General features: G+C 58.0%; 52 protein-coding genes and 3 pseudogenes (1 of these 55 only partly in view). 29 read left to right on the forward strand and 26 right to left on the reverse strand.

Annotated features, from left to right (window positions below):
• On the forward strand, window positions 1–1,519 hold a 1,519-nt coding region (locus tag ACSQ22_RS23995; RefSeq protein ID WP_436131762.1), incomplete at its 5' end, for a DUF2779 domain-containing protein.
• A 449-nt stretch (window positions 1,520–1,968) separates the two neighbouring features.
• Here the strand turns inward: ACSQ22_RS23995 and ACSQ22_RS24000 are convergent.
• The 4 genes from ACSQ22_RS24000 to ACSQ22_RS24015 are packed head-to-tail and all read right to left on the reverse strand — an operon-like array spanning window position 1,969 to window position 6,437.
• Entirely contained in the window at window positions 1,969–3,147 is a 1,179-nt protein-coding gene (locus ACSQ22_RS24000; protein ID WP_436131763.1) for an SAVED domain-containing protein, read from the reverse strand.
• Entirely contained in the window at window positions 3,134–3,622 is a 489-nt protein-coding gene (locus ACSQ22_RS24005) for a Mov34/MPN/PAD-1 family protein (protein ID WP_436131764.1), read from the reverse strand. The genes ACSQ22_RS24000 and ACSQ22_RS24005 overlap by 14 nt, the downstream gene beginning before the upstream one ends.
• Window positions 3,619–5,352, reverse strand: coding sequence for a ThiF family adenylyltransferase (locus ACSQ22_RS24010; protein WP_436131765.1), 1,734 nt, complete (start codon window positions 5,350–5,352; stop codon window positions 3,619–3,621). Before ACSQ22_RS24010 ends, ACSQ22_RS24005 begins: the two co-directional genes overlap by 4 nt.
• Window positions 5,349–6,437, reverse strand: coding sequence for a cyclic GMP-AMP synthase DncV-like nucleotidyltransferase (locus ACSQ22_RS24015; protein WP_436131766.1), 1,089 nt, complete (start codon window positions 6,435–6,437; stop codon window positions 5,349–5,351). Before ACSQ22_RS24015 ends, ACSQ22_RS24010 begins: the two co-directional genes overlap by 4 nt.
• A gap of 134 nt (window positions 6,438–6,571) precedes the next feature.
• Here ACSQ22_RS24015 and ACSQ22_RS24020 point away from each other — a divergent pair, with 134 nt between their 5' ends.
• From ACSQ22_RS24020 to ACSQ22_RS24055, 8 genes and pseudogenes are all read left to right on the forward strand, one after another.
• A complete protein-coding gene (locus ACSQ22_RS24020; protein WP_436131767.1) occupies window positions 6,572–7,513 on the forward strand; it encodes a WYL domain-containing protein in 942 nt (313 codons plus the stop codon).
• 712 nt (window positions 7,514–8,225) lie between these two features.
• The gene (locus tag ACSQ22_RS24025; protein ID WP_158603295.1) at window positions 8,226–9,026 is read left to right on the forward strand and encodes a TnsA endonuclease N-terminal domain-containing protein; all 801 of its coding nucleotides are present in this window, start codon (window positions 8,226–8,228) and stop codon (window positions 9,024–9,026) included.
• Window positions 9,023–11,227, forward strand: a complete 2,205-nt coding sequence (locus ACSQ22_RS24030) for a DDE-type integrase/transposase/recombinase (protein WP_082564903.1) — start codon at window positions 9,023–9,025, stop codon at window positions 11,225–11,227. Before ACSQ22_RS24025 ends, ACSQ22_RS24030 begins: the two co-directional genes overlap by 4 nt.
• Complete coding sequence (locus ACSQ22_RS24035) at window positions 11,224–12,618, forward strand: ATP-binding protein (RefSeq protein ID WP_056642864.1); 1,395 nt, start codon at window positions 11,224–11,226, stop codon at window positions 12,616–12,618. Before ACSQ22_RS24030 ends, ACSQ22_RS24035 begins: the two co-directional genes overlap by 4 nt.
• A 32-nt stretch (window positions 12,619–12,650) precedes the next feature.
• On the forward strand, window positions 12,651–14,516 hold the full coding sequence (locus ACSQ22_RS24040; RefSeq protein ID WP_082564902.1) for a TnsD family Tn7-like transposition protein: 1,866 nt from the start codon (window positions 12,651–12,653) through the stop codon (window positions 14,514–14,516).
• A 36-nt stretch (window positions 14,517–14,552) separates the two neighbouring features.
• Window positions 14,553–15,011, forward strand: a pseudogene (locus ACSQ22_RS24045) (TniQ family protein); the annotation flags it as partial.
• An 84-nt stretch (window positions 15,012–15,095) separates the two neighbouring features.
• Window positions 15,096–16,400: a hypothetical protein gene (locus ACSQ22_RS24050; RefSeq protein ID WP_233250702.1), complete on the forward strand. Its 1,305-nt coding sequence runs from the start codon at window positions 15,096–15,098 to the stop codon at window positions 16,398–16,400.
• A 1,040-nt stretch (window positions 16,401–17,440) separates the two neighbouring features.
• Window positions 17,441–18,025: a hypothetical protein gene (locus tag ACSQ22_RS24055; RefSeq protein WP_056642858.1), complete on the forward strand. Its 585-nt coding sequence runs from the start codon at window positions 17,441–17,443 to the stop codon at window positions 18,023–18,025.
• Between the two features lie 69 nt (window positions 18,026–18,094).
• On the opposite strand, the gene ACSQ22_RS24060 is transcribed toward ACSQ22_RS24055, so the two are convergent.
• The 5 genes from ACSQ22_RS24060 to ACSQ22_RS24080 all read right to left on the reverse strand — a co-directional run bounded on the left by ACSQ22_RS24060 (window position 18,095) and on the right by ACSQ22_RS24080 (window position 22,975).
• Window positions 18,095–18,553, reverse strand: a complete 459-nt coding sequence (locus ACSQ22_RS24060) for a Mov34/MPN/PAD-1 family protein (RefSeq protein WP_158276489.1) — start codon at window positions 18,551–18,553, stop codon at window positions 18,095–18,097.
• Window positions 18,525–20,240 carry a ThiF family adenylyltransferase gene (locus tag ACSQ22_RS24065; RefSeq protein WP_056642852.1) on the reverse strand — a complete coding sequence of 572 codons (1,716 nt, stop codon included), beginning with the start codon at window positions 20,238–20,240 and terminating at the stop codon, window positions 18,525–18,527. Before ACSQ22_RS24065 ends, ACSQ22_RS24060 begins: the two co-directional genes overlap by 29 nt.
• Window positions 20,241–20,243: 3 nt before the next feature.
• Window positions 20,244–21,413 (reverse strand): CBASS cGAMP synthase, encoded by a 1,170-nt coding sequence (locus ACSQ22_RS24070; RefSeq protein ID WP_056642848.1) that lies wholly within the window; start codon window positions 21,411–21,413, stop codon window positions 20,244–20,246.
• Window positions 21,414–21,425: 12 nt separating this feature from the next.
• Window positions 21,426–22,430, reverse strand: a complete 1,005-nt coding sequence (locus tag ACSQ22_RS24075) for a CBASS cGAMP-activated phospholipase (RefSeq protein ID WP_056642845.1) — start codon at window positions 22,428–22,430, stop codon at window positions 21,426–21,428.
• 215 nt (window positions 22,431–22,645) lie between these two features.
• Window positions 22,646–22,975 carry a helix-turn-helix domain-containing protein gene (locus ACSQ22_RS24080; protein ID WP_056642842.1) on the reverse strand — a complete coding sequence of 110 codons (330 nt, stop codon included), beginning with the start codon at window positions 22,973–22,975 and terminating at the stop codon, window positions 22,646–22,648.
• A 392-nt stretch (window positions 22,976–23,367) separates the two neighbouring features.
• Here ACSQ22_RS24080 and ACSQ22_RS24085 point away from each other — a divergent pair, with 392 nt between their 5' ends.
• Window positions 23,368–24,402, forward strand: coding sequence for an IS630 family transposase (locus tag ACSQ22_RS24085; RefSeq protein ID WP_056642839.1), 1,035 nt, complete (start codon window positions 23,368–23,370; stop codon window positions 24,400–24,402).
• 212 nt (window positions 24,403–24,614) lie between these two features.
• Here ACSQ22_RS24085 and ACSQ22_RS24090 read toward each other — a convergent pair whose 3' ends face one another.
• The 6 genes from ACSQ22_RS24090 to ACSQ22_RS24115 all read right to left on the reverse strand — a co-directional run bounded on the left by ACSQ22_RS24090 (window position 24,615) and on the right by ACSQ22_RS24115 (window position 28,111).
• Window positions 24,615–24,983, reverse strand: a complete 369-nt coding sequence (locus tag ACSQ22_RS24090; RefSeq protein WP_082564900.1) for an HNH endonuclease — start codon at window positions 24,981–24,983, stop codon at window positions 24,615–24,617.
• A gap of 188 nt (window positions 24,984–25,171) precedes the next feature.
• Window positions 25,172–25,417, reverse strand: a complete 246-nt coding sequence (locus tag ACSQ22_RS24095; RefSeq protein ID WP_199227788.1) for a hypothetical protein — start codon at window positions 25,415–25,417, stop codon at window positions 25,172–25,174.
• A gap of 22 nt (window positions 25,418–25,439) precedes the next feature.
• The gene (locus ACSQ22_RS24100) at window positions 25,440–26,057 is read right to left on the reverse strand and encodes a 5' nucleotidase, NT5C type (protein ID WP_020228492.1); all 618 of its coding nucleotides are present in this window, start codon (window positions 26,055–26,057) and stop codon (window positions 25,440–25,442) included.
• 82 nt (window positions 26,058–26,139) lie between these two features.
• Window positions 26,140–26,640 (reverse strand): signal peptidase II, encoded by a 501-nt coding sequence (gene lspA, locus ACSQ22_RS24105; protein WP_020228493.1) that lies wholly within the window; start codon window positions 26,638–26,640, stop codon window positions 26,140–26,142.
• Between the two features lie 113 nt (window positions 26,641–26,753).
• Entirely contained in the window at window positions 26,754–27,068 is a 315-nt protein-coding gene (locus tag ACSQ22_RS24110) for a DUF3703 domain-containing protein (protein ID WP_020228494.1), read from the reverse strand.
• Entirely contained in the window at window positions 27,065–28,111 is a 1,047-nt protein-coding gene (locus ACSQ22_RS24115; protein WP_056642836.1) for a cation transporter, read from the reverse strand. The genes ACSQ22_RS24110 and ACSQ22_RS24115 overlap by 4 nt, the downstream gene beginning before the upstream one ends.
• Window positions 28,112–28,187: 76 nt before the next feature.
• On the opposite strand from ACSQ22_RS24115, the gene cadR reads away from it, so the two are divergent.
• Both cadR and ACSQ22_RS24125 read left to right on the forward strand, forming a co-directional pair.
• On the forward strand, window positions 28,188–28,625 hold the full coding sequence (cadR, locus tag ACSQ22_RS24120) for a Cd(II)/Pb(II)-responsive transcriptional regulator (RefSeq protein WP_020228496.1): 438 nt from the start codon (window positions 28,188–28,190) through the stop codon (window positions 28,623–28,625).
• On the forward strand, window positions 28,597–29,304 hold the full coding sequence (locus tag ACSQ22_RS24125; protein ID WP_082564899.1) for an SOS response-associated peptidase: 708 nt from the start codon (window positions 28,597–28,599) through the stop codon (window positions 29,302–29,304). The genes cadR and ACSQ22_RS24125 overlap by 29 nt, the downstream gene beginning before the upstream one ends.
• On the opposite strand, the gene ACSQ22_RS24130 is transcribed toward ACSQ22_RS24125, so the two are convergent.
• From ACSQ22_RS24130 to ACSQ22_RS24140, 3 genes are all read right to left on the reverse strand, one after another.
• The gene (locus ACSQ22_RS24130) at window positions 29,301–29,729 is read right to left on the reverse strand and encodes a hypothetical protein (protein ID WP_020228498.1); all 429 of its coding nucleotides are present in this window, start codon (window positions 29,727–29,729) and stop codon (window positions 29,301–29,303) included. The two genes, ACSQ22_RS24125 and ACSQ22_RS24130, sit on opposite strands and share 4 nt — an antisense overlap.
• Window positions 29,726–30,382 (reverse strand): tyrosine-type recombinase/integrase, encoded by a 657-nt coding sequence (locus ACSQ22_RS24135; RefSeq protein WP_108499779.1) that lies wholly within the window; start codon window positions 30,380–30,382, stop codon window positions 29,726–29,728. The genes ACSQ22_RS24130 and ACSQ22_RS24135 overlap by 4 nt, the downstream gene beginning before the upstream one ends.
• Before the next feature lie 233 nt (window positions 30,383–30,615).
• Complete coding sequence (locus ACSQ22_RS24140; protein WP_056642833.1) at window positions 30,616–30,858, reverse strand: hypothetical protein; 243 nt, start codon at window positions 30,856–30,858, stop codon at window positions 30,616–30,618.
• 119 nt (window positions 30,859–30,977) lie between these two features.
• Here ACSQ22_RS24140 and ACSQ22_RS24145 point away from each other — a divergent pair.
• Window positions 30,978–31,652 (forward strand): annotated as a pseudogene (locus tag ACSQ22_RS24145) (DDE-type integrase/transposase/recombinase); the annotation flags it as partial.
• Between the two features lie 371 nt (window positions 31,653–32,023).
• On the opposite strand, the gene ACSQ22_RS24150 reads toward ACSQ22_RS24145, so the two are convergent.
• The 3 genes from ACSQ22_RS24150 to ACSQ22_RS24160 form a co-directional block, all read right to left on the reverse strand.
• Window positions 32,024–33,076: an MBL fold metallo-hydrolase gene (locus ACSQ22_RS24150; RefSeq protein ID WP_056642830.1), complete on the reverse strand. Its 1,053-nt coding sequence runs from the start codon at window positions 33,074–33,076 to the stop codon at window positions 32,024–32,026.
• Between the two features lie 69 nt (window positions 33,077–33,145).
• A complete protein-coding gene (locus tag ACSQ22_RS24155) occupies window positions 33,146–34,369 on the reverse strand; it encodes a phenylacetate--CoA ligase family protein (RefSeq protein WP_056642827.1) in 1,224 nt (407 codons plus the stop codon).
• A gap of 12 nt (window positions 34,370–34,381) precedes the next feature.
• The gene (locus tag ACSQ22_RS24160) at window positions 34,382–35,194 is read right to left on the reverse strand and encodes an enoyl-CoA hydratase/isomerase family protein (RefSeq protein WP_231940633.1); all 813 of its coding nucleotides are present in this window, start codon (window positions 35,192–35,194) and stop codon (window positions 34,382–34,384) included.
• A 95-nt stretch (window positions 35,195–35,289) separates the two neighbouring features.
• On the opposite strand from ACSQ22_RS24160, the gene ACSQ22_RS24165 reads away from it, so the two are divergent.
• From ACSQ22_RS24165 to ACSQ22_RS24220, 12 genes are all read left to right on the forward strand, one after another.
• A complete protein-coding gene (locus ACSQ22_RS24165; protein WP_231940634.1) occupies window positions 35,290–36,351 on the forward strand; it encodes a CaiB/BaiF CoA transferase family protein in 1,062 nt (353 codons plus the stop codon).
• Window positions 36,352–36,480: 129 nt separating this feature from the next.
• On the forward strand, window positions 36,481–37,719 hold the full coding sequence (locus tag ACSQ22_RS24170) for a thiolase family protein (protein ID WP_056642825.1): 1,239 nt from the start codon (window positions 36,481–36,483) through the stop codon (window positions 37,717–37,719).
• 33 nt (window positions 37,720–37,752) lie between these two features.
• A complete protein-coding gene (locus ACSQ22_RS24175; RefSeq protein ID WP_056642823.1) occupies window positions 37,753–38,514 on the forward strand; it encodes an SDR family NAD(P)-dependent oxidoreductase in 762 nt (253 codons plus the stop codon).
• Window positions 38,515–38,626: 112 nt separating this feature from the next.
• Window positions 38,627–39,424 (forward strand): ABC transporter ATP-binding protein, encoded by a 798-nt coding sequence (locus ACSQ22_RS24180; RefSeq protein ID WP_056642819.1) that lies wholly within the window; start codon window positions 38,627–38,629, stop codon window positions 39,422–39,424.
• On the forward strand, window positions 39,421–41,388 hold the full coding sequence (locus tag ACSQ22_RS24185) for an AMP-dependent synthetase/ligase (RefSeq protein ID WP_056743885.1): 1,968 nt from the start codon (window positions 39,421–39,423) through the stop codon (window positions 41,386–41,388). Before ACSQ22_RS24180 ends, ACSQ22_RS24185 begins: the two co-directional genes overlap by 4 nt.
• Window positions 41,385–42,269: a branched-chain amino acid ABC transporter permease gene (locus ACSQ22_RS24190; RefSeq protein ID WP_056743883.1), complete on the forward strand. Its 885-nt coding sequence runs from the start codon at window positions 41,385–41,387 to the stop codon at window positions 42,267–42,269. The genes ACSQ22_RS24185 and ACSQ22_RS24190 overlap by 4 nt, the downstream gene beginning before the upstream one ends.
• A gap of 2 nt (window positions 42,270–42,271) precedes the next feature.
• On the forward strand, window positions 42,272–43,324 hold the full coding sequence (locus tag ACSQ22_RS24195) for a branched-chain amino acid ABC transporter permease (RefSeq protein WP_056743917.1): 1,053 nt from the start codon (window positions 42,272–42,274) through the stop codon (window positions 43,322–43,324).
• Between the two features lie 85 nt (window positions 43,325–43,409).
• Window positions 43,410–44,660, forward strand: a complete 1,251-nt coding sequence (locus tag ACSQ22_RS24200) for an ABC transporter substrate-binding protein (RefSeq protein WP_083235468.1) — start codon at window positions 43,410–43,412, stop codon at window positions 44,658–44,660.
• Window positions 44,661–44,720: 60 nt separating this feature from the next.
• The gene (locus ACSQ22_RS24205) at window positions 44,721–45,509 is read left to right on the forward strand and encodes an ABC transporter ATP-binding protein (protein ID WP_056743881.1); all 789 of its coding nucleotides are present in this window, start codon (window positions 44,721–44,723) and stop codon (window positions 45,507–45,509) included.
• A gap of 43 nt (window positions 45,510–45,552) precedes the next feature.
• Complete coding sequence (locus ACSQ22_RS24210; protein WP_056743879.1) at window positions 45,553–46,704, forward strand: acyl-CoA dehydrogenase family protein; 1,152 nt, start codon at window positions 45,553–45,555, stop codon at window positions 46,702–46,704.
• A 96-nt stretch (window positions 46,705–46,800) separates the two neighbouring features.
• Window positions 46,801–47,481, forward strand: a complete 681-nt coding sequence (locus tag ACSQ22_RS24215) for a TetR/AcrR family transcriptional regulator (protein ID WP_056743877.1) — start codon at window positions 46,801–46,803, stop codon at window positions 47,479–47,481.
• Window positions 47,478–47,666, forward strand: a complete 189-nt coding sequence (locus tag ACSQ22_RS24220) for a hypothetical protein (protein WP_146191287.1) — start codon at window positions 47,478–47,480, stop codon at window positions 47,664–47,666. Before ACSQ22_RS24215 ends, ACSQ22_RS24220 begins: the two co-directional genes overlap by 4 nt.
• Before the next feature lie 112 nt (window positions 47,667–47,778).
• Here ACSQ22_RS24220 and ACSQ22_RS24225 read toward each other — a convergent pair whose 3' ends face one another.
• Entirely contained in the window at window positions 47,779–48,006 is a 228-nt protein-coding gene (locus ACSQ22_RS24225; protein ID WP_082564895.1) for an antitoxin Xre/MbcA/ParS toxin-binding domain-containing protein, read from the reverse strand.
• Window positions 48,007–48,337: 331 nt separating this feature from the next.
• Between ACSQ22_RS24225 and ACSQ22_RS24230 the strand changes: the two genes are divergently transcribed.
• Window positions 48,338–49,876 carry an IS3 family transposase gene (locus tag ACSQ22_RS24230; RefSeq protein ID WP_436131768.1) on the forward strand — a complete coding sequence of 513 codons (1,539 nt, stop codon included), beginning with the start codon at window positions 48,338–48,340 and terminating at the stop codon, window positions 49,874–49,876.
• Window positions 49,877–50,077: 201 nt separating this feature from the next.
• Here the strand turns inward: ACSQ22_RS24230 and istB are convergent, their stop codons facing one another.
• The 3 genes and pseudogenes from istB to ACSQ22_RS24245 all read right to left on the reverse strand — a co-directional run.
• The gene (gene istB / locus ACSQ22_RS24235; RefSeq protein WP_024815605.1) at window positions 50,078–50,863 is read right to left on the reverse strand and encodes an IS21-like element helper ATPase IstB; all 786 of its coding nucleotides are present in this window, start codon (window positions 50,861–50,863) and stop codon (window positions 50,078–50,080) included.
• A complete protein-coding gene (gene istA / locus ACSQ22_RS24240) occupies window positions 50,856–52,382 on the reverse strand; it encodes an IS21 family transposase (protein ID WP_056637686.1) in 1,527 nt (508 codons plus the stop codon). The genes istB and istA overlap by 8 nt, the downstream gene beginning before the upstream one ends.
• 117 nt (window positions 52,383–52,499) lie before the next feature.
• Window positions 52,500–52,745: pseudogene (locus ACSQ22_RS24245) on the reverse strand (transposase); the annotation flags it as partial.
• Between the two features lie 236 nt (window positions 52,746–52,981).
• Between ACSQ22_RS24245 and ACSQ22_RS24250 the strand changes: the two are divergent.
• Complete coding sequence (locus ACSQ22_RS24250) at window positions 52,982–53,266, forward strand: antitoxin (RefSeq protein ID WP_056638830.1); 285 nt, start codon at window positions 52,982–52,984, stop codon at window positions 53,264–53,266.
• Window positions 53,267–53,501: 235 nt separating this feature from the next.
• Here ACSQ22_RS24250 and glmS read toward each other — a convergent pair whose 3' ends face one another.
• Window positions 53,502–55,415 (reverse strand): glutamine--fructose-6-phosphate transaminase (isomerizing), encoded by a 1,914-nt coding sequence (gene glmS / locus ACSQ22_RS24255; RefSeq protein ID WP_431150771.1) that lies wholly within the window; start codon window positions 55,413–55,415, stop codon window positions 53,502–53,504.
• A 139-nt stretch (window positions 55,416–55,554) separates the two neighbouring features.
• Between glmS and ACSQ22_RS24260 the strand changes: the two genes are divergently transcribed.
• Together ACSQ22_RS24260 and ACSQ22_RS24265 are read left to right on the forward strand one after the other, a co-directional pair.
• Complete coding sequence (locus tag ACSQ22_RS24260; protein ID WP_431150772.1) at window positions 55,555–56,064, forward strand: Lrp/AsnC family transcriptional regulator; 510 nt, start codon at window positions 55,555–55,557, stop codon at window positions 56,062–56,064.
• Between the two features lie 104 nt (window positions 56,065–56,168).
• Window positions 56,169–56,574, forward strand: the 5' end (the start) of a protein-coding gene (locus ACSQ22_RS24265; RefSeq protein WP_436131769.1) for a DnaJ C-terminal domain-containing protein. 590 nt of this gene lie beyond the right edge of the window; only the first 406 of its 996 coding nucleotides appear in the window; the start codon lies at window positions 56,169–56,171; its stop codon lies beyond the right edge, outside the window.

Consider the following 56,574-nt stretch of genomic DNA (forward strand, 5'->3'; position numbering starts at 1 on the left):
CCAGGTTCACGCATTCTTGATGCTTGTCGACAAGGAGCAATTTTCAACAGTTGATGGACTCAATCAGCGATTCAAGGTGGTCGTGGAGGGACGGCGTCTCAGGGTCCAAGTGGAACCAGGCACGACGCTGGAATCCCTAGGTCAGCTCCTGCTGGCCACAGTCCCTGTGGACGAACAGGTTGACATGATCCTGTCTGACACCCTCACAGTCGGGCCGAAGGAACAGCGTCCCTTCCCTGAAGCGGTGGGGGCCTTCGCTCTTGCCTACTCGCAGGACACGCCGCTTCCACCCGTTCCTTCGTCAGCTTGTGGTGGCTGCCAGTTCAAAGCGCCTAGCTGGCCATTGCCTGAACAGCCCAAGAGCGGCTTTCATGAGTGCTGGTCACAGGCGTTCAATTGGGGAGAAGCTGATTTCAGCGAGGCGACGGTTCTAGACCTCTGGAACTTTCGTGGGAAAACTCAGCTCATCGAGCAGGGAGTGCTGAAGGCAAAGCAAGTCACGCTGGAGGACCTGAAATTCGACGGTGAAGATCCAGGCGTCAACGGTATGACGCGCCAGCACCGACAGTGGTATATCTGCCAGCCGGCGTGGCCCGGTGGTGGCGAGTACTACTTCGATGGTGCGGGCTATCTATCTGCAAGGGCCGGATGGAAATTCCCGTTGCATTGCATCGACTTCGAGACAAGCGCAGTCGCCATCCCCTTCGCGAGCGGTCGGCATCCGTACGAGCTCACCGCCTTCCAGTTTTCGCACCATGTCGTCTACGAAGATGGCAGGGTTGAACACCGGAGCCAATGGCTCTGCGCCAAACCTGGTGTCGATCCGAACATTGATTTCGTTCGCGCGCTGTGCAATGCCCTTAGTAAGGACAACGGCACCATCTTCAGATGGTCCGCGCATGAGAACACAGTGCTGAACAAGCTGCGTGAAGAGCTCCTTGCATCGGCTACACCACCCAAAGACAAGGACGCACTGGTAATCTTTATTGAGTCCATCACGTCAAGGTCCGTTTCTTCCAAAGAGAAGATTCACGGGCCAAGGACCATGGTTGACCTATGCGATATAGCAGAGAAGTTCTACTTCCACCCGTCTACAAATGGCAGCAACTCGCTGAAGAAGGTACTCCCAGCGCTGATGAAGAGTTCGACCGCTCTGCGTAAAACTTACGGCAAGGCGAACTACGGCGGAATGGGTGTCAGCCTGAACTTTGTGGAGCCCATTGCTTGGTGGCAAGAGCGTGATGGCGAGGTAATGGACCCGTACGCGCTTCTACCTCCAGTATTCGACGACCTTTCGCGCGATGAGGCCGATGCAGTCGATGAAGGCCTGTCCGAGGAACTGAAAGAAGGCGGTGCAGCAATGGCTGCCTATGCCAGACTCCAGTTCGAGGATCTGCCTGATGCTCGCCGCGCAAACATGGAGAGCGCCCTCCTTAGATACTGCGAGCTGGACACACTGGCGATGGTGATGGCAATCCAGGCGTGGGACCACATGGCGGCGGCTACGGCCAAGTCCTGATTGGGGCATCACAAACATCTGTTCCGGCATTTCTTAAGTCCCGCCTTTGGCTTTGTAGAACGACCTCCGCGACGCGGAGCTTGACGTCAGGTAAAGCGCCTCACGCCCACCCCAGGGCGAAAATCACTTGCTTTGCTGTTGATTTCCATGCAACCGTAACCCACCGGGGGTTAGTGGGTCACTTCTGCGTGGAAATCAACAGCTGTCCTTTGCCCTATGGGGCCGGACGTCGGCGGTGCAGCGGTTGCGGTCTTTGGAGTTTCCAAGCTCAACTCCCGATAGCGGCCGTTCAACGATTGCGCTGAGCATCGCACTGTGCAAGTCTCACGCCAAGCCTATGTCTGGGGGCTAGACAACTCTGGCGACTCCTGAAACGCTGGGTGTTCAACGCCTTGCTAGTACTCACCCGGCCTTGACGCGGAGCTTGGCCGTGCAACCCGCGCACGTTACTACTTAAGCCTCAGCGCCGGCTTCCACTCAGGTGCCTGCCACTCCCAGATATGAACCTCTTCGAAGGCCTTGGGCAGCAGGGTCCTACCGATCTCGATGCTCGCTGACAGCGGCGTCGCCGGATGCACGTGCAGGACCCGAGCGCCCGCGGCGAAGAGCTGCCGAAGGAAGACGTTGAAGCTAGTGCTGAACTGCTGCACGTGCGCTTCCTTACGGATGATGTTTCGGTCGGGCGCGACCGCTTGGAACTCGACGACGTCACGGCCAACGGGATGCTGAGCCTTGCCCGAGATGCTGACGACCACCGACAACTCACGAGGCACCGTGGGCGGCACGGTGAAGGTATAGCTGGGCTCGGGGCACGTATCACGGGTGTCCCAAAGCCACTTTTCTCCAGGCAGGTCCATGATTGCCGCCGGCGTCTTGTCGCCCACCAGCGCCCCCAGCTTCATGAGCATCGGAATCGGAGCGAAGCCGGCAATGCTCAGGTGGGCGGCCCCTCCTCGGGCGACAAGCTCAGGCCTGATGCGCTGCTCATACTGCTGCGTCAGCGCGCGCTGTGCGCCTCCCCAGAAGTCGGGGTCGTTGTCCTGCAGGAAGAAGTTGCTCTGGTCAATATGGACCGCGGTAGCGGTTGGAAAACGCTTGAAATCGCTGTTCATCAGCATCGCGTACTGGATGTGACGCACGTCGATGACGGGCACGTGGGCGCCGATTGGGAACGACATCACCACGGGCATGCTTTCCTCCACCCCTGTCGCCGAATACATGCGCTCGATGCGGACCTCGTGTTCACGCTTCATGGCGCGCAGTTGTTCAGCCGTGAACTCGTTGCTCTGGCCGTGCCGGTCGATGCGCGCATGGCAGTCAAAGCAGGCGAGCATGAGGTTGTTGGGGTCTGCCGCCAGCTTTTCGGATAGCCCCGGAACGCCTCGAGCACCAGCGGGGCTGTCGGCAATGATGTGCGCGTACTCCCCGACCACGCTCTTAGCCTTCTTGGTGAGAAAGTCTCGATCTACACGCTTGCAGCATCCGCGGAATTCACAGCGGCCGGCCGCTGCTATCCAGAGGTCGCGACGGACCGGCGCTGAGATGTAGGCGCGCGCCACCGTCCTGGTCACCGCCGCTGCCGGCACGAGCGCCGAGGACGCGCTCGCCGTTGCTTTAGATTTCGGCATTCTTGTTCTCCAACTTAAGTTCGCGATATGTGCCTCGGCGGCTTAGCGTCCAGATCCGGATGCAGTCGGTGCCGACGATGGGGAAAAACAGGCGGTCACCCTCATAGGTGTCGCTGGCAACGGCCTTCTGCCAGTCGCGCTGGTCGACGCCAGATGGCGTGGGGTCTGGCTCCGGATGCGTGTGCCATAGCCCCAGGTAGGCGGACGTGCTGTTCTCCTCCAGCCACCGCTGGCGCGCCAGCAGCTCGTGCTTGGAGGACCTGAAGAAGCCGTACCTGCTGCGGCGGTCACTGCTCTGCGGGGTCGACACCTCGTCGACGACAACATCGCGCGAGTCCAGCAAGTGCCGACCAAGAAGAACGCCGCCAGCCTCTTGATCCAATGAGCGGTGCTGCGCGAACGCCTTCATCTGCTTAAGCGCATGCTCGACGATGATGAGTCGCTGCTTGGGCGTGACGCGATAGACGAGCTTCACGGCGCCGGCTCCCTGCGCGCGCGGCAATGCGTGCACGGGCGCCCAAAGACCTGCTGGGTTGCAACCTCCTCGGACGTGGTCCGCGCGAGCCGGAACCAGGGAGTTGTGCGCAAGCCCTGCTCAGCGGCGGCCTTGCCTTCGCCCACCCAGAACTTGTAGGAGGGCTGGCGCGCCACGGCGCCCGCGCCCACTGCGCTCATGGCGGACAGGATGTGTTCCGCTGCCATCAAGCCCGTACGCCGGGACTGAAGCGCGCCGTACGGCACAAACGCACCCGAACACCCAGTGAGATTGCGAGTGACCGGCTGATTGGGCTCAAGGAAGGCCGTACGCGGCGCCAGGGAAGGCTGCCCCTCGTCGTCGCGGTAGGCGCAGTTGAGGCATCCCTCCCCCTTGGTCCACATCAGCAACGAGTGGCCGCCGAGGTCGAGCGCTTCGAGCCAGGTGAACACCACCGGAAGGTCAAGTTCGCGCACCTTGAGTGCCCGCGAAAACGACCGCTCGATGGACGGAGATCCGAATGCCAGGACGATGCCGTCGTACTGGCTGAGGTCAGCAGTCTTGAGCCACGTCTGCGCGGCCGTAGGCACCGCAGTGACGTTCAAGCCCGGATAGCGCAGCTCCAGCGCCATCTTCAGTGCAGTCGGCTTGTCCAGGTCGATGTACATCGGGTCAAGGACGTGTCGAAACACGTTGTCTGCCGCGTACTCATCGGGGTCCACCACCGTGAGCTTGCCGACGCCCGCCGCAGCCAGCGTGTCCACGACCACAGAACCCACAGCCCCAACGCCGAGAACCGCGATGTGCTTGTCAAGCAGCTCGAGCGAAGCGCCCCCGCGTTCGCGCATGAAGGCCGGCGTGCGACGCCGCATGGTCAGCGGCGTCACCGGCCCCTTTGGGTCGATGATGCCGCGGCTCGCGGTAAAGGACACCCCCACCAGTGAGCGCCCGCCGGCCCGGCGGGGAACCGACACCAGCAGCGCCAGGCGCTTCGGCGAGTTCTTCGACGCCCCGACCAGCTTGTCCCAGAGCGCTAGTTGATCGGGCGACATGCGCTGCAGGACTTCGGCGATGAAGGCGGCCGTGAGCTCGCCCGGCTTCACCGGCGGCAGTCCAATCTGGTCCAAGTGGACGTAGAGCGTGCGGTGAGCTTCGAGCTTGTTCTTCTCCACCTCCCATGGGAGCTTGGCGTCGCGCTCTAGGAAGTACCAGGTCGGCTTTTTGAGGCCGAGGTGGGGGAAGCCCTTGAGCAGGCGAGCGGCGCCGTCAATCTCGAAGTACGCCCGGCCGCGAACCGACCGCGGCAGGCCCAGCCAGTACCCTTCCAGCTCGTTGAAGAACTCCGCGTAGCCAGAAGAAGCATCTGCGGCAGAGTTCTCCAGCAAGTCGTACGCCTTGATTGCCGCGTGCGCGACGATGTCGGCAGGGCGCTTGGGATCTAGCGACAGCCCCTGCTCATCGTCGATACAGACATATCCGCCGTAGCTGACGTGGGCCAGCAGAAAGGTCGGCGGGTCTGTGGTAACCGTCGGCAGCTGCAGGTATTCCTCTGCGCAGTCGACGTAGACCTTCCACTGGTGCGTGCCGTTCAGCTCGATCGCCAAGACGTTGGAGGTCGAGCTCGCCAGGCGCGCGACCGCGACGCCGCGCAGCGCGAACGCGGCAACCACTGCCTCAAAGGCCGCGTCGACCTTCGCGGTGTCGACCTGAACTGCAGCTGCCTCGGTCAAGCGGAATTCCCGGTGCTGATGACTGCAGCCGAGACCGCCTTCGCCGTCTCCGACTTCTCGGGCACCTTGAAGTCGTCGCCGAACTGCTTTTTCAGCAGCTTGCAGGCGTCCTCGGGGAGTTCCTCGTCGTAGGCATCACTCAGCGCGTCGCGCAGCGACTCGAGCTTCTCCTTGAAGGTCTTCATCTGCGCTGCCGTGCGCTTGGCCATCAAGTCGGTGTATGGCGCCACCGGCAGCATCACCTTTAGGCGCTCGTGCATGCCGTCGGCTTGGCTCCACTCATAGGTGAACTGCCCGAGCATCGCCTCCACCCAATTCAGCATCGCCAGCAAGTCGATGGGCTTGCCGGAGTTGTTGAAGTTCGGCTTGAACCACTTCAGGGCCGCCACCGTCAGCGCGATGCTCAGCGGCGCGCCCGAGCCCGTGAACTGCCACTGGCGCCAGCGCTTCAAGTAGCGGATGCAGCGGCGGTACTGGGCGAGTTCATCAGAGTCGCTGAAGGCGCCGCAGACGAGCTTGGTGAGAGCTTTGGGATCGGAGACCTCCCAGATGCGGTGCTCTTCAGCAGAATTTTCCTTGCCCTTGGCCAAGTACAGCGTGCCGTTGGCGTCGCGAGAGTAGACGGCCAGGTCGACGTGATACGCGACCTTGCCACCGCTGAGGTAGTTCACGGTGACGCAGGGGCGGCGGATGAGCACGGTGCGGAAGTTCGTGTTGACGGCGTCCCGCACCTTCTTCTTCAGCACCACCGGGTCCGGGTATTTGTCCTGGTCGCAGTCGAAGATGAGGCCGACGTCGATGTCGAAATTGCCGTCCAGCGGCACGACGCCCGTGTGCATGGAGTAGCTGCCCTGGTTGAAGTTCGTGAACGTGGGCACGTCATCACCGAGGTTGGCATTCAGCGCCTTGACGATGGTGTCGCGCTTCTCGCGCAGGGTCGCCTTCTCGTCGTCTTCGTCGAAGCAGATGGCGCTATGGAAATCTTCGAACTGACGCTGGACAGCAGGCATCTTGGCCTCCTTTTCTTTCGAGAGAAGCCAAGACGCGAGACCTGCGAACAACCCGATGGCGATCAGGGGGTGCATGTACTTGACGAGGTGGCCGGTTGAATGGAACGCAATGCGGCGATGCGATGAAGATTAGTATATCTAATCAATTTGATTAGTGCAAATGTGGTTTTTTACAGTGATATGTCGCACTGTCAGATATGATGTATTTCATGAAACGTAAAGAGAAGCGCTCGCAAGCACTTGCGAGCCTGACGAAGACGCAGCGGGAGCGGCTGTCCCACATTGACTTCAAGCTGTACTTCCTTGGAGAGCTGCGACGGGCTGACGTTGTAGACCGCTTCGGGACGGGCCCAGCTGGAGCCACCCGCGATATCGCTCTATATCGAGAGCTGGCGCCGGAAAACCTTGAGCTGGACAACTCCGACAAGGTCTACCGACTCACCCGGGCTTTTGAACCCCTGTTCGAGCACAGCGCACGCCGCGTGTTGACCGCCCTCACCCAGGGCTACGGTGAAGGCCTAGGTGAGCTGTTGGGTGACGAGATTCGCCCGATGCTGCGATGTGAAGTACCGTCTGCGTTGAGCCTTCCGAAGACGTCGGTACTGGCGCCGATCACCCGCGCGATCCATCGAGGCAAGGCTGTCAGACTTCGCTACACGTCCATCGACAGTGGCCGCACCGAGCGTGAGCTTGTCCCTGTAGCTCTTGTAGACAGCGGGCTCCGCTGGCACGTGCGAGCCTTTGACCGCAGGAGTCTGCAGTTCCGCGACTTCGTGCTGACCCGGATGGAGGAACCGATGGTTCTAGAGGACAGCGTCGTGCAACGCGAGGAAACTGCTGAGTTCGATCTGCAGTGGAGCCGCATCATTGAGCTGGAGCTTGTGCCGCACCCCCAGCACACGCGGCCTGAGGTTGTCCTCATGGACTACCCTTTCGCCGAAGATGGCGTGCTTCGGGTTCGTGTCCGTGCGGCCAACGCAGGCTACATGCTGCGTCGCTGGTCCGTGGACTGTTCTTTAGACCATCAACTGCGAGGTATGGAGTACGCACTGGGCCTGCGTGACCCTCTCGTCCTGTACGGCGCAAGCAACGCACAGCTTGCGCCGGGCTACAAAGACCCACGGTCGGACCGCGCAGTTAAGGCGCTATAACGGACAGCCAGTCACCAGAAAGCGCCCTGAACGCCACAACTGCATGAAGCAATTCATTTCGATCAGCCAAGCCAAAGGCTGCATTGCCCCGGATTCCCCGACTACTGCGGAGTTCGAACTGTGCAGGAAGTCCTGGGGTATGCGGATGCGCCAACAGCCTAGAACTACACCCGAGCCTCAAGGTAGTTGGCGGTGCGGTAAGAAGCGCCCTGAGCTCCCGACCCGAGACTGAACCGCTGGAAAGCAGCCGCTGGCAAAGGTCGGCAATCAGTCTGAAGCAGTCGGTTAAGAAAAAGAGCTGACCGGCTGCTCATGGCTGATAGTACCTGTTGACGACCCGCATGCGAAGGACTCCAACCAGCCTCTTGCGGTCTTTGGACATCTAACGCCTGCCTAGACCGCAAGACTTCTCGCAAAACCCCAAAAAAAGAGCGCTCGTCTTGAGCGCTCTGTTTTGTATAGCAACACGTCCAATCTAGGCCAAGTCCACGTTCCCATGTATAGGTCTTCTTCACCCGTTGAATTCGAGTTTACGACTTTACAGTTACAAATGACCGCCCCGCAAACCCGCATGAATGCTAGAGGCCTGTTTACGACTTTATTTGCGAGTTTACGACTTTAATTACCCGGATTAAGGCCTTATTCGACTAATGTTTTGGACTTTTTAAACAATTTTTATGGACTTTTTTGGTGATTCCCTCAGAATGGACGCGTGCATTGGAAACCAGACCCCCTCCTCTACCCCAGCCATTTAAGAGCACGCGTCAAGAGGGGACGAGGCCTGCTCCAGGGCGCCGAGTACCTGCCTTGGCTTTACATACGCGACGTTCCTTCACGCGGCACTTCGTTGGGTGGGCATGGCATCGTTACGGGTCGCCCGCATCAAGGTCTTTCCGATCTGGAGGCCACCTATCTGTACCTTATGGAACGTCGTGAGAGTGTGGTGGACATTCGAGAGCAATGGCCTATCTTGGATTTGGATAGGACTCTAGAGCTCTGTACGGAACTTGAGGTTCGACACATATATAAGAGAGGGTTGCCGGAGCCCTTCACGATCGACTTTCTGATCACGGAACTGACGGCGGACGGAAAGAGCTACCGTGCAGCGAGCGTTAAGACTTCTGAAGATGCGGCCGATCCGTCAAAGAGATTGCGTTTAGAGGTGGAGCACAGATGGTGTCAAGAACGAGGCATACCTTGGACGTTGGTAGATACGTCGCGCTTCAATAAGACACTACTTGAAATCCTGCGCTTCATGCGTGGGTGGTTTCGCCATCGTTTCAATCCGGAAACACAACTTGATCCACGCTTCTTACTTGCTTTCGAGAGCTTCTACAAAAGCAACGAGTTGCTCAGTGAGTTAGTGGCAAGGCTCACCAAGACTCTTCGACTCCCCAATTCGCAGGTGCTGGACATGTTTCGGTACTGTGCTTGGTCAGGTCAAATAGATATCTCGCTTGGTCATCCGTTGGCGCTCAATCGACCACTGTTTTTGAATCAGAAGAAGCGATGACTGATTTTCGTGCGCTACCCAATCAGCCAACCCTTCATGTAGGCTTGGCACTGCATGACTCCGAACGACCAGGTCGGTATCTTCGCCTAACTCATATTTTTGAGGATGGGGTATATGCGATGTGGGTGGGCACACCCGAAGAAGCCAGGTATGCCAAACGACCGATTTTCTATTCTTGGAATCAACTTAGCGCGCTCACCTCACCTACATCGAAATGGGGTCGCATAGTACTTCCACAACAGCTCTCCGTGCCAGCCGAAAGCGGTAGTTCTCAGGCAGGAAAAATTCAATCAGCATGGGTCCAGATCGCGCCTGTAATACAAGCATTTGAAAATAGGACGAACCTATCGAGACATCACTTTACCGCCTTAATTCGAGAGAGAGCTTTAAGCATAGACGTTGCGGAAAAGACGCTGCACCGTCTCATCCTTCGTTACTACTACTTCGGCAGCACAAAAATAGCACTGGTTGCACTGCCTCGCGGCCCCAAGCGCACCACGAGGGGTCGTGAAGAGTCAGGTGAAAAAGACCATGCAAATGGCGAAATTCCGGATAAGGCCAATAATCGCCGCGGCCGGAAAACTATTCTGAGCGATGAACTAGGTCCTAATAATTTTGTTGTCACTCCGGATGATGTCGACGACATGCTCAGATGCTATAAGCAATTGCTCAGAAAGGGGCCAACAAATAAGACCACTGCGCACGAAACCTACTTAAGCACTTTTTTCCAGAAGAGCCACCCTGATACTTATCGCCAGTACATAAAAAAACAGATATCAGAGCCAGTAACCTATCGCCAGTTTTGCTACTACATAAATGGTGAGTTGCAGCTTACGGAAGACTTAGCACGAAATGAGCGCAGGCTTCGTCGTGACCCTGCCAACACCAACTCGCTAGTTTCGGCAGGTCCAGGTGAAATATATGAGATCGATTCTACCGGAGGGCGACTCTACCTAGTCTCCAGCGAAAAAAATCCTGTAGTGGTAGGCAAACCAACCATTTACTTCCTAATTGACCGGTGGAGTAGATTTGTCGTCTCAGCGTACATCTCTTTGCGCGCGCCTTCGTACGAGGAAGTTCGCAATACGCTCTTAATTGCATTTACCTCTCGCGAAAAACGCTTCTCGAGATTGGGCATAGAAGTTTCTGACAATCAATGGCCTATAGGCTGCATTCCAGCCGTTATCTGTCCTGATCGTGGATCCGACTTCATGAGTGGATCTATGTTGCAAAGCGTGGTCGATGATCTGCGCATCGACCTGACGCCACTCCCCCCTCTATGCCCAGACGGCAAAGCAATAGTAGAGAGGCTAATCCGCACTATCAAGCAGCGCATGGCGGCATCGGGGATGAAAGGTGTTTACGCAGACCGTCCCTTAGATCCTCAATCAAGAAGGGCCGCACGTAAGGCTGAAGCTGCTGCAGTGCACACACTTGCGGATGCGTACCGAGCGTTAATCGAAATTGTGAAGGACTACAACAACCGTCCCCATCAAGCCCTCAAGCGTCGAAAAATCCTTACACAACACGGCATCGAACCTACGCCGAAAAATGCGTATGTTTGGGGACTCGAAAACATAACGGGACTTCGGTCTGCACCGTACACGGAAGAAGACTATTACCGACTGTTACTCAGTTCAGATAAAGCGAGTATTTCAGGAGGTGTTCTTCGCTACAAGACTCGTGCATATCATCCCTCTAACGAGGCCGCAATCGACTACATCAGGCGATCGCCCAGAAACAGGCCTTCTCTGGACATCCGACTCGACAAGACGCAGCCAGCGGTAATCATGATAGCGAGCAGACACGGCGAATGGCCGTGTTTCGTGATGGGCGCTGGTGACGCAAGGGACAGCGAAGGAATTTCAATTGACGAGGAGGAGGCCTTCGCGGCTGTCAATGCACGCCTTTGGGCCCGCTCCGACCATGAAAGTCGACGCGTACGGGTTGCCGCAAAGGCGGCCAAGCCTGTCAACAACCGGCATAAGAGCGCCCCCGCCGAACGTTTACCTAATGTTGATATGCAACGAGCTAGGTATCAAGAAACCGCAAAACTCAAAAACAAGTTGCATGCCCAAACACACACAGAGTTCGAAGAGCACACGGCCAGTGCGTCCGTTGGGAAAAGCTGGAGTGAAGTGGAGCGAGAGGAGAAGGCTCGATTGGTAGAACTAGTGAAGCTAAACAGGAGCAAGCGATGAAGGATGTTGAGATATTCCCTGCGGTGTATCACGATACAGGAGTTTCTCGATTTGCAGGCAATCCGTTCATTGAGGCAATGCCGCCTCTGGAGCAAAGCAAAAGTGACTTTCTGACTAACCTCGCGCACTACCCAGCGAAGCCGTCGGCAACGCTTCGCAGGAGTAGCGAGGTCGTTCGACTGATGGAGCTGTCCACCATCAACGACATCGTCTACCCTTTCCCTGAATATCAAAAGGCTGGCTTCACCCTGGCCAAGATGGCCCGCGACACTTATGTAGCGCGCCACCCTTTGACTACGATGGACCGGCAGAGGAGGCACGCCATTGCCACCACCGGAACCAATGGTCTACCAATGCCCGCTGACTGGAAACCTTCGGCTAAAGGCTACTTCATGATGTCTGTTAGCGGGCAAGGCAAGACTACTTTCGCAGCTGCAGCTTTGCTGAGATACAAGCAGGTTATTTGCCACTCGAATTATCACGGAGCTGATCTGAAATGCCATCAGGTCGTATACGTTCTTCTCAGAGTGCCTCACGACGCAACACTCAAGTCGTTGTGCCTGCAATTCTTCAACGAGATCGACCGACTGCTAGGAACCGACTATTCGCGGAAGGCGGCAGCGCTACGCAATATTGCGCCCATGGTCGACTTGATGAACAAAGTCGCAACAGCTGTCTCCTTGGGCTTTATTGTCGTTGATGAAGTTCAGAATTTGCGCAGCGCGCGCGCCCAAAATGCGGAGCTTGTACTAAACCTATTCAGTGAAATCATTGAGCGGCTCGGCATTAGCTTGTTGGCGCTTGCAACACCAGCGGTCCAAGCTGTCGTAGAAGGAGCGGTACGAAACACCCGCAAACTCGCTTCCTTCGGGAGCTTGGTAATTGAGCCGATGGCAAGGAATAGCCCTCAGTGGGAAGAATTCTGCGATACGTATTGGGACTATACGTTTGTCAAGACAAAGACAAAGCTGACGAAAGAAATCCTTGATGCTTGGTACACGGCCTCAGCGGGAAATACGGCCTTCGCGGCGCTCGCGTTCACACTATCTCAGCACAATGAGATTGGCGGGCGCGAAATTATCGACGCTACTGCGTTTCAGCGAACCGCGGCGACTGACATGGCATTTCTTGGACCGGCAATTGCAGCCTTGCTCAGCAAGAACCCTGCAAAGCTTCGAATGTTTGACGATCTGCTGTTCAGTCCTAGGTACAAAGCTATGCGCGCCCTGCTTGGGGCAGAGGAGCCTGCTCGACCCAAAGGGGTAAAAAACGATGAGTTTGACGATGTACACGAAGAGAGCGTGCCCCCCAGTCCCGCTGCGACAAAGAACAAAAAAAGGGCCTCGCCTCGGCCGGTTGACCTCCCCTTAGAGGATCCGCTGGCCCGCTGAGACTACTTGCTGATTGACTGGAGTTAGCAAACGTGCACCGCGCTCGCCTCGCTTCAACAACTATCTGCTACACGCCTGAGCTGCTCCATGACGAACTGCTGTATTCATGGCTGTGCAGGTTAGCAATCTTGAATGCGTGGGGAACGGGCCGAGACGCAGTGAGGAAAATTTTTGGTGGCAGGACGGTTACACCCAGCCTTACCCTTCCCACTCACTTCGATGCCATGAACGAGCGATACGCGGGGGCGCTGCCACACGACTCTTTCGCCGCTCTTATGGAAGCCAGTACGCTGCTACCGTATCACAGGCCGTTCTTGGATCACGAGCGCTATGCACAACTAATGGAGGACTCGCGCTCAAGTAACTCCCTTGACTTGAAACTGCGGCTTGGTCTCGTTGCAAACCGGTTCGGAATCAACACGCCACACCGCTTTTGCCCCGCATGTGTAGCCGAAGATATTGAGATGAACGGCTGCCACTACTGGCATCGGCAGCACCATCTACCCGGAGTGAACTGCTGCGTCCGCCATTCTCTGCAGTTGCAACAACAAAGTGTCCCAAAGGAAGGCCTATTTGGCCAACCCCTAATGTATCCAGGCCTTCCTAGCGGCGAGGAATGCATAACCCCTGAATGTGGTTTTCAATTCCGATTTGCGCAACTATCAGCGGATCTCCTGCTGGCAGCACTACCGCCGATAAACAATGCCGATCGCTCCAACGTATATCGAAACCGCCTGTCGGCAAAAGGCTTTCAGTCGAGCCGTCGAAGCCTCGACTACCAATTAGTTGCAACTGAGGTGAGGCACTACTTTGCCGACTTCGCTAACTTTCAGCATCAATCACGACTGCTGCAGACCGCCAGAAGTCCTTTGCGCTGGATTGAAGATCTGGTTGAGCGTCCTGACCGCTCATTGCATCCGATATGCCACCTGCTGATGATTGATTTTTTATTTGGCTCCATAGCAGAGTTCAGCTTGGCAGTTGACGCAGAGCGGTCTTCACGCGAAGCGACACGAGGAAGTGCGCACGCGATTCCTCGTGGTGAGACAAAGAAATCCCTACAAGTACCAGGCCTTGAAATAGAACATCTCCTACGCAACCCGTCATTGTCCTGCCGTCAGATAGCTCAACAAACGGGCAAGAGTGTCGGCACCATCGTCAAGTATCGTAGACAGCGAAAAATCGAAGTGAAAGAGCGTCGTAAATTCGTCGGCGCCCAAACTCGAACTTCGATAGGGCACGACTTGTTGTCAGGTTTGGAATTGCAGTCTATTGCCCTTCGTAATGGGGTTTCCGTGCAAACTATATATCGGGAATTAGCGTACGAGAAGGGCACCAAACTGCACCGCCAACGTTCACTTTTCATGGCACAACGAACGTCTCGGCGTGACCGGTGGATGGGAGTGTTAAAAACGCCTGGCGTTGAGGGAATCTCCAAAGCAAGGTCTCTGGGCTTTTCTGACTATGCTTGGCTCTATCGACATGATCGCAGTTGGCTACTTACTTCCAATGCGCAATATCGCAAATCGGTGAGCACGCGTGGTACGGTGAATTGGCCGGCCCGAGATCAGGAGCTCTGCTCGAAAGTTCTCACTAGGATGATCTTGCTATTAAGGGCTGAACCACCCATGCGAATCTCAGTAGCTCGGCTTTGCTCAGGGCTGGGGCAATCCTCTCAATGGCGCCGCGACAAACTACCCCACTTTAAGGCGCTCTTATCACGTTTTTCGGAGACACCTGAGTCGTTCAGAATTCGGAGGGTTAACTTCGCAATCGATTTTTTAGTGCAACGAGAGTCCGACATTAAATTATGGAAAATTCAGCGTGCTGCAGGCCTTCGTATATGGCCTGCGGACCTTATCGCGTACGCTCAACGACGAATCAACGAGCACACCTAAAGGTCTTGGGCACCAACTAACTCTCTAAGCCCCTTCATGGTATTCCTGCCATACGTTCCCACCCCTTACCCAGACGAAGTTCTGTGCTCGGTTCTCACAAGATTTGTAGTTCACAATGGTGAGAGTGTTTTTCGAAAAATATCAAATTCTGTAGCCCACCTCAGTCCCAATCTTTCAATTTATCAGGCAAGCCCGCCTCATCCTGCAGTCGTAGCATTCATCACCGATCAAATGGGGCTACCAGGAAATGAAGTCACCGATAGGTTAACTACAAGTCAATTCTTTCGAGTATTCAACACGGCTCACAAGAGACCGCTGAACCTAGAGACAGCGGGGTATGGAACACGAAGTGGGAGACTTCGGTCCCTTGGATTCATTCCTTGCAATCACCAACCCGCTGTGCGTTTCTGTCCATCCTGTCTTGATGAGGACTTCAAAAAATACGGTGAGCCCTATCTTCATCGAATTCATCAGATGCAGCCCGCATTGACATGCACAGTTCATGAAGAATGGTTAAGAATTTCATGCCCCAAGTGCAAAATGCTTGTTGTGCCAATTAACAGAATGGTACTTCGACCTATGCCCATCGTCTGCGAATGCGGCGCGGATCTACGGTCATTGCCGGTCAGAAAATCGCCAGTAAGCAGTGCCTTCAAGCGATTGAGTAAATTTTGTGCGGATTCAATTTTTTCTAAAAATTCACTGTGGTCGCACGCTCAAGTCAAGTCCGCCGCCAGCGAAGCTCTTGGACTATCGCCGCATGACTTCTCCACAGGATATATCAAATCTCTTATCAAAGTTTACGGTAAGCCAATCAGCATTTCTCCTCACAAATTCGTTATCGCGCCGCCGAGCAGCGACTGCCATCTCAGACTCAATCTGGATTTGGGGAGGTTTAAAGCTGAGGACTTTGCATCCCTCTTCACTGCCGCTGGACTAACCTTCGACGAATCCGCACTATTAATTTCAAAAAATAGAACTGTCGGCATTCACATCAAGCAAAGGAGTCCGAAGTACGTCTACGGTTTGAAGCACGCCGAAGAAGTCCTCCTGAACTTTTCAAAAGCATACCCAGGCGAGGTGGCTACGAAATTCCAGAGATCTCACCCTCGACTCTACTGGCTCCTGAGGATCCATCATCCAGATTCGATTAAAAGATGGTGTCCAAAGTTGAAAACACTGCCGCCGATTGAGAGCGATAGAAAGAAGTTAGGTCGACTATTAAAAAAAAATGGAGATTTTAAAAAAATATTCGCCAGTGCATCGCGCCCCCTCTTTAGAGCAATTATAAGGGACCAGAACTGGCTGATAAGCACCGCAAAATTAAGCCCATCAGATTTTACAGCCCCCCCACTCAAACCGATCACCAAACTTACATCAGCAAAAATCCCTGCCTCCAAAAATTTGAGCACTCCCACCAACAGAAAAAAAGAACATAAAAATCCAAAAATAGATGACATTGAAAGAGACCTCGTATTCGCATTAATGAAGGCGATTCGCATAGAACGGCGCCCTCATAAGATCACCAGATCAAGACTTTCTCAACTATCATCAAGAGGAGTTTCTTCAATTACCAGAGCAACCCCACCCGGCAGTAGGCTGCACACGATGATAAGCAAAATCAACGCCGACAAAGATCGTAGATTGGCACTGTGGGCAGCACAAGCGTTAGCTCTTGCAGAGACAAATATGACGCCTACAACAGTTCTGCTAGCGGCAGGGCTCAACACGACTTCCCGTAACAGGGAACACGCGCGCTCTGCAATCGATTTGCTTTCAAGCGGATTAAGTCGTCAAGCAATTCGTGAATCTTTTAACACAGACCCAGAGCAGATAGCCCGATTACACCGCCTCAACCGAGTCGACTTAAAACCTCTGAATTAATACAAGCGACATCTTCTAGTCAAATATCGCGAATAATCATCTGACTAAAATCCTTCAACTGCTCTGCGGAGGCGGCTTGCCGCCGATGCTGATATTCCGCCCCCGACGAACCCGACCTCCTCAGCGCCTAGAACTTCGAGGGGGCCACGACGGCATTTACAGCACCATCAAACACATAAATTATGACGACAGGGCGTAATTCACTCGTCGGCTGAACCTAAAAAGTGAGACATCAATTAAGTGATGCAGCAAAAGTGACTAAATTGACGATTACCCACAGGACCAACCGTTTTAAAAGCAATTGTCTTAGTGGCCATACAGGAGGCATGTGACGGCAGAGGTATATTGCTGCGGAAGCTAGATGCACTTGACCACAAAGTACACTGCAAGGTGACCATGCGTTCCGTGTCTACTTGACCAGACCAGGGTATGGTGCCGGTTAAAGTTGCTGGGTATAAAAATGGTTCCTGTGCTCCGGCCAACATCAGATCTACCACGAGATGTGGCGTAAGCCTACTGGCGTTCGCTACGAGCATGCGGGAGATACTGGCGGACAATACGCCACGCAACTCGTGCCCACCCAATCACATGATTTCTAAGCCCCCAGAGTCCATGGAGCCTAAAACTAAGCTCAAGGCGCTCCTCCATAGGATTCATACCCAGGTTGACACAACGTTCTCTGGACTGGGGGTCATTGTGTGGGATGGCGTGTCTACGATACCAATCCTCCCTATGCGAAGTGAACAGCCAAGGGGCATCCATGACAAAACCACATTTGAAGTCTTGATGAATATCTCGCGGGAGGGGAGCCCTTTTCACGATGGATTTCACGTCGTTGACACAGCTCTTGCGCTCATCCAGGTGTCAGTCTATTTTTCACCCGCGATTTCCGCGCAAGTGGAGACTCCTGCGAACGGACTGAGGTTCGGTGGGCGCTACCTTGCAGCTGCCTTCGGGTCTTGCCTTGAGGGCGTGATTTGCACGGGAGTTGTGTCGAAGCAATATGGCCCGATAGTTTTTGAGCACGGAAAGGTGGCGTGATGTTTAGCCTTCTTCCGATGACAAAAGTGATTTCGATGCTAGCTGGACTGTATGCGCTGCTGGCTTTTCTTGTGGCGCTTGGAATGGAACGGCTAGGTATTGAGGTCAGCTTCCTTCGCGTGTTTAGCGGTGCGGTAGTGATCGATCTCGGACTACTGTTCTTCGTCTACGTTGGTTGGCGCTGGATATGGGAAAAAGTGCCCCGTCTCAATCAATGGCTCTATCCCGATCTCAACGGAACCTGGGCTGCATCCATTGACTGGGTAAAGGATGGAAAAACTGGTCTTGCACTGGGTACCGTGTCGATCAAACAGAATTTTTTCACGCTTTCTATTGAGATGGATGCCCCACGATCTGAGTCGCGCACCATAGCGCTTTCAGTCAAGAAAGATCCGGAATCCGCGCGGCCCTTGCTCCACTACATCTACGAGGTGAGGGAAAAGTATCAATCGCCCGGGCAGAACATGGTTTACCAGGGAGCCGCGTCTTTGGTCGTCGATGTCGCCACCTATGATCGCCTCAGCGGCAACTATTTCACCAGTCGTGAATCCGGCGGTCATTTCGAGTTCCGACGCACGCTGTAAAAACGATCACCAATATGGAGCCGTTTGGAGGGGGGCAATCTTTGATTGGTCGGCGATTTGAATTGAGGCCTACATGTCGGAGACGCATGTCAATTCTGCCCCCATACCGACTCCGCACCAGTTAGAAACTCGGCCGACGATCAAGAAGACCATCGGTTTAGAAACCCCCTGCGCGATGTCCTGCCAGTGCTTGAGGTCGACGCCTGATGGCAAGGGGGCGTCTTCAGGGTGCGTGTGCCATTCGCCGACGTAGTCTATTGTCTCGCCGCTTTCTTTCCAACGACGCCGCGACACCCGCTGGTGATGTGTGGCATGACGGAAGAATCCGAAACGCCGCTGAACATCTGCCGCCGTCGGGAAGGTAGCTTCTGTCACGTGGGTGTGGGGGCCGCGGCGGTAGCCCATCAGAATGCCGCCAGCCTCGGGTGCGGACGCCGTCAGCTGCCTGAGGCCCAATAGCCGCTCCAATAATTGCGGCTCAATGAGCAGCATCGCGCCATTACGGCCGAATGGCAGTGGCTTGAGCATCACGAGGCCCGCAAGCGGGGCAGGCAGCCAATCGAGAGACGTCCTGATTTTTGACGCCGTAGACGTTCGCATTGGCCATCGCGCTGGTTCGGAATCGCGGGCTTGCCCGTCCGTATTGAAGCCAGTCGACTACAACTTCCAAGCACAGCGCCGCCGCAGCCATCGGTGCGCTGACCGCGTACGGCGTGAAGCCATTGCAGCCCAGTTGTTTGCGCGTGGGCAGCTCTTTCAGGACCGGGAAGCGCTCCTGCCGATAGTGATTGTGCTCAGCCTGCAACAGGCATCGGAAGCATCCGAGGCGGCGCCCCTCTGCCCAGAAAGTCTGGACGCATTCCCCGTTCCCCCGGATCCGTACGTGGAGCACCGGTACTTCAGTGCCTTTGTCCAGGCGCATGGCGTTGATCATCTCGCTCACAATCTCCTCGCCAGTTGCATCAATCACCAGATCCGCATCGAAGAGGTCTGGGAGTCCCTTGACACTGCGGACGCGGGCCCGGATTTTTGCGAATGGGAACTGTCGCTTGAGCTCTTCGGCCAATGCTTCGGCTTTGCTCTTGAAGAGCGCAGGGTAGCCCAGCACATGCCGGCCAAGGTTCTCCGGCTTCATGTCATCGTAGTCCACAAGGTCCAGACATCCTGCACCCGTGCCGGCGCCCAGCCGCACGAGACCCGGTGCAACATGCGAGCCGATGGCACCGCAGCCGACTACGGTGATCTTCTTTCCTTTCAGGTCGGGGAACGTCAGATTGCGGCTGTGGACGAAGTCCGGGCCGAACTCGGTGATCGCCAGCCTACTGATCTTGCTCGTTCCCCCTCTCGTGTGGAGAAATTGGCGATAGAGCCTAGGCTTCCTGGCAGCGCCAAGCCGATGTAGCGGATCCAGATCAAAACCGAACCCTAGCCACCCCAGCGGTGTGTGGATGGCGAACGTTGCGATGGAGTACTTGAGATACTGTGTCTCGCGTTCGAGCACGCGTTGAAGTTGCTGGTACAGCCGGTGATCCCATGCCTGGAGCCACGCGAATAGCTCTTTGATGGTCGCCGGGATTGCTTTCGGTACCGCAGGCCGCGTCTGAGTTGCGAACAGCCAGCACGGACACTTCGTCTCTTTGGGAGGCTGGGCCCCTAACGCCAAGGCAAGCGCTTCGACTTCCTCCTTGTTGTCGGCGACAACGGCGTGCGAAGCACCTGCAATGTCCAAGAACCAGTAGTTCGACGACTGGGTCGTTCGGTCAACGTTCCCGATCAGCACCGAATAGACGGCGGAGGATTCGCCGTGCGACCAGTGCTGCAGGAATTCGTCCTGGATGTCGTCGTGCCTGAAATCAGGGTCATGCCGGATGCGATCCAGCACGAGTTGCGCCTGGTCCAGGCACTGCGCAATCGATTCTGCCGGATCGAACCGGTCCAACACCACTGCGCCAGAGGCAAAGTAGCACAGACCTCCCGATGCATACACGTGCGGCGATAGGGGCGGCAGGACATCGAGGTGATCGAGGATCCTGATCGAGGGGTAGGTCAGAAAGTCCCAGTCGGTGACGCTGAGCCTGACCTTGATCGGCCCGCCCTTACACGGAAGTGCTCCATCGAATGACCGCGTGCCTCGCCGATAGCCGCTGGGCGTGAAGCCGCGCGACCTCAGCAGCCGGAGCGCCTCGCCAAGGAGCGATGCCGCAGCCTCCGGCATTGCTCAGCCTGCGCTTGTCGAATTCACTACTGGGCGAGATACCCGATCTGCGCCGACCAGCCGGACGACGTCGTCGCCGCTGTCCGGCTCAACCAGGTCCGTCCGGTAGGGCACGCGGCTGCCCAACTGTGCTCGGAGGATATCGATCGCGTCACCGGCCAAGTGCGATGCTTTCATTCTGGCTGCCTGGATCTGGGAAGCCAGTGTTGCAGCAAGGGTCGATGCGTGTTGGCGGCCATTGGCATCCAGGCGCTTGTTGAAATCTTCCTTGCCTTCTGCGATAGCGGGCTCGTGCACGTTGCCCTTCAGCGCGATCGACAACGCCCGTGCGGATCTCTCAAGCGCCACGTCGTCGCGCCCACGCTTGGGTTCGAAGGCTTGCGCCACGGCGATCATGATGCACACTGAAGTGGGGCCGTCGCCGGCCTTCCAGTGCAGGTCACGCCAGGCCTTCAGGTAACGGCACACGCGCTGCAGTTGCTCGGTGTGCTCCTCGACACGGTCAAGGAACCACCGAGATACCTCTTCGGGGTCCGACGGTTTCCATTCGCCCGAGCGCGTCGCCATCATGATGTCGACCATGTCCTCCCACTGCTGCAGGGTGAAATCCTCTTCTGCAAATTCTGCGGCGAGCGCTTCACGTGCGTCCGATTTCGCGGCCGCATCGAACACGCGTTTCTCGACGATTTGCGCAAACTGTGCTTCCGGCGCCGCGTACAACGGGATATCGATATGCGCCCAGGCATTTATCTGCACCCGAATGCATGTGTCCTTGCCGCTGTACAGCTTCCAGCCCTTTTCTTTGCAAAGATCCTTCAAGAGGCCTTCGACCAGTTTGAAGTAGAGCTGGGCCATGGCGTGCGGAGGCCCACTTTCCTCCCACACAGACACTGGCAGGTAGACACCGAAGTCCCAGTCCATTTCCTGGGGCGGATGCCAGGCTGGCTGCACGCAGGTTTGGTACGACCACGAGCCTTGTGTCCGGAAACGCGGGGTGACGGCCTTGTCCATGCCCAGCGCCTTGATCGTCGCTTCTCGGATTCGTGGCCTCAAGTGATCGCGGATCTCGTTCTTGGCTTCAACCAGCACCCGGCGCTGGTCCTTGGTAGGTTCGATACTGTTGATGAACACTTCTTCGGCAGTAGCGAAGAGCAGGCGGTTGAGTTTGAGCATGTTTCTTGGGCCTCAGGTGCGTGCGTTCTCGCCGTGGAAGAAGATCGGTTTGGAGGGCGAATGCTCCAAAAAGGTTTGGAATTCCGGCTTGCTGATGCAAACTTTGGAGCGTTGGGTAGCTGCGCTCAGCAGAACTTCGCGGGCGTTTTTGTCTGCAATGTCCAATGCAACAGCACGGGCACGTTCGTCGTGAAGTTCGTCGTCTACATGGCAGTAGTGTTTTCCCAGGCGGTGCGTCAGCATGAAATCGCTCAAGACCTCCTGCGCCGAAATGGAGAGGCCGAAGAGACGCCGGGACATCTTGATCGGCCACCCGCCGCCCCAGTCTCGGACCCCACCTTGCCGGTCTTGTCTGGGGTCCACAGTGAAGCGCGACGACATCGTGCCGACCGCCATCAGGCGGACGTTGTCGATGTCCTGGCCGAAGAACTTGTGGGCCTCATGCAAACCAAGGAGCCCGGGGGCATTGGCGTATAAGCCGCCATCGACATACTGGCTGTTGTTGAAGCAGTGTCTTGGGAAGTACGCCGGGGCTGCGCTGGTGGCCATCGCGACGTCTACGATGGTGAAATGGCGATCCCGCTTGAAATCGACATGATGCGGCGTCTTGAAAACTACCGGTTCACCGGTAGAGTAATTCAGACTCGGGATGATGACAGGGTGTTTGCATGCACCCAAGAGCCGGTCGCCAAATAGCTTGGAGTCAGACAGTAGCTTCTTCAGCGGCTCCGGTGAATAAGGCGACCGCCAGAATCCGAAGAGTGACCAGCGCTTGTCGAAAATCTCCTCCCCGTGGTCGACAAACAGGTCTACGATATCTTGCGCCGGAATCTCAAGGGCAAGTGCCAACGCCAGGATCCCACCGATTGAAGTACCTGTGATCAGATCGAAACGCGATGCAAGCGGCGCTTCGATCTCTTTCTCGACATCCGCTATGACTTTTGCGGTGTACAGCCCTCGGAAGCCTCCACCAGAGAGGGCGAGAATCTGAAAGGGCTTGCGCACATTGTGGGGCATTGGGGATAACTGGTTGTTTCTAGCACTCCGCGATGGCGAGTGCTATGAAACACTATATATGGGTATCAACCAGTGTCAATACACTACCAGTAGCGCAGTATAAACATACAGCCTGCTTTTAAATACAGCTTAATTGCGCCTTGGCTGATCGCTTTCTGCCGCGCTGCGCCACTGGCGTCTACCCTCCCCAAGGTACACATCCAGCGCGCGGTATTTCATCGGCCCTCCTTCACTTCCGAATTCTGGTCACCCACGATTCCAATGGATGGCGCTCCCAGCTGCCGTTCCAGCGGACTCAGCAAGGTGCGCTCCCCCCCTTTGGATTCGAACGATGCAGCAGCCGTCTTGGGCATCAGAACCAGCTCAAGGCCCAGCTCGGACGCCAGCGCCATGGCATTGCTGATGCGCGGGGAGACTTTGCCATCGAGGATCTGCCGCACGGCCAGTGGCGTGAGCCCCGTGTTGGTTGCCAGCGCCGCCAGGGTCACCCCCTGCTCTTGCTTGGCGGCTGACAGTGCAGCAGCGAACTGACCAACGGTTTTCATAAGTAAACTAAAGAAAAAACAACGAATCTTTAGATAAGTATAGCCATCTATCGCTCGCGATGAATACTAGACTATAGAATGAGCCCTAAAAATTCAGTTAACTATAGATTCTGTAAAGCGATGCATTACGACGCCGTCCTCATCCCCATGGACAAGCCCCGTATCCAGCTCCTGGAGCCTTGTATTGCAACGCCCGAGCCTTGAATGGAATCCAGCCCAGGCTGTACTTGCTGGACTGAGGTTGCCCCTGAAAACTGGAGTTTTTACCTCAGCCCGATGCAGTACGAGCAGCGCTGGTACGAGGCACAGCGTAAAAAGGCCGCGTGAACCGTGGGTTATTGACCAGGCCTTTGTGCATTTGAAATTATCTGTACCGCCCTCAACTCAGATTCATGCAAGCAACCGACATGAGATCGCTGAGCCGCGAAGCGCGGCACGAGCGCCGCGTGCAGGTCATCCGACTGCGTAAAGCCGGTAATACCTACGACGAGATTGCAGCGCTCACGGGTCTGAGCCGCACGGGCGTCTTCAACATCTGCAGGCGCCATGCGGCACACGGCGCCAAGGCTCTGCACGACACCATTGGCGGACGCAAGTTCGGAGAAAACCGCTTGCTCGATGCCGACCAGGAGGCCCTGGTGCGAAAGCTCATTGCCGACAAGACGCCAGATCAGCTCAAGATGCCCTATGCGCTGTGGACCCGCGCGGCAGTGGCCCAACTCATTGAGCAGCGCTTTGGCATCCGGCTGCAAGTGCGCACCATGGGCAAGTACCTGGCCCGCTGGGGCTTCACACCACAAAAGCCTATGAAGAAGGCTTACGAGCAGTCGCCAGCGGCGGTCAAGAAATGGCTCGATGAGGACTACCCGGTCATCGCCGCACGCGCCAAGGCTGAAGGAGCCGAGATTCACTGGGGCGACGAGAGCGGGCTGCGCAGCGACGACGTGCGCGGCAGGAGCTTCGCGCCCAAGGGCCAGACACCGGTGGTGCGGGTCAACAACAAGCGCCATGGCCTGTCGGTGATCTCCACCGTGACCAACAAGGGCCAGATGCGCTGGAGCAGCTTTGACGGGGCGCTCAACACCACGATTCTGATCGACTTCCTGCGCCGACTGATCAAGGGCCAGAGCAGGAAGCTGTTCCTGATCCTGGACAACCTGCGGGTGCACCACGCCAAGCCGGTCAAGGCCAGGCTGGCAGAGCACGCTGACGCCATCGAGGTGTTCTACCTACCGAGCTACAGCCCGGAGTTGAACCCCGATGAGATGGCCAATGCAGACATCAAACAGGCGGTGACCAAGCTGGCCCCGGCGCGCACGAAGATGCAGTTGGTGAAGGCCACGGCCAAACACTTGCGCAGCGTGCAACGTCAGCCCGAGCGCATTCGAAAGTACTTCGACCACGCCCCGGTTCGCTACGCTGCTTGAGTCAAGTTCACAGGGGGCGGATCAATAAGAGCTACACGAAACAGGGGCAAGGTCAGTTCTGTCATGTGCGCCAGCCAGATCTCGCGAACAAGCGTCCAGGGAAGTAGTTGGATTCACCTGGTGACTGGTGCAGCCAGCTAGCAGTTGCTGATGGCCTTGATTTGGATCGCCGCAATCAGCCTGAAACTGAATAAGCAATTCTGGGTTAATTTTCACCGGCTATGGTTTGCGTGTAAATCAACAACTAGCCTGCCTGCTGGGTGCCAGCACCCCTTTTTCATCAAGCTTTGCACGCGCTGCCGATATCTCAATGAATCTGGCGCTTTCTCCTCACGTCCCCTGTGCCGACGGGAATTGCACCACCAGCAGGCGGCGACGATGTTGGGCGCTACATCGCGGCCTTGCTGTTGGCGCGCAGTGAGATGCTCTGCAGTGCACCGAAGGAACTTACGCCACCGTGTGGGCGCGCTTGATTGCGAAAGTTCAGGAAGCGTGGGCTCAATCATTTTTAGCCCGCAGTAAAAGCAGCAGCCCTGTTGGGCGATCGCGGACTGGATACGGAGTTTGGCCAGCTTGTTCATTTGGCAGCAGGGGTAGTGTTGAAGCTACTCCCGTTGCCGATATCCGGACAGGTCGGGCGCCGGGGCATCGCACCACTCGGCTATGCGCCAGGTAACCCGGACGCGGCCGGGTTCGCGTTAGCCCGGACAACCAATAATTTATATCGCTGCGTCCAGTCGGCGCAAGTACCGGCTGTTGCACGCATGCGTCATGCTGACTCAACAGGTAACTCGACTTGCTGCGCCGGATCCTTCGCCCTGTGCACAAACAGCTCCACCGGTGGCACCTTGATCAGCGACTCTGCCCGTTCGATGGTGCCGTGCAGCCAAGTGTCCCAGTCCCCCTTTTCCAGCGGAACCACCGTACGTTTGTCCTGCATGTCCGGCGCGCGCTTGGGGTCAGGCCTGTGCATCAGGTTGAGCACCGGCACTTCATCGCAGTTCTGCGAGATCATGGTTTCTCAACAGCAGTAACTGTTACCGGCACTTATCACCAGCGCGCTGCGACCACCAATTCGCAAACGCAAGAAGGTCGGCGTGATGCGAATCCGTGTGTACCAACAGGTCGCCCGCGTTGGGCGACCCGGTAATCCCACGCAAAATCAATGCGCGATGGATCGCGGCATCGACGCCCACGAAGTACGGCAAGTAGTCGTCGACGAAGGCGATCGGCTTTAGGGAGTTGAGCGTGTCGGCCTTAGGGCTCGCGGCCGTTGCCACGTTGTCGGTGGCGTGGACCAGGTGAATCGGGAATCCGTGCAGTCTCAGGTTGTGCTCGCGAGCTGCCCTGAATTCCGCAGGCAAGGCCGTGACGCATACCAGTTCGTAGCCCGCCGCGGCGAGCTTGTGGCACGCCTCAATCGCTCCTGGAACCGGCGGGATCGATGACCAGAACTCGTTGTCGAAGGCCCGCCGAAGCAGATCAAGCCTATCCCCTTCAACTCGCTCCACTTCCCATCTGTCGATGGGCCAGTAGGCGAGCGGATCGCGCTCGCCAGGGTACGTGCCGAACGCCTTCTGCCAAGCGCTGGCATAGGCCAAGCCGTAGTCCAGGAGGACTCCGTCAGCGTCAAGCGCGATGATTCCTTTGGTCATCAGGAAGTTTCGCACAGCAGAGCACGCCTGCACGCGCGGGTTGGGGGGCTCCCTTGTTGTCGGGACTGCTAAGCGGCAACAGTTACGTGTGCCTTCGAGAGGATGTGTTTGCCTCGCGGTGCCCCAGAACTGACGATGCAATGAGACCAACGGCGCCACCAACGATGGCCATGTCGGCGATGTTGAATGCCGGCCAGTGCCAGCCGTGCAGGTGGAAGTCCAGATAGTCAATCACGGACCCGCGCACAGCCCGGTCGAAGGCATTGCCCAGGGCGCCGCCCAGGATGAGGCTATAAGCCAAGCCCTCGAGGCTGCGCACCGGCTTGGCGAGCAGCCAAGCGAGCCAGGCCGACGCGCCCAGGGCGATGGCCAGGAAGAACCAGCGTTGCCATCCGCCGGTGCCGGCCAGGAAGCTGAAGGCCGCGCCGGGGTTCAGTACGTGGACCAGGCTGAAGAACGGTGCGACCTCGCGCGACCAGCCGAGCAGGGTGGTCAGATGAATCCAGGTCTTGGCAGTCTGGTCTGCGGCAAAGACTACAAGCGCAAGGCAATACCAGCGAGCTGGTCGGTTGACATACTTCATCGTTCTTGTTGGTTAGACCAGATCGCAGGGCCGTGGTTGGATTCAGCGCGTTGCCGCACCGTGCTCGGCCGTGAGTGCTATTGACGCGGACAGAATTTCAGCGAGTTCCGGTCTCACAGCATTGGCGCGAAGGCACTGACCGTGGCCCGGCCAGGGTTGCCAAGCGGCAGCCTGCCCGAGAGGTGGCCAAGCGGCACCAGCAGGATCCTAAACAGCTGGCCCGCGGCTTCCCGCACGTCACGCTCACGCGCGGCCAGGGCCAGCATGTACCAATGACTCCGCAGATGAAGCCAGAAGCGCTCTTGGCCAAGCACGTGCGCGGCCTCCAGGACCTTCCACCGGTCAGGTCCTCGGGATCTCGCCCGCTCCACGAGGTGAGCAAATGCTGCCCCGCGCTGCCGATCGTCTATGGCTGTCAGGTTCGTCATTTGAGACTCAGGATGCGCCGGGCACCGTTCAAGACGATCAGACCCACCACGGTGCCGATGACCAGATCAGGGTAGTTGGATCCGGTCATGGCCACCAGGAAGCCAGCCAGGATCACGCCCGCATTGGCGATCACGTCGTTGGCCGAGAAGATGTAGCTTGCCTTCATGTGCGCACCGGCATCCCGCTTCTTGGATATCAAGACCAGGCAGATGACGTTGGCGATCAGGGCCACCAGGCCCATCCCCATCATCAGGCCCGAGACAGGTTCGCTCCCGGCGATGAAGCGTCGAACGACCTCGCTGAGTGCCATGAGCGCAAGCGCCAGTTGCAACCAGCCCGCCGTGTGAGCCGCACGCGTCTTAAGGGCAGCTGCTCGGCCGACGGCAAACAGGGACAGCCCATACACCGCAGCGTCGGCGAACATGTCGAGCGAGTCGGCGATGAGCCCGGTCGATTGAGCGATGAAGCCCATCACGATCTCGATCACGAACATGGCCGCATTGATCGAGAGCAGTATCCATAGCAGCCTGGCCTCGGCCGCATTGTCAGGCGGGTCGATTTCATCGTCGTCACCCATGACCGCGTCCGATTCCAGCAGCTTGGCGCCCAGACCCAACGGCTCCAGGCGTTGCAGGACCTGCGCCACCGGAGCGCCATGCACTGCGGTCAGCTTGCGGTTGGCCAAGTCGAAGGACAGGGATTTCACCCCGGGAACGTCTTGCAGGGCCAACTTGATCATGTTCTCTTCCGATGGGCAATCCATCTTCGGGACATGGAAGGTGCTCTTGAAGCTGCCGGCGGCGCTATCGTCTACCGCGGCCGAATGCACCAGCTTCGCGCCCAAGCCCAGCGGTTCGAGACGCTGCAACACCTCGGCGACCGGCGCGCGATGCACGGCCACCAGCTTTCGGCCCGGCAGGTCGAAGGTGAGCGACTGCACGCCTTCGACGCTTTGCAAGGCCATCTTGATCATGTTCTCCTCGGACGGGCAATCCATCTTCGGAACGGCAAAGGTACTTTCGAATTTTGTGGTGGCGCTCATGGGTATTCCTCGGACTGCATAATTGGAAACCCTCTAGCAACTACAAAGTCAAGCCCGCTGCAAGGGCGGCTCATCCATGAAGATCGGCGACCTGGCCAAGGCCACCAATACGCTTCCCGAAACGGTCCGCTTCTACGAGCGCGAGGGACTGCTGCCGTCCCCCGCCCGGACCGAGGGGAACTACCGCAGCTACACGGCTGAGCACGCCCAGCGGCTCGCCTTCATTCGGCACTGCCGCAGCCTGGACATGACGCTGGCTGAGATCCGCACGCTGCTGCACTTCAAAGACGCTCCTTCCGAGAATTGCGGCGTCGTGGATGAGCTGATTGCAAGTCACATCGAGCAGGTCGTGGTCCGCATCCGGGAGCTGAAGGCGTTGGAAGCCGAATTGCGCTCACTGCACCGCAGCTGCTCGGTTGGCCGTGCCGCGGTCAACTGCGGCATCCTGGGTGGACTTGAGCGCGCGGCCAAGCAGAATTCAAAGAATGTGCGCTCGTTACCACTCGGTTCTTGACGCAGCGCGGCTGCGCGAATTCTTTCGAGCCATCCGCGACAGCGGCTTGGATGTTCTCGATCGAGATGTCTTTCCAGGACGCTTTGCGCCCATCGTGAGGCGCCCGCCCGAGCTCGAATCGGGCGACGAGGCGGTTCCTGAGCGCGAGGCCGTTGTCGCGCGGTTCGGCCTGATCCCTTTCTGGGCCACCGATATGCGCAAGGTGAAGCTGACGTACAACGCCCGCTCCGAAACAGTTGCCACCGCGAGGCCGTTCCAGGCCGCTTGGAAGAAGGCCCAGCACTGCATTGTCCCGGCTGAGGCCATCTACGAGCCAGACTGGCGCTCGAACGTGCACGTGCCCACACGTATCAGCGCGGCCGACGGCAGCCCCTTGGCGATCGCCGGGCTATGGAACACTTGGCATTCGCCTGCAGGAGAGCGCGTTCATACCTTCACGCTCATGACGGTCAACGCCGACTCCCATCCCGTCATGTGCAACTATCACCGCCCAGGCGAAGAGAAGCGTATGGTCGTCCTGCTGGACGAATCCCAGTACGACGCCTGGCTGGACGCGCCCGCCGAAGGCTCGATGGACTTCATGCAGGCTTGTCCGCCTGAGCGCCTGGCAGCCACCGGCGAGCCGGTCGAGCGAGCGCCGGCTAAGGCCGTTCCTCAAACAGCTTCCCTATTCGACTAGCGTGTCGGTGCCCCGGGCACGAAGCTCACGACCTTCGCGTGGCCGGTCGCATGCAGAATCCTGACCTCCTGCCGCAGCGCTTCGTTCACCGAGGCCATGGCCTGAAGCTGCTTGCGCAGGTCCAAGTTCTCGGCGCGCAAATCACGGGCAGTCTCCTGTTCGCGTTTGAGCGCCGCCTTGAGGCTGTCCTCGCTTGCGCCGGGCTCTCGGCCGCTCAGGCGGCGAACCTCCTTCGCGACATCCGGGTAGCGGTTGTGAATCAACGCTGGAGTGACGCCGACCTCGACCGCTAGGGCTGTGATCGTCGGAACGGCCTCGGCACGCTGCAGGCGTGCCAGAGCCTCCCACAGATCGGCGGTCGTTGTGTCTCGATTGCGCCCGCGAACCTCTTCGGGCGCCTGGCGTCGGTCCCATCTGGCTTTCATAGCGGTTCGATCCCCGGCCCCAGCTGCTTCAAGACGTCTTCGACCCGGTGGAGGTCTCGTTGCACGCGCTGGACCGCTGCCGGTCCCAACTCGCGGGCCTCCACTTGGAGCTCCAGTTGGTGGGCGTGTATTGCCTGCCACGCGATCCGCTGGGAACTGTCGATCACAGAGTCATTGCAGGCGCCGCACCGCCACGGCTCATACAGACCGGCCCCGCCACAGCCATCATCCTGGGCCAAGCAGTACGAATGGCCGGTGCTGCGGATATTGATCCAATCGGCCGTCTCCTCGATGAGAGTTTCGCGGCTAGGGAAGTCGTGGGCCCGCATGCTCACGATTCGCTGGCCGGCGCGCCCCGCCAGGGGCGTATCCGCGTGGAGCCAGCCTTCGATCAGCTCGACTTTTCGGGCACTGATCTCCGTGAACAGGTCTTCAAACAGCGCGTCATCTTGCATAGGGTTCGCCGCATACAGCTGCGTCATCTCGATGCTCGAGTGTTTGAACTGCTCCTTGAGGAAGAGGACATTTCCCAGGCGATGCCGCACGAAGGTCCAGGCGTACGCCCGGCGCAGTTGGTGAGGCGAGAGGCGCCAATCAACGCCGGCGTAGGCGGCAAAGCCTTTCATCCGGCCGGCCCAATGCAGGCCGGACACGGTCCGGATCTGCGGTGTCGGGCCTGAATTGCTCAGGAACGTTTGCCCAGTCGATGCGCTTGCTGCTGGGGGTCAGGTTCGACTGCTCGAAGTAGGGCCACAGCTCCCACACGTCGTCGCGGTAACGGCTCAGGACTTGGGTGGCGCCGGCCGGGCCCGGCGCAGAGCTGACGACCAGGTCAGCTGGCGCGCCGTCAGGGGCGGTTGCCGGGGCCATCGATGGTTGTGCGTGGCTAGGCAAGTGCGCCTCCCGAGATGCGGTACCGACTCCAGAATTTCAGAGGCTTGCTGCGGGCGGCCTCTCTGGACTGGGTCACCAGTTCCTCATCGAATTTGTCCATGGTGAACAGGTCAATTTGAGTGCGTATGAGCGTGAAGTATTCAGCCCATTCGCGGGACCTCGTGTTCCTGCTCTCGGCTTCCAGGAACCAGTAGAAGCTGAAGAGGCGGTGCAGGTCTTCACTGGTGCCGACCACGGTGTAGCTGCGACAGCTGAAGCAGCTCAAGAAATACGAGCAGCGCTGGTACGAGGCACAGCGTAAAAAGGCCGCGTGAATCGTGGGTTAAGAACTACACGAAACAGGGGCAAGGTCACTCGGGCCTGGACCGGTGCCTGCGCCGCCATGGGGCGGGCAACCTCAACGCCCTCAAGCCCCAGGAGCCACAGCCTGTGCACAAGGCGTTCAAGAGCTACGAGCCTGGCTATGTGCACATGGACGTGAAGTACCTGCCCCAGATGCAGGACGAATCGCAACGGCGCTACCTGTTTGTGGCCATCGACCGGGCCACGCGATGGGTGTTCGTACAACTCAAGGCCAACAAGACAGCCGCCAGTGCACGGGCCTTTCTGAGGGCATTGCACAAGGCCTGTCCGATCAGGATCACCAAGCTGCTGACCGACAACGGCAAGGAGTTCACGGACCGCCTGTTTGCCAGCAGGGAGCGCGAGCCCAGCGGCAACCATGAGTTCGACCAGTTGTGCCAAGAACTGAGTATCGAACACCGGTTGACCAAGCCCAGAACACCGAGAACCAATGGCATGGTCGAACGATTCAATGGCCGCATTGCCGATGTGCTCAAGACCCACCGGTTCAACAGCCGCGAGGACATGGAGCAGACCTTGCTGCGCTATGTGGTTTTGTACAACCACCAGCTGCCGCAGTCAGCACTCAAGAGCAAGACGCCGATGCAAGCCATGAAGGATTGGTATCAGGAGCACCCGCACCTGTTCCACAAGCGACCCTATGATCGTCCGGGATGCGACACATAGCAGTTTATGTTGGTTGCATCACAGCCCATTCATCCGATTCAAGATGGGTTGGCCGGACGCATACAGTTGATGGAGATGCGGTCTCCGAACTGAATGGTAAATCGGGTCAGGGCAGCTTTCCAATCCCGGATGGGCATGGTGAACCGCCCCGGGGCGGTTCACACCCACCGGGCTACTCATAACGGCGCACTGTGCATAACGACTCAAAACGGTCGCTCAAACGAATAAAAATTCAGGGGACTTCTCGGTCAGATTTCCGCAGATTGCCGCCGAAACACCGTTGCACCTGCCAATGGGCTTCGGTTCGAGGCTCGACGGCGTCTAGATCAACCGGGTCGATTCACCATAGAGCGTAGGGCGGCACTTCAATGTCAATATCTTGTTGAGTGCCACGCGACCCCGTTTTCGTCCATCGTGACTTCTATGGTGGCCTGTGCGATGAGAAAGTTTATGCAAGCAACTGCCTCACCTGTTGCCAGGCTCAGTTGCTGCGCATCCTGTTCTCCGATGGAGCGATGAAAGAGTGCAGCGAACGTATCGATGATCCGTTGAGGCCCGGTAGTCAATGTCTGACGTAACCGATTCAGTGCACTATTTTGGCCTGACCTGAGCGAGTCAAGGCGTTCATGCAGTCCATAAAAGGGCTCGTTGTGAGAGGGGAGTACCAACACATCGTTGGGAACATCCCTCATTAGTTTGTCGAGCCCTTCGTACCACTCCTTCAGCGGATTGGCCTGTGGCTCGCTGGCGAACACCGAAACATTCGACGAAATCTTCGGTAGCACCTGGTCGCCGGAGATCAGCAGTTTCAAGTCGGGGCAGTACAGAGAGGCATGTTCTGGTGAGTGGCCGCCGGTGGTGATGATCCGCCAGCCATATTTACCCAACTGGACGTGGTCGCCGTCCTGCAACCGTCGGTAGCTGTCAGGCAGAGCGTGGATATGTTTACCAAAGCTGCCGAAGCGACTGCGGTAGCTTTCAATGGCTGCCTCCGACCAGCCGGCGCATCTATTGAAGAGCACGCCGTCGGGCGGGGCTTCGCGGTTCGTGTCGGCATGCATCACGCGGCAGGTCAGGTACTCCAGCCGGCTCATGTGCAGCGGCACACCAAAGCGACGCGTGAACCAACCAGCCAAGCCGATGTGGTCTGGGTGCATGTGTGTGGCGAAAACGCCTTGGAGTGGCCGTGCCAGCGGCCCGTGCGCCATGAGGGCCAGCCAGTCGGCCACGGTGTCGGGGTTATTCAGGCCGGTATCTACCAGCACCCAGCCATCATGGGTATCTATGGCCCATACATTGATGTGGTCGAGTCGGAATGGCATCGACAGTCGGATCCAGCGTACGCCCGGGGCGATCTCGACCCAGTGTCGTGACGATGGTGGCTTGAATGGATAAATAAGTGGATTGGCTGCGAGTTCAATCATTGCTATCGTTTCATGAGGTAAGCGACGGTATAGCCACTAGGTGCATCAGACCAATGGCTTTTTAGAATTTCACTGCTTGTTGTCAACCAGCAAGGGTGCGTCAATGGGCATATCTTCTTGGATTACCCACTCGACTGAGTCGAGCCTCAGGCGGGTCAATTGCCTGAACACTTCGATCAAATCGCTTTGCGTGGCGTAGTGAGAAGCCCCTGGCGTTAGCACCGCGCGCAAGGTTGCAGTTTCCCGATGCTGCTTTTTTTCAACGATGATCTGGGCACGTTCTATAGCCGGGATCCGGATGATCAGCTCTTCCACGTTGCGTGGATAGATGAAAATTTCGCGTACTTTGACACCTTGGCCCACTCGGCCTTGCAACAAACTGATTCGTTCGACGAGACCATCCGGGGAATGGGCCAGCGCTTGCGCCACATCGCCTGTGCCAAAGCGGACCAGAGGCCAACCGCTGTCCAGCGTGGTGACCACTATCTGGCCGGGTTCGCCCGGCGGAAGGGGTGCGCCGGTGTGCGGGTCGCAGATCTGGACGAGCCGGTCAGGCTGGACCGTGTAGCCCAGTTGTCCTAGTTCCTCGTAAGCAATCAGCCCGAAGTCGCCGGTGGCATAAGCCGAGAACGTGCGGATTGCGTATTTCTGCTCCAATGCGCGGCGCTTGCCCATCCAGTCACCCAGTTCGCCGCCCAGCATTGCGGAGCGGACCTTCCATTGAGAAGGCAGGTCGTAGCCCATGCGCTCAAGCGTTTCGACCAAGGTCACGAAGAAGGAGGTGGAGGAGCAAATGCAGGTGATGCCCAGTTCCATGATGAGCTGCGCTTGTTGCTCGGCGCCGCCGGGCCCGCAGGGAATGAGCGTCGCCCCGGTGGCAGCAATGCCCGCATCTAGCAATAGGCCGGCTGGAACAAGATGGTAGGACCAGGTGTTGAGTACACGGTCACCGGGGCCGATTCCCGCCTGCCTGAACACATGCGAGAAGCCCTTGCCAGTGTCTTCGTCGAAAGAATGGGGTTCATAGACGGGGCCTGGGGAGACATAAATGCGGCGGATAGATGTGTCGTCGGCAGCGAGAAACCCACCGAATGGCGGTGACTGGCGCTGCTTATCAAGCAGTGAATCCTTACTTGTGACGGCGAGCCGTGCAAGGTCGGCAGGGCCTTGGAGATCCTGCGGCGTCATCATTGCAAGCTGATAGACCGCGCGGATGGCCGGGGCGCGGTCGTAGGCGAATTGCTGCGAAGCACGCAGTAGTCTGAATCGATCGGTGGTGGGTAACGTATGCATGGCGTTGCCGTCCTAGTGGCCCGTGAAGCGCGGGGTGCGTTTTTCGTTGAATGCGGCCAGGCCTTCGTGGAGATCGGCGCTGTGGGAATGCACTTCAGAGGCCAGAAGCTCCAATCGCAGGGCGGTGTCTAGAGGCTGTTGCAAACCATCGTCGACCAGCGTTTTCATGCGGCGCAGGCCAAGGGGGCTCTTCGTGGCAATTTTGTCGGCCACGGCTTGTGCAACGCTTTCGAGCTGGTCGTCGTCCACCACTTGGTTGACGAGGCCCGCTTCCACAAGATCTGCCGCGTCCACGAAGTCACCCGTGAAGAGAAGGTACTTGGCGCGTGTGGGGCCAATGACCCGCGGCAGGCGCACCGACCCCCCCCCTCCGGGGATCAGGCCGTAGTTGGCATGTGCGTCGCCAATTTTGGCGCTCCTTGCCGCCAGCACTAGATCACAGCACAGCACCAGTTCGAGCCCGCCCGCCAGAGTTATGCCGTTCAGGGCGGCGATCACGGGTTTTGGAAAGCGGTCAATCCGGTTCATGGTGGACAGTACGCTGTCCAGAAAGCCACTGGTGCCACTTTCGCCCGCTTGCGTCTTGACGTACTTGAGGTCGGCGCCCGCGCAGAAGGCCCGTCCAGTGCCCGTCAATACGACGGATATCACGTCTCCGCGGCTCTGTGCTTCGTTGAGTGCGTGGTCTATTCCCCGAAGCACCGCCGGGGTCAGCGAGTTCATTGCATCAGGTCGGTTCAGGCGAATCCACATGGTGCCTTTTCGTACGTCTGTAATCACAACCGGTGTCGACATCAGGGGTTCCTTGCTGGCTTGCGTGTTCATGGATCGATTCTGCTTTTGCCTCTGTTTTGAGGGACATGGGGTTTTCCATTACCCATAGGTTAAAAATTCTACCCTAAAGTAAAACAATTAAACAAATGGAGTTCTTCATGCGAAGTAAGAGCAGCCCGCTCATGTTCCCGCTATCGGGTATCAAGATCGTCGAGTTCGAGGGGATCGGCCCAGGGCCCTTAGCTGGGTTCATGTTGATGCAGATGGGCGCTGACGTTACTGTGGTCGGGCGGCCAGGTGCGAGCGCATTGCCTGATGAGCTCACTCCGAAGGACGGGGCGCTCTTGTCGCGCGGCAAACGACGCGTCACATTGAATCTCAAGAACGACGAGGACAAGGCGCGGGCGCTGGACATGGTCGCGCAAAGCGACGGGTTGATTGAGGGCAACCGCCCGGGTGTGATGGAGCGCCTGGGTTTGGGTCCCGATGTATGTGGTGAATACAACCCGCGGCTTGTGTATGGGCGCATGACGGGCTGGGGGCAGGATGGGCCGCTGGCTCAGGCCGCCGGGCACGACATGAACTATGTCGCTCTCACTGGGCTCATGTCGATCACCGAGCAACCGGGACACCCTCCCATGCTTCCACCCACAGTGGTTGGGGATGCTGCCGGCGCCCTCGGGTTTGCATTTGGCATGGTGTCGGCGTTGCTAGGCGCGCGGGATAAGGGCCAGGGCTGCGTGGTTGACGGCGCCATCATTGATGTGTTGGCAATGCTGTCGCCGCTCGTGCAACTGATTCGTCAAGGTGGCGGATTGGAAGGCAGCGAACCCAGTGTCTTCCATGACTCACCCTTCTACGACCGCTATCTGTGCAGCGATGGGCGATACATCACGGTCGGTGCAATCGAGCCACAGTTCTATGCATTGCTGTTGACGCAATTGCAGCTGACGGATGTCGACCCCGCACGGCAAATGGACAAGACTTTGTGGCCGTCTCTCAAGGCGCGGATTGCGCAGCGCTTTGCTTCCCAACCTAGTACGTACTGGAATGCACTGATGGAAGGCACTGACAGTTGCTTTGCGCCGGTGCTCACCATGGCCGAAGCCGCCGCTCATCCCCACAACGTGGCTCGTGGTTTGTACAGCGTGACTGAGCAGGGCGATATTGAGACTGCGCGGGGCATGCGATTCCTGCCGCTTTGCTGAGCCGCGAATGTGATACCAAGGGTAATCCCTGGCAAGCAGTTGAGAATTTTACTGTACAGTAAAAACATCTTACGCAAAGTAATTTATTTGACTTTCATGGATCAAGAAGATCCGCCACGGAGAAATGCGATGGAAGATATCTATGTGGTTGGTGTGGGGATGACGCCATTCGGACGGCATCTGGACAAAGACATCAAGGCGCTCACACGCGAGGCCACGGCGGCTGCTTTGGCGGACGCGGGATTGGAAAAAGAAGACTTGGAAGCGGCCTTTTTTGGGAACACTTCCCAGGGGCATATGGATGGCCAGCACATGATTCGTGGGCAAATTGCGCTGCGGGCCATGGGGATTGGGCGCATTCCGGTGGTGAACGTCGAAAACGCTTGTGCAAGCGGCTCGTCGGCGTTCGTTCTAGCCTGCAATCACCTCAAGTCGGGTGCTGGCGATGTCGCTTTGGCTGTTGGTGCAGAGAAGATGTTCTCATCCGACAAGCTCAAGATGTTCTCGGTGTTTGACAGTGCCTGGGATCTCTCGCGTGCAGAAGAGATTCGTGGGGAGTTGATGAAGATGGGGCGCGACGTGGCGGTGCCCGAGGGGAGTACCTCACCCAGGCCGTACAGCGTTTTCATGGACGTGTATGCGGCGTTTGCACGATCGCACATGCGCACTTTCGGGACGACGCAGCGCCAGTTAGCCGCCGTTTCATCCAAGAACCACGCGCACTCCATGCACAACCCGCTGTCGCAGTACCGGATGGCTTACAGCATCGAAGAGGTGCTCGCCGCGCCGCCGATCACCTACCCATTGACTCTGCCCATGTGCTCCCCGGTGTCTGATGGCGCAGCAGCAGCCATCATTTGCACACGCTCGGCGCTTATGCGCTTGAACATCGATGAAAAGCGTGCCATCAAGGTGTTGGCGGCAGTAGTGCAAAGCGGTTCCGACCGGAGCGAAGACGACTACACCAACCACTGCACAGCACTGGCTTCGCGCAGGGCATATGAACTGGCAGGTGTTGGCCCAGCAGATATCTCGGTGGCCGAGGTGCACGATGCCACGGCCATGGGTGAAATCATTCAGACAGAAAACCTCGGTTTCTGTGAGTTCGGCATGGGCGGTGTGATTGCCGAGCGGGGTGATACCCGGATTGGTGGCCGCATTCCCGTTAATCCGTCCGGCGGCCTGGAGTCTAAGGGGCACCCTGTTGGGGCCACCGGTATTGCCCAAGTCCATGAGTTGGTAACTCAGCTTCGCGGGGAAGCCGGACTGCGGCAGGTGACTGACGCAAGGATTGCGCTGGCAGAAAACGGTGGCGGTCTTGAGGGCATTGAAGAAGCTGTTGCCTGTATCACCATCTTGGCGCGCTGAGCGCTGCACTCAATAAGAGACAAGAGAAACAGTATGGATGTCAAAAATACCATTGCCTTCGTCACAGGAGCTGCTTCAGGCCTGGGGCTCGCCACTTGCAAGGCATTGCTTGCGGCCGGAGCGAGCGTCATGGCGGTTGATCTGGACGAAGAGCGCCTTGCGAGCGAGGTGCTGCCGATGGGCGAGCGCGTGCGAATCCAGAAGGTTGATGTTTCGGACGAGGCCAGTGTGAAGGCTGGCGTAGACGCGGCAGTGGCGGAATTTGGTGCGCTGCATGTGGCGGTAAATTGCGCGGGAATTCTGGGTCCCTGCAAGACGCTTTCAAAGGGCGAGTTATTCCCGATGGATCTTTGGAACCGGGTGATCGCCATCAACCTGACCGGGACATTCAACGTGGTGCGCTATGCGTCGTTGGCCATGTCGCAGAACGAGCCCAATGTCGACGGTGAACGGGGGGTCATCGTGAACACGTCATCTGGTGCTGCGTGGCAGGGTCAAGTGGGCCAGGCCGCATATAGCGCCAGCAAAGCGGCGGTCATTGGAATGACGCTTCCGGTGGCGCGGGATCTTGCGCAACACGGAATCCGAGTGGTGGCCGTGGCGCCTGGTCTGTTTGAGACCGCCATGTCTGCAGGCATGCCAACGAAGGTGTCGCAAAACATTATTGACAACGTCATCCTCTTTCCTCATCGCATGGGGCAGGCACAAGAGTTCGGTGGACTGGTTCGGCACGTTGTGGAAAACGCCTATTTGAATGCCACCACGATCAGCCTGGATGCGGGTGTCCGTTGTTAGTCGTGGTCCATTGATCGCTGCGAGCATTCCCGCAAATGGATGCGTAGACCCTGCAAAGGTCTTATGAAGGAAATTCGATGGACAAAGCCAAGAATTCAGAGTGGAGGTACCAATGAATGCAGCCATTCAAAGCCAGCGGGAAGGCGTGGTGCTGACAGCCCAGAATCTGCTGCTGCAGTTCGGTGGAGTTGTGGCGCTGAATGATGTTTCGATTGATGTGCGCAAGGACGAGCTGCTGGCAATCATCGGGCCGAACGGAGCGGGAAAGTCTTCTCTGATGAACTGCCTGAGCGGGTTCTACCGCCCCAAGAAAGGCGAGATATCCCTGGCCGGGCACAACGTGCGCGACATGGCGGTTCACGACGTGGCGGCACAGGGCCTAGCGCGCACCTTTCAAGGTACGCACATTTTTTCGGGCATGACCGTTATCGAGAACCTGATGGTGGGGCGCCACATGCACATGCGGGCCAATCTCGTGCAGTCATTTTTCCATTTCGGCCCGGCAAAACGGGAAGAAGTTTTGCATCGGGAGGTGGTGGAAGAAATCATTGAATTTCTTGAAATTGAATCCATCCGGCATGCGCCGGTGGGCAGCCTCGGTTATGGGCTTCGCAAGCGCGTGGACTTGGGGCGCGCACTGGCCCAAGACCCGAAGATTCTGTTGATGGATGAGCCTATGGCCGGTATGAATACTGAAGAGAAAGAAGACTTGGCACGTTTCATTCTGGATGTGCGCGAGGCAAAGCGCATTCCTATTGTTTTGGTGGAGCACGACATGGGTGTGGTGATGGACCTGGCTGACCGCATCGCTGTGCTGGACTTTGGACGCAAGATCGCCGATGGAACGCCCAAGGAGATCCAGGCTAATCCCGCAGTGCTTAAAGCCTATCTTGGGGAGGGCGTCCAATGAAACTCGAAATCGCGACCCTTCCCCAGTTGCTGCGCAAGCATGCGCATGCTAACCCCAACCGTCTTTCCCAGCGCCATAAGCAGCGCGGCATTTGGCGGGAGTACAGCTTTGCGGATGTGCAGCGCAACGTTCGAGAGATTGCGCTGGGCATGCACCAAGCAGGCGTCAAAGCGGGTGAGACCATTGCCATCATTGGTGAGAATGAGCCGCAGCATTACTGGGCCGAGTATGCCGCGCATGCACTGGGATGCAAAGTTGTATCCATGTACCCGGACCTCACTTCGGAGGAGGTGGCCTATCTTTTGGACGACAGCGAAGCAGTCATCTTGTTCGCGCAGGACCAAGAGCAGGTTGACAAGGGCCTGGATGTCCGGAACAAGACGTTGAAGATGCGCCACATTGTGTATTGGGATGAAACGGGTATGTGGTCGTATAACGACCCCATCCTGCAAACCTTCGATGGCATGCAGCGGCAAGGGCGTGAAATCCATCAACGTAACGGAAAGATGTACGACGCGCTAGTGGATGCGGGAGCCCCCGATGACATAGCGGTTCTTTCTTACACTTCCGGCACGACGGGGCAGCCCAAGGGCGTGATCCTCACGCATCGCTTTTTGATCGACAACGCCCAGCGCTTGATCGATTCCATGGATGTGAAGCCGGGTATGGAATACCTGAGTTACATCGCGCCATCCTGGGCCACTGAACAAATATATGGCATCACCATGGGATTGGGATTGCCCATGGTAGTGAACTTCCCCGAGGGCCCGGAGCAGGTGTTGTCCAACATTCGGGAATTGGCGGTGGAAGGTATGACATTTGCTCCGCGCCAGTGGGAAAGCATGGCGTCCTCTGTGCAGGCGCACATGCTCGACGCAGGACCCATTCGACGAGGTGTCTACGAGTGGGGCATGAAGATCGGTCACACCGTTAATGTGGGGCGCTTGGATGGAAAACCCGTTGGCCTGCTGGACCGGTTGCTGTTTCCTATCGCCAATGCACTGGTTCTGCGCCCGTTGCGAGATCTGCTCGGCCTGACCCGGCTGCGCTGTGCCAGCTGCGGTGGTGCCACCATGGCACCGGATGTGTTTCGCATGTTCCATGCCATGGGTATACCTCTGCGCAACATCTATGGCTCCACCGAAACCGGGTTGCTGACATGCCACCAGGGTGACCGATTTGATCTGGAGACCGTAGGGCACTGGATGAAGGCGCATCCAGAGGCGGGCCCACCATTGGAATGGCGCTTGAGTGCGGACGGAGAGCTGCAGATTCGTGGCGGAAGCCCGTTTCTGGGCTACTACCGCAGAGAGGGTTCCGTAGAGTCGAAGGTGAAAGATGGCTGGTTCTACACGGGCGATGCCGTAACGAAAACTGAGCTAGGCGAGCTCGTGTTCCTGGAGCGGTTGTCGGACCTCAAGCGTTTGCGCAGCGGAGAAACCTTCCCGCCGCAGTTCGTCGAGACCCGCCTTCGGTTCAGTCCCTTCATCAAGGACATCATGACGGTGGGAGACGAGACGAGGGACTTCGTGGCCGCTCTCATCAATATCGACATGGCTGTTCTGTCGCGGTGGGCAGAAGACAAGCGGATCGGATTTTCAACCTTTACCGATTTGTCACAGCGGCCAGAGGTCGCAGAGTTGATCAGTCAGGAAATTACCCGTGTGAATCAGTTTTTGCCGGCGCATGCGCGGGTCAAGCGATTCGCCAATTTTCCAAAAGAGCTTGATCCGGACGAGGGCGAACTAACACGTTCGAGAAAGCTGCGGCGCGAATTCCTGGAGGTGCGATACGCCACGCTGATCAACGGTTTATATGACGGCTTGCACGCCGTGCGTATCGATATTCCTGTGACCTACCAGGACGGTCGGCGCGGCAATTTCGAGGCTCTGGTGTCCATCCATGACACGGACGCCGCAGGGTCAGACCACCTGGGCGCAGCCCGAAGCAGAGGACGGAAATGATCGATTTTATTAACTACCTGATAAACGGTGCGCTGTCAGGGCTTCTGTATGCGTTGATCGCCATGGGTTTCGTCGTGATCTATCGCGCGTCAAAGGTGTTCAACTTTGCACAAGGTGAGTTGGTGGTCTTTGGCGGCTACATGGTGTGGTGGACGATTATTCAGATGGGTCTACCGCTGTGGGTCGGATTGCCCGTGGCATTCGTTAGTGCTGCAATTTTTGGTTTCATGATTGAGCGGATATTTTTTGCCCGTCTGGTTGGGGAATCCGTCTTCTCGATGGTCATGGTGACGATCGGTCTCTTGATTCTGATCCGAGGCGTTGTGTTGGTGCTTTTTGGTCCACAGGTGCGTGCTTTTCCGATCATCTTTCCTCTGGATCCGATCATCGTTGGCGATCTCATCGTCTCCCGTTCGATGCTCTACGGTGGAATTATGACCATCTTCATCGGCGTTGGCCTCTCCTGGTTTTTCAACCGGACAAGGGCTGGCTTGACCATGACGGCCGTGGCGGAAGACCACCAGGTGGCCATGTCCATGGGCATCTCGGTGCAGCGTTCCATTGCCTTTGCGTGGGTGCTGGGATCCGTGCTTTCCACACTGGGGGCGATAGTGCATTTGAGTGGCCGCTCCATCAACATGATGAGCTCCGACATCGGCCTGGCTGCCTTGCCGGTGGCCTTGCTGGCTGGGTTGGAGTCCCTCGCAGGTTTGCTGATCGCCGGTGTTTTGGTGGGTGTGATTCAGGGTTTGGCTTCGGCCTATCTCGATCCCCTGGTGGGGGGAGCGCTGGGCTCCGTCTTTCCTTTCATCATCATGCTGGTGGTGTTGTTAATTCGTCCCACCGGCATGTTCGGGTGGAAAACCATTGAGAGGGTATGAGCATGGATCCCGCAGGTGTATTCGCGACTTCTTTCGCCAAAGACCAAGCACTAATTCGCACGCGCAGCCAGGCGGTGGCATTGGGCCTGTTTGTTATAGCGTTGTTTGCGCTGCCCCTGATCAGCGAGGTCCGCTGGGTGGCGATCATGACCTCTATGCTGATTACTGCAGTGGTGGTCATGGGGCTGCAGATCAATACTGGTCTAGCGGGTCAGATCAATTTGGGTCAAGCTGCGTTCATGGGGGTTGGTGCGTATGCAACAGCGCTCCTAGCGACGAAAGGCCACCTGCCTTTCTGGCTGGCTTTGCCCATCGGCGGGCTGTGCGCGGCGCTTTTTGGGCTGGTGTTTGGATTAACCGCAATGCGCATAAAGGGTTTTTACCTTGCCTTGACCACGATTGCTGCGCAGATTTTGTTCCACTTCTTTGTGCTCAACCTGCCTGCCAAGTGGCTGGGGGGATCTAACGGCATCACTCTGGAACCAGCACAGCTCCTTGGTTTCGTTTTCAACACCGATACCCGCATTTACTACCTGTGTCTGGTAGTGGCCTTCATCATGATTGCGGGCGCCTACGGCGTCGCACGCAGCCGCCATGGTCGAATTTTTGCGGCAGTGCGCGATGACGACGTGGCCTCAGGAATGATGGGCATCAATGTCGTGCGCACCAAGGTACTTGCCTTCTTGCTGGGTGCGTTTTACGCGGGCATCGGTGGAGGGCTCTGGGCTTACTACGTCAGGTTCGTGGCGATTGACCAGTTCACCCTGATCCACTCGATATGGTTCATCGCGATGATCATTGTGGGTGGCATGGGGTCGGTGACGGGCGCGCTGATCGGCGTGTTTGTTATCCGTACTGCCCAGGAGACGATCACCATCGTGGGCCCTTCACTGGTCGAGAACTTTTCCTTCCTGAGCGGAGATGTTGTTTTCGCAGTGATGAATATTTTCCTGGGTGGAGTCATCGCGGCCTTTCTGATCTTTGAGCCACGCGGTCTGATGCACCGGTGGAACATCGTCAAGCGGTCTTATCGCATGTGGCCTTACCCATATTGACCGCAATCCTGTTTTCTGCAGCCACCTTAGGCGCTGGGAAGGGCTGCTCCAATGCAAAGCGCTACTACAAAAGGAGACTTTTTTTATGAAAACGAATCGAGCAAAGTTGTCGGCAATGGTCAAACTGGGGCAACGCGGCGCTTTACTGGCGTCAGCCTTGTGCCTTGGCGGCATGGCACAAGCTCAGACTACTTACAACGTGGCTGGCCTGGCTGACTTCACCGGACCTTTCGCAGACATCATGAAAGATATGACGGGATGCCGCCGTGCGGTGCTCGACTGGTGGAGCGAAGAGGTCGGTAAAGCGCAGGGCGTCGCATTGCGAATCAAGGATTTCGACACCCGCTATGACGTCGCCCAAGTGGCCAGCCTCTGGCCAGGCATCAAGTCCGAGCTCAACCCGGTGGCTGTTCTGGGTGTGGGCGGTGCAGATACCAATGCGCTGCAGCAGCGCTTGCCTAGTGACAAGGTGCCTCTTGTCCAGTCGACAGCAGGATATGGATTTGCTTGGAAGGGTGATAACTGGGTGTTCAATGCCCGTGCCACTTACCCGCACGAAGCGGCTGCGTTTTATGTGTGGATGCAGAAGAAGTCGGGTTCGTCTGCTCCTCTCAAGGTGGGGGTGATTTCATCGGAAGTATCGCCGGCCTACGTGGACATCCACAAAGGTGTCGAGAAGTTCGCTAAGGACAATCCGAAGATCATTGAAGTCGTTGAAACGATTTATACCGAAGCACAGCCGACCGACCTTACCCAGCAGGTCAGCCGCCTGGTCCGCAAGGGGGCCACGGTACTGCAGGTGTTCAACAATACAGCATCGGTAGTGGCGACACGGCGCGCCCTGCAAAGCCTTGGAAAAACCAATATTCCGATAGTGGTTAGCGCTCATAACGGGTTGCTTTCGTCGGGGAAAGCGCTGGGTGACCTGAGCCAAATGGATGGAAACTATGAGGTCTATGGCATGGCCATGGCCGCCGAAGGCGCAACACCGGCACGGGACTTCTTCGAGAAACTGCGCAGCCAATACAAGTTGCAAGCCGCCTATAACTCTGCCTGCATTATGGGCATGAGCCAAGCGATGTTGACGGTTCGTGCCGTTGAAAATGTTGTCAAGGTCAAAGGTGCTGGCGGTGTGACGGGCGAAGAGGTTCGCGCTGCACTGCTGTCCACCCCCATGCCTACCGAGCGCAGTTTTGGCTTGTTGCCCAATATCAAGTTCAACAATGATGCGCCGTTCCCGACCTCGGGCACAGCCGTCAACATCGGCACCGTCGAAAAGGGAAAGTACAAACTTCTCGAGCAGAACGTTCCGGTTCCTGTGTTGAACAAGTGGTAATTGCAAATCGGCCTGGGTCTCGGGCCACCGAGACCCAGGCCACATCATCTGGAGCTACCCGTGCTTGAACTGAACAACGTTGAAGTCCTCTACAGCGACGTCATTCTTGCTGTCAAAGGCATTACCGCCAAAGTCCCCGCTGGACAGTGCGTGACCTTGCTGGGCGCCAATGGCGCTGGCAAGAGCACCACGCTCAAGGCCATCTCCAACCTGGTCAGGACAGAGGATGGTCGTGTGACGGCGGGGAGTATTCAATTTGATGGTGCGGACATCACCGGTGCCAACCCCGTCGATGTCGTTCGCAAGGGGTTGGTACATGTCATGGAAGGGCGCAAGGTTCTCCGCCACATGACAGTGGAGCAGAACCTGGTGGTGGGCGGTCATATGGGCAGCGCTGGCGATGCCAAGGAAATGCTTGATGAGGTGTATAGCCGCATCAAGCGTCTGAAAGCCTTGCGTACTCGCACAGCAGGTTACCTGTCGGGCGGCGAGCAGCAATTGCTGGTAATTGGACGGGCCCTGATGGCCAAGCCTAAGTTGGTGATGATCGACGAGCCTTCGCTCGGCTTGGCTCCGCTGATGGTCGATGAGGTCTATGGTTTGCTGAGTGACCTCAAGACCAGCGGTCTGACTCTGCTGATCGTGGAGCAAAACACCCGCGTCGCTCTGGATTTAGCCGACTACGGCTATGTGATGGAGAGCGGACGGATCGTGTTAGAGGGCCCCTCCAACAGCTTAAAGACCAACGAGGACGTTCGAGAGTTCTACCTCGGCCTGACGGTCGATGGGGAGCGCAAGAGTTTCCGCGACATGAAACATTACCGCCGCCGCAAGCGCTGGCTGGGTTGACCGCATTGGGTCAGTCGTTTTCCAAGTTTTCAAGGATGGGTTTATGAGCATCGTTTCCAATGCATTGCTGAGCGAACAAGAAGTCATTATTCGGGAGTCTGCCCGGCGTGTCGCGACTGAAGTGGTGGGTAGCACGGCCGCCGAACGTGATCGCACGGGGGCTTGGCCACACGACGAAATCAAGGCAGTTGCCGACGTAGGCTTCATGGGCATGCTCGCCCCGCCAGCATACGGCGGTTCCGGGCTTTCATTCGTGGAGTATTGCCTGGCTATTGAAGAATTCGCAGCGGCCGATGGTGGCTTCGCCACCATGATGCACGTCCACAACTCAGCTGCGCACGTGTTACGTAGTTTTGGAACCGAACAACAGATGGCCCGCCATCTGCCGGATCTGGCCAGTGGCAAGCGCATTGGTGCCTTTTTATTGTCAGAGCCCCATGCAGGCTCGGATACCGCAGCCATCCGGACCACGGCTAAGCGGGACGGCGACGTTTATGTGATCAATGGCAGCAAACAATGGATTTCCAATGGCAGTGAAGCGGGCTTTGCGCTCGTCGTGGCAGCAACTGCGGAACCAGGTGCCCGTCACCGCTTCAGCCTGTTCATCGCGGACCCCGAAGATCCAGGCTACCAATGCTTGCGTATCGAAAGGAAGCTGGGCCAGCACACGGCCCACACGGCTCAGATTCAGCTGGACAACATGCGTGTTCCAGTTCAGAACATGATCGGTGAGGAAGGGCGCGGGTATGGCAAAGCACTATCGCTGTTGTCCGATGGGCGCATCGCAATCGCCGCCCTGGCCATCGGCATTGCCCGTGCAGCGCTGGAGGCAGCCATCCGCTACGCCAAAGAGCGCGAGGCCTATGGCAAGCCACTCACCGAACTGCAGGCCATTAGCTTTGATTTGGCGGAAATGGCCATGCAGGTTGAGGTGGCGCACCAGTACATGCTGTATGCAGCTCGTCTTACGGATGCGGGCCTGCCAACCAGTAAGGAGGCCTCCGTTGCTAAACTCTATGCCAGCGAAATGGCTGAAAAGGTTTGCTCTGCGGCGCTGCAAGTGCATGGTGGCTACGGGTATGTCAACGACTTCCCGGTCGAGCGCTATTATCGCGATGTGCGCGTTACAAAGATCTACGAAGGCACTAGTCACATTCAAAAGTTGATCATTGCGCGCAGTATCTTGGCTGGCTGATGAGCACGGCCTTTCTCCGCAGGCCTATCGGCGAAAGCAGTTCGATACACTTTGCCTCAGTTAGCGATACGAATGCCCTCAAGGAAAACAACACCAATGAGTACGCCAATTGAGGCAAAGCCCAAGTCACTGACACGCAATGCTGCCAAAAGATCGGGCAAGGGCGCAAAATGGAACAATGCGGTCAGCGGCGCGGATGAGCAGTACCAGCTCAAAAAGCAAGCTGTCATTGCGGAAGCTTCGCGCGCATTTGGCCGCCATGGGTACAAGAATGTGTCCTTGGACGAGATTGCAAAAACGCTCAACGTCACCAAGCCTGCCCTCTACTACTACTTCAAGAACAAGCAGGAACTTGTCTACGAATGCCACGAGCTCGCCATGCATTTGGGAGATCGCGTCTTGCAAGACGCGATCGCTTCGGAAAATACTGGTTTCGGTCGGATCTCGGTCTTCATTAAGAACTACATCTCGTTGCTAACGGATGAAATGGGCGCACCGGCGATCCTCCAGGATTTCTCCGGTATGACTGTGGCGGATCAGAAAAAAATCACTTTGCGTCGGCGAAAGTTTGATCAAGAGCTGCGCAAAGTGCTCGAGGGGGGTGTTCAGGATGGTTCCATTGCCCCGTGCAACGTGAAATTGGCGGTGTTCTGGTTCATGGGCGCTGTTAGCTCGATTACCCAATGGATGCATATCGATGGCAGCCTTGGAAGCGACGAAGTGGCCGATATTTTTATCGGTTTTCTTGCGCATGGTATTCGTCCCAGTCAAGCGTGAATCTGGCGCAACAGGCTTGGGCTTCCGGTTGTGTTCTTCGCAGTGAGGCAATTCTGGCGGACATCGTCGTGCATGGCGGAAACCGGTGCTGGAATCAGGTCTTCAGGCTTGATCAGGATGGCAAGGTGGTCGAGTTCTTCGAGGCAGCCAATGCGAGTCTTTCTGCTTCGACGATGGGATGCTGAGAAGCTGGTCGGCCCACACGGGAATCCAAGGCGGCTTTCAAGGCGTGTGCGATGGCCCAATGAATTAGTGGGCAGTGACGCATTCAATGAATGGAGAGCACCACAATTGCGCTCAGGAATAGGCCCCGGATTGCGCGCGCAGGAGGTGGCTACGCACCAAATCCAGCCCGCCGGGTCCGCTGAGAACATCCAGTGGACGACGATGACCAAATGTCGGTGCCAATTCCAACAGCCATTGGTCAAGCCAAGCCCGCGCGTCAAAACCTACTGGTGTTCCTGATTCATCAACCATACGCTGAACAAGTGCGGAGAGGGTAGCGATATCGTCTTCGAGGGCCATGGCCCATTCTGATCTGCACGCCAGATGAATGCAATGCACACGTCCGGGCAAGGTATCTTGAATTGAAGGGAGTTCCCCGCCCTACCACCGCCTGCATGACGAACATGGAGGCGATGAACTGCAGTGGGCGATTCAGCGAATTGCTCGCTTGCTTTGGGCGGACATATGAAAACTGCCTTGGTCTTCGGCTGGGGTGCAAGAGTGTGGGGGGTATTTTGGACGTGCGAGCACCGCGCGTGCTGCTGCAACTATCGCGGCTGAGTGTTGGCGCCGATTCAAAATTGAGCCACCGGGGGTGCGGACGAAAACTTGGACTACTAGAAGGTAGTTCATGTATTCCTACGAAGACCGAATCCGAGCCGTTGAGCTCTACATCAAGCTCGGCAAACGCACCAGCCCGACCATCCGTCAGCTGGGTTACCCAACCAAGAATGCATTGAAGGGGTGGTACCGCGAGTATCAGCAGCGGCTCGACCTGCCGCTGGGATATGCCCGTCGGGAGCCGAAGTTCTCGCAGGGCCAGAAGGCAGCGGCCATCGAGCACTACCTCACACATGATCGATGCATCGCTGCCACCATGAGGGCGCTGGGCTATCCAGGGCGTGGAACGCTAACCAAGTGGGTCCGCGAGGCATTCCCTGAAGCCAGGATGGCCCTTGTCGGCAGTGTGGGCCAGCGAAGATATCCCGAGAGCTTGAAGCACGCGGGAGTGATGGAGCTTTGCACCCGGCAGGAAAGTGCACAGGCTGTTGCCGACAGGCTCGGCGTGTGCCGGCCAACGTTGTACAACTGGAAGAACCAGCTTCTGGGGCGTGAGGCACCCGCATCAATGAAACACACCGATCGATCACCGCAGGCGCAAGAGCGTGAAGAGCTCGAGCGCCAAGTTGAGATACTGCGCCACGAAGTCAGGCAACTGCGCCTTGAGCAGGACCTCTTGAACAAGGCCAATAAACTGTTAAAAAAAGGCCTGGGCGTCGATCTGCAGCTCCTGTCCAACCGGGAGAAGACACTGCTGATTGACGCCCTCAGGGAGCACTATGGCCTGCCAGAGCTCCTTGCACAGTTGGGTCTTGCGCGTAGCTCGTACTTCTACCATCGAGCCCGCGCGGCAATCGGAGACAAGTACGTGAGGGTGCGCCAGTCCATCACCGAGATCTTCGAGTCCAATCACCGCTGCTATGGCTACCGCAGGCTGCAAGCCTCACTGGCCAGAGAGCAAGGCCCGATCTCCGAGAAGGTGATACAGCGGCTGATGAAGCAAGAGAGCCTGGTCGTTGCAAAACCCAAGAGGCGTCGGTATGCGTCTTACCTGGGCGAGATCAGCCCGGCACCAGAGAACATCATCAACCGTGACTTCCAGGCAGCAGCCCCCAACAAGAAATGGCTGACCGACATCACGGAGTTCCAGATCCCTGCAGGCAAGGTCTACCTGTCGCCGATCATCGATTGCTTCGACGGGATGGTGGTGAGCTGGACCATCGGCACGAGTCCGGATGCAGAGCTGGTCAACACCATGCTGGATGCAGCCATCGAGACCGTCACAGAGACAAGCGATCGACCAGTGGTCCACTCAGACCGCGGAGGTCACTACCGCTGGCCTGGCTGGCTATCCAGAATGAGCGAGGCCAAGCTCACCCGCTCGATGTCCCGCAAGGCCTGCTCGCCTGACAACGCAGCGTGCGAGGGCTTCTTCGGTCGGTTGAAGAATGAACTGTTCTATCCTCGGGACTGGAAGAGCGTCACAGTTGAGCAGTTCATTGAGGTGCTCGACGACTACATCCGTTGGTACAACGAGAAGCGGATCAAGATCTCCCTGGGGGCCCTCAGCCCGATCGAATACCGGGTGAGCCTTGGACTTGCGGCATAAAACCAGTCCAAGTTTTTATCCGCACCCCCACCGTGCCGATTGAATTTTGAGCCAGGGCTAATGGCCAACCTGTGAAGGTCGGCTGTGGATAAGTGTAGTGCCTTGGGTCGGTTTTGGTCTCCTTGGTGATCGAGCTCGGTGGTCGTCCGTTGAGGGTAAGCCGCGCAGGGCGAAGCCCGTAGCGGCTTGCCCTTGAGCCGCTCAGAACGGCTCAGCCTTCTTGGCCTGTTCGCGTGCCTTGATGCGTTTCTTGGCCACGGCTGTGCTGTGCATGAACCTGTGGGACTCGTTGCCCGTCTCGACGATGTGGCAGTGGTGCGTGAGTCGATCCAGCAGTGCCGTGGTCATCTTGGCATCGCCGAACACGCTGGACCATTCCTTGAAGTCCAGGTTGGTGGTGATCATCACGCTGGTCTGCTCGTAGAGCTTGCTCAGCAGGTGGAACAGCAAGGCGCCGCCTGCCTGGCTGAAGGGCAGGTAGCCCAGCTCATCAAGGATGACCAGGTCCATGCGCTGCAAGCTCGCTGCGATGCGGCCTGCCTTGCCTTGGGCCTTCTCCTGCTCCAGTGCGTTGACCAGGTCCACCGTGGAGTAAAACCGCACGCGTGAGCCATGGCGCGTGATGCCCGCCACGCCGATGGCCGTGGCCAGATGCGTCTTGCCCGTGCCGGGGCCACCCACCAGCACCACGTTGTGCGCCTGCTCGGTGAACGCCATGCTGGCCAACTGCTCGATGAGCTTTTTGTCCACGGGCGAGCATTCGAAGTCGAAGCCCGCCAGGTCGCGGTGCACGGGGAACTTCGCCGTGTGCATCTGGTAGCTCACTGAGCGCATGGCTCTGTCCGTGACTTCCGCTTGCAGCAGGTGCTCCAGCAGCCAGCGCGAGCTCTCCAGCGTGGCGTGGCCGCCTTGCTTGACCAGGTCCTCCCAGGCCCCGGCCATGCCGTACAGGCGCAGCTCTTTGAACTCCTTGTCCAGCTCACGCATGATCGGCCTCCTGCATGTCGCTGCCAGCGCGCAGGCTGTCATAGCGCGCCGTGTCGGCCAGGGGTGTCTGGCTCACTTGCAGGTTGGTCGCAACCGTCTCGGGCAGGGGCTGCGCTTGCAGGCGGCCGAGCACGTTGATGACGTGCTCGGTGCTCACCCGCCCCGATGGCGGCGCACTCTCCAGGGCCAACTCCACCGCCACCAGCACGGCGTCCAGCCCTTGCTTGGGCACCTCGGCCAGTACCTGCGCCATCACCCTGTCGCCCCCCTCCTGGTGCAGCAAGCCTTTGCGCATGCGCTGCAATGGCTCGGGCAGGTCTGCAAAGGGCGCGCCGTTGCGCAGCGCGCCCGGCTTGCGCTCGATCAGCGGCACGTAATGCTGCCAGTCGTAGCGGGTCTGGTTGCGATCGCTCAGGCGCTCGTGCGTGGCCACCATAGCATCGCCGGCCACCACCACGATCTGCGCCGGGTACAGGTGTGTGCTGACCATTTGCCCCGCCCATTCGCAGGGCACCGAGTAGCGGTTGCGCGCCACCGTCACCAGGCAGGTGCTGCTCACCTTGGCCGGGTTCTCAACATAGCCATCAAAGGCCACCGGCATCGGCATCAGGTGGCTTTGCTCCAGCTCCAGCATCTCGGCGATGCTGAACGCTTTGTGCTGCGGGTGGCGCAGCTCTCGCCACAGAGCCCGGCAGCGCTCGCCCAGCCACGCATTGAGCTCGGTAAAGCTGCCAAAGCGCCGTTGCCCCGCCTCCACCCAGATGCGACGGCGGCTGTCTTGCACATCCTTCTCCACGCGCCCCTTCTCCCAGCCGCTGGCACGGTTGCAAAAATCAGGGTCGAACAGATAGTGCGCGCACATGGCTGCAAAGCGCGCATTGACCACGCGGCCTTTGCCCTTCTTGACTTTGTCGACCGCCGTCTTCATGTTGTCGTAGATGCCACGGCGTGCCACGCCACCCAGCGCTGCAAAGCTGCGGGTGTGCGCATCGAACAGCATCTCGTGGCCTTGGCTGGGGTAGGCCACCAGCCAGAAGGCCCCACTGGCACACAGCTTCATGTGCGAGACCTGCATGCGGTAGTACACCCCGCCCACCAGCAAGCCGTCTTCGCTCCAGTCGAACTGGAAGGCCTCGCCAAGCTCGAAAGTCAATGGCACGAAGGCCTTGCAGGCCGCCTGTTGGCCTTCACCTTGGCGCCACTTGCGGATGAAGTCCGTCACCCGCGTGTAGCCACCTTCGTAGCCCGCTGCCTTGATCTGCGTGAACAAGGCCTTGGCCGTGCGCCGCTCCTTCTTGGGCCGCTTGGCATCGGCCTTCAAGGCTTGCTTGAGCTCCGCCTCGTGCGCCGACAGCTTGGTCGCCTTCGCCGCCTCCCGGCGGTACTTGGGCTCGACCGGCTGCGCCTCGTCCAGCCACTTGGCCACCGTGTTGCGCGACAGGCCCGTGGCCCTCGATATCTCCCGCTTCGTCTTCTTGTCCCGGCGGTGCATCCGCCGTATCTTGCCAATCATGTCCATGGTGATCACCCTCTTCATTCCCTTGCTGCACAAAACAGCAGGGTAGGTAAAACACCTGGCTCAGTTTTAGGTCGGCATCACACCAAAAAGTGGCTCAGTTTTCGGTCGGCGTCAACAGATCGGGGTGTCAAAGAGGGCTTCTTCCATCGCCAGATCCGACAAGGTAAACCACTGCTGCATGCAGTGGATGCGCAGCATGGTCTCCAGGGCAAAGGGTGGGCGGCCGTTCTTGCCCTCGGGGTAGTACGGGGCAATGACATCGATCAATGCAGCCCAGGGAACCACCCGATCCATCTGGACCAGCAGTTCCTGTTTGCGGGTCTTCTTGGTGCTCAGATTCAGGTCAAGGCTGCTTTGCTTCATGGCCTGTGAGGATGCCATTGCATGCTGACATGTACCAAACACTGCGGGGGGTTTTGCAGGATTTCCCTAGATGCTTGTTTACGACTTTAATTGCGTGTTTACGACTTTAATTACCCAGAATACCGACGATGGGCCGCTATCTCCTGCGCAGATATCGGTGCTTCAGGCAGTGGCCAATGAGGATCTGCCGAAGGGGGCAGTTGTTCGCATAAGCAGTCTTTTTGCTGGAGGATGACATGCCGAAAAAGCACACCACCAACCCTTTGCTGATAGCCCGCGTCGGCTGGAGCAATGGCTCCCAGACGGTAGTGTTGCCGCCCGGATTCAGGTTTGCCGATTCCGTCCGTGAGGTGTTCATCCGCCGCGATGGCGAGAGGCTGGTGTTGACCCCGCGTCCAACCGATTGGTCTGACTTCTTTGCTTCGGGGGTGAAGACCTCGGCCGACTTCATGGCGGTGCGCGAACGCTTGCCAAATTCAGGAACGTGTGGTTTGACGTCCAGCCTGTTGAGCCCGAGGTAGTGCGTGGATTCACGACTCCTTGTCGTTCATGCGTCCGTCCGAACCGCTTCCGGTGACAGGTACCCTTGGGGCTTTATCTACAGGCTGCAGAGCTATCTTTACGACCCACAGTGCATGAGTCAAATTTGTAGAAAATTCCCACAATCGAAAAATAATTGTTGAAATCTAATTTTTATACATGAAAAAGTCCATAACTTTAGTCAATTAAGGTAAGGAGTCACCCCCAGCCAGCGTGTCACTCCACTGTGACACTCTTGGCCAGGTTCCTGGGCTTATCCACATCCGTCCCCCGCGCACACGCGGTGTGGTACGCCAGCAGCTGCAGCGGCACCACGTGCAGCAGCGGGCTCAAGGGGCCGTAGTGCTCGGGCATGCGGATGACATGGATGCCCTCGCTGCTTTCGATGCGGGTATCGGCGTCGGCCAGCACGTAGAGCACGCCAGCGCGCGCGCGCACTTCCTGCATGTTGCTCTTGAGCTTTTCGAGCAAGGTGTCATTGGGCGCCACGGTGACCACGGGCATGGCACTGGTCACCAGGGCCAGGGGACCGTGCTTGAGTTCACCGGCCGGGTAGGCCTCGGCGTGGATGTAGCTGATTTCCTTGAGCTTCAAGGCGCCTTCCAGCGCAATGGGGTAGTGCAGCCCCCGGCCCAAAAAGAGAGCGTTTTCCATCCGGGCAAAGTCTTCGGCCCAGCTGATGATTTGTGGCTCCAGCGCCAGCACGGCCTGCAAGGCCACGGGCAGGTGGCGCATGGTTTTGAGGTGGGCGGCTTCTTGCTCGTCGCTCAAACGGCCTTTGGATTGGGCCAGCGCCAGCGTCAGTAAAAACAAGCCTGCCAGCTGGGTGGTGAAGGCCTTGGTGCTGGCCACACCGATCTCGACACCGGCGCGCGTGATGTACGCCAGCTTGCATTCGCGCACCATGGCGCTGGTGGCCACATTGCAGATGGTCAGCGTGTGCTGCATGCCCAGGCTCTGCGCGTGGCGCAACGCGGCCAGGGTGTCAGCGGTCTCGCCAGACTGGCTGATGGTGACAACCAGGGTGCGTGGGTTGGGCACGCTGGTGCGGTAGCGGTATTCGCTGGCCACTTCGACTTGCGTGGGGATGCCCGCGATGTCTTCGAGCCAGTATTTGGCGGTGCAGCCGCTGTAGTAGCTGGTGCCGCAGGCCAGGATCAACACGCTGTCGATTTCCTTGAACACACGCCAGGCGGCGGCGTCAGGTTCGCCATGCTGGCCCGCGCCGTCGAACAGCTCGGGCACGATGCCTGCCAGACCTTCGAGCGTGTCGGCGATGGCACGCGGTTGCTCGAAGATTTCCTTTTGCATGTAGTGGCGGTAGGGGCCCAGCTCGGCCGCGCCGCTGTGGGCCAGCACGGTGCGCACGGGGCGCTGTTCGGGCGTGAGTGCGGCACCGTCCTTGCGCACGATCCAGTAGCGGCCCAGCTGCAGGTCCACCAGGTCACCCTCTTCCAGATAAACGATCTGGTCAGTGACGCCCGCCAGGGCCATGGCATCGCTGGCCAGAAAGTGCTCTGCGCCCCCGTTTCCAACCCCCAGGATCAGCGGCGAACCAGCGCGTGCACCCACCACGCGGTGCGGTTCGTCCTTGTGCATCACGGCGATGGCGTAGGCGCCGTGCAGTTCGGCCACGGTGGCCTGCACGGCTTCAAACAGGTCGCCGCTGTAGTGGCTGTCCACCAGGTGGGCGATGACTTCGGTGTCGGTCTGGCTCACAAACACATAGCCGCGTGCCTGCAGCGCCTTGCGCAGTTCTTCGTGGTTTTCAATGATGCCGTTGTGCACCAAGGCTACTCGGCCTGCGCTTTGGGCCTGCGCGTCTGCGCCAGTGCCGTGGCTGAAGTGCGGGTGGGCGTTGTGCACGGCGGGCGCGCCATGGGTGGCCCAGCGGGTGTGGGCAATGCCGGTGGCACCGTCGATGTGTTCGGTGGTCACCTGCTCCAGCAGCTCAGCCACGCGGGCGGTGCTGCGGGCGCGCTGCAGGCCTGCCGGGCGCGCTGCATCGAGGCTGGAGGCATGTACCGCCACGCCGCAGGAGTCATAGCCCCGGTATTCAAGCCGCTGCAGGCCCTGGACGAGGATGGGAACGATGTTGCGCGTAGAGACCGCGCCGACGATGCCGCACATGGTGTTTGCCCTTGGGTTGGATTCGATGGGCGGATCGTACGCAGCGTCGAGAAAAATTATCGATTGATATTTCAATGAAATTGAACTTAAATTTCATCAAACGCATTGTATGAAATTTTTATTCAATTTATAGAAAATCATGGAATCCATATCACTCGACAGCACAGACTTGCAGCTGCTCAACCTGCTGCAAACCGACGCGGCGCAGAGCAACCAATCCCTGGCCGAACAGGTGCATGTCTCCCCGCCCACCTGTCTGCGCCGCGTCAAGCGCCTGCACGATGCCGGTCTGATCGAGCGCCAGGTGGCCATCCTGCAGCCCGACCGGCTGGCGGCCATTCAGGGCCACGGGCTGGCCTGCATCGTCGAGGTGTCGCTGGACCGCCAAGGCGCCGAACAGCTTGACGCGTTCGAAGCCCGCGCCGTGGCCGACGACGCCGTGCAGCAATGCTGGCGCGTATCGCCCGGGCCGGACTTTGTGCTGGTGGTGCACACACGGGACATGCCGGGATACCTGGCGCTGTCGCAGCGCCTGTTCACGGGCGATGCCAATGTGCGCAACGTGAAGGCCTTCTTTGCAACCCGCAGGGCGAAATTTGGCACAAAAGTGCCTCTAGCGCTTGATCAGAAAGCGCAAACAGCTATTTAATTTATAGCAAATGGTTGACAGCCCCTTTGCATGCCGTTGTCCCAGTCCTCTTGCCTTCCCGCCGCATCGGCATAGAGTGGTTGGACACACAGGAGCCACGCCGCATGGAGTTCAAGGACTACTACCAGACGCTGGGGGTCAGCCCCACCGCCACGGCCGACGAGATCAAGAAGGCCTACCGCAAGCTGGCGCGCAAATACCACCCCGACGTGAGCAAGGAGCCCGACGCCGTGGCGCGCATGACGGCGGTGAACGAGGCCAACGCCGTGCTCTCCGACCCGGAAAAACGCGCCGCCTACGACCGCCTTGCGCAAGAACCGCGCATGCAGCCGGGGCAGGACTTCCGCCCGCCCCCGCACTGGGATGCGGGGTTCGAGTTTTCGGACGGCGCGGGCACCCATGGCGGCCCAGGTGGTGCGCCAGGCGACTACAGCGACTTCTTTGAACAGCTGTTTGGCCGTGCCGCCCGGGCGCGTGGCGCAGGGCGCAGCGAACACACCAGCGGAAGAC

Origin of the sequence: Acidovorax sp. LjRoot38 (genome assembly GCF_964252975.1) — a bacterium.
Lineage (GTDB): Bacteria > Pseudomonadota > Gammaproteobacteria > Burkholderiales > Burkholderiaceae_C > Acidovorax > Acidovorax facilis.

Bases quoted from the DNA above. Each gene is read 5' to 3' on its own strand.
- ACSQ22_RS24060 (WP_158276489.1), bottom strand. From the start codon at position 18,553: ATGCTCAAGCCACTGCCATTCGGCCGTAATGGCGCGATGCTGCTCATT.
- ACSQ22_RS24065 (WP_056642852.1), bottom strand. From the start codon at position 20,240: ATGCCGGAGGCTGCGGCATCGCTCCTTGGCGAGGCGCTCCGGCTGCTG.
- ACSQ22_RS24055 (WP_056642858.1), top strand. From the start codon at position 17,441: ATGTTTAGCCTTCTTCCGATGACAAAAGTGATTTCGATGCTAGCTGGA.
- ACSQ22_RS24195 (WP_056743917.1), top strand. From the start codon at position 42,272: ATGGATCCCGCAGGTGTATTCGCGACTTCTTTCGCCAAAGACCAAGCA.
- ACSQ22_RS24200 (WP_083235468.1), top strand. From the start codon at position 43,410: ATGAAAACGAATCGAGCAAAGTTGTCGGCAATGGTCAAACTGGGGCAA.
- ACSQ22_RS24050 (WP_233250702.1), top strand. From the start codon at position 15,096: ATGCCCATCGTCTGCGAATGCGGCGCGGATCTACGGTCATTGCCGGTC.
- ACSQ22_RS24160 (WP_231940633.1), bottom strand. From the start codon at position 35,194: ATGAACACGCAAGCCAGCAAGGAACCCCTGATGTCGACACCGGTTGTG.
- istA (WP_056637686.1), bottom strand. From the start codon at position 52,382: ATGGACATGATTGGCAAGATACGGCGGATGCACCGCCGGGACAAGAAG.
- ACSQ22_RS24215 (WP_056743877.1), top strand. From the start codon at position 46,801: ATGAGTACGCCAATTGAGGCAAAGCCCAAGTCACTGACACGCAATGCT.
- ACSQ22_RS24020 (WP_436131767.1), top strand. From the start codon at position 6,572: ATGAAACGTAAAGAGAAGCGCTCGCAAGCACTTGCGAGCCTGACGAAG.
- ACSQ22_RS24190 (WP_056743883.1), top strand. From the start codon at position 41,385: ATGATCGATTTTATTAACTACCTGATAAACGGTGCGCTGTCAGGGCTT.
- ACSQ22_RS24260 (WP_431150772.1), top strand. From the start codon at position 55,555: ATGGAATCCATATCACTCGACAGCACAGACTTGCAGCTGCTCAACCTG.
- cadR (WP_020228496.1), top strand. From the start codon at position 28,188: ATGAAGATCGGCGACCTGGCCAAGGCCACCAATACGCTTCCCGAAACG.
- ACSQ22_RS24170 (WP_056642825.1), top strand. From the start codon at position 36,481: ATGGAAGATATCTATGTGGTTGGTGTGGGGATGACGCCATTCGGACGG.
- ACSQ22_RS24175 (WP_056642823.1), top strand. From the start codon at position 37,753: ATGGATGTCAAAAATACCATTGCCTTCGTCACAGGAGCTGCTTCAGGC.
- ACSQ22_RS24030 (WP_082564903.1), top strand. From the start codon at position 9,023: ATGACTGATTTTCGTGCGCTACCCAATCAGCCAACCCTTCATGTAGGC.
- ACSQ22_RS24080 (WP_056642842.1), bottom strand. From the start codon at position 22,975: ATGAAAACCGTTGGTCAGTTCGCTGCTGCACTGTCAGCCGCCAAGCAA.
- ACSQ22_RS24210 (WP_056743879.1), top strand. From the start codon at position 45,553: ATGAGCATCGTTTCCAATGCATTGCTGAGCGAACAAGAAGTCATTATT.
- ACSQ22_RS24125 (WP_082564899.1), top strand. From the start codon at position 28,597: ATGTGCGCTCGTTACCACTCGGTTCTTGACGCAGCGCGGCTGCGCGAA.
- ACSQ22_RS24095 (WP_199227788.1), bottom strand. From the start codon at position 25,417: ATGATCTCGCAGAACTGCGATGAAGTGCCGGTGCTCAACCTGATGCAC.
- lspA (WP_020228493.1), bottom strand. From the start codon at position 26,640: ATGAAGTATGTCAACCGACCAGCTCGCTGGTATTGCCTTGCGCTTGTA.
- ACSQ22_RS24180 (WP_056642819.1), top strand. From the start codon at position 38,627: ATGAATGCAGCCATTCAAAGCCAGCGGGAAGGCGTGGTGCTGACAGCC.
- ACSQ22_RS24250 (WP_056638830.1), top strand. From the start codon at position 52,982: ATGCCGAAAAAGCACACCACCAACCCTTTGCTGATAGCCCGCGTCGGC.
- ACSQ22_RS24090 (WP_082564900.1), bottom strand. From the start codon at position 24,983: ATGAACAAGCTGGCCAAACTCCGTATCCAGTCCGCGATCGCCCAACAG.
- ACSQ22_RS24225 (WP_082564895.1), bottom strand. From the start codon at position 48,006: ATGGCCCTCGAAGACGATATCGCTACCCTCTCCGCACTTGTTCAGCGT.
- ACSQ22_RS24155 (WP_056642827.1), bottom strand. From the start codon at position 34,369: ATGCATACGTTACCCACCACCGATCGATTCAGACTACTGCGTGCTTCG.
- ACSQ22_RS24230 (WP_436131768.1), top strand. From the start codon at position 48,338: ATGTATTCCTACGAAGACCGAATCCGAGCCGTTGAGCTCTACATCAAG.
- ACSQ22_RS24165 (WP_231940634.1), top strand. From the start codon at position 35,290: ATGGAGTTCTTCATGCGAAGTAAGAGCAGCCCGCTCATGTTCCCGCTA.
- ACSQ22_RS24110 (WP_020228494.1), bottom strand. From the start codon at position 27,068: ATGACGAACCTGACAGCCATAGACGATCGGCAGCGCGGGGCAGCATTT.
- ACSQ22_RS24000 (WP_436131763.1), bottom strand. From the start codon at position 3,147: ATGCCGAAATCTAAAGCAACGGCGAGCGCGTCCTCGGCGCTCGTGCCG.
- ACSQ22_RS24115 (WP_056642836.1), bottom strand. From the start codon at position 28,111: ATGAGCGCCACCACAAAATTCGAAAGTACCTTTGCCGTTCCGAAGATG.
- ACSQ22_RS24185 (WP_056743885.1), top strand. From the start codon at position 39,421: ATGAAACTCGAAATCGCGACCCTTCCCCAGTTGCTGCGCAAGCATGCG.
- ACSQ22_RS24015 (WP_436131766.1), bottom strand. From the start codon at position 6,437: ATGCACCCCCTGATCGCCATCGGGTTGTTCGCAGGTCTCGCGTCTTGG.
- ACSQ22_RS24085 (WP_056642839.1), top strand. From the start codon at position 23,368: ATGCAAGCAACCGACATGAGATCGCTGAGCCGCGAAGCGCGGCACGAG.
- ACSQ22_RS24130 (WP_020228498.1), bottom strand. From the start codon at position 29,729: ATGAAAGCCAGATGGGACCGACGCCAGGCGCCCGAAGAGGTTCGCGGG.
- ACSQ22_RS24150 (WP_056642830.1), bottom strand. From the start codon at position 33,076: ATGATTGAACTCGCAGCCAATCCACTTATTTATCCATTCAAGCCACCA.
- ACSQ22_RS24070 (WP_056642848.1), bottom strand. From the start codon at position 21,413: ATGCTCAAACTCAACCGCCTGCTCTTCGCTACTGCCGAAGAAGTGTTC.
- ACSQ22_RS24035 (WP_056642864.1), top strand. From the start codon at position 11,224: ATGAAGGATGTTGAGATATTCCCTGCGGTGTATCACGATACAGGAGTT.
- ACSQ22_RS24075 (WP_056642845.1), bottom strand. From the start codon at position 22,430: ATGCCCCACAATGTGCGCAAGCCCTTTCAGATTCTCGCCCTCTCTGGT.
- glmS (WP_431150771.1), bottom strand. From the start codon at position 55,415: ATGTGCGGCATCGTCGGCGCGGTCTCTACGCGCAACATCGTTCCCATC.
- istB (WP_024815605.1), bottom strand. From the start codon at position 50,863: ATGCGTGAGCTGGACAAGGAGTTCAAAGAGCTGCGCCTGTACGGCATG.
- ACSQ22_RS24100 (WP_020228492.1), bottom strand. From the start codon at position 26,057: ATGACCAAAGGAATCATCGCGCTTGACGCTGACGGAGTCCTCCTGGAC.